The organism is Burkholderia thailandensis E264, assembly GCF_000012365.1.
Lineage (GTDB): Bacteria > Pseudomonadota > Gammaproteobacteria > Burkholderiales > Burkholderiaceae > Burkholderia > Burkholderia thailandensis.
In genome coordinates this window covers 1,876,293-1,931,468 of record NC_007651.1, presented here as the reverse complement: position 1 = coordinate 1,931,468, position 55,176 = coordinate 1,876,293, and the positions used below count along the sequence as shown (strand labels likewise).

General features: G+C 68.7%; 54 protein-coding genes, 2 tRNA genes and 1 pseudogene (1 of these 57 cut by a window edge). 31 read left to right on the top strand and 26 right to left on the bottom strand.

Annotation, left to right across the window (positions count from 1 at the left end):
• Positions 1 to 63: 63 nt before the first annotated feature.
• The 9 genes from BTH_RS20985 to BTH_RS20945 all read right to left on the bottom strand — a co-directional run bounded on the left by BTH_RS20985 (position 64) and on the right by BTH_RS20945 (position 7,274).
• Positions 64 to 537 carry a hypothetical protein gene (locus BTH_RS20985; RefSeq protein ID WP_009890011.1) on the bottom strand — a complete coding sequence of 158 codons (474 nt, stop codon included), beginning with the start codon at positions 535 to 537 and terminating at the stop codon, positions 64 to 66.
• 11 nt (positions 538 to 548) lie between these two features.
• Positions 549 to 1,787 carry a beta-ketoacyl-ACP synthase II gene (fabF, locus tag BTH_RS20980; protein ID WP_009890010.1) on the bottom strand — a complete coding sequence of 413 codons (1,239 nt, stop codon included), beginning with the start codon at positions 1,785 to 1,787 and terminating at the stop codon, positions 549 to 551.
• 156 nt (positions 1,788 to 1,943) lie between these two features.
• Entirely contained in the window at positions 1,944 to 2,183 is a 240-nt protein-coding gene (gene acpP / locus BTH_RS20975; protein WP_004197638.1) for an acyl carrier protein, read from the bottom strand.
• A gap of 143 nt (positions 2,184 to 2,326) precedes the next feature.
• On the bottom strand, positions 2,327 to 3,076 hold the full coding sequence (gene fabG / locus BTH_RS20970; RefSeq protein ID WP_009889992.1) for a 3-oxoacyl-ACP reductase FabG: 750 nt from the start codon (positions 3,074 to 3,076) through the stop codon (positions 2,327 to 2,329).
• A 51-nt stretch (positions 3,077 to 3,127) separates the two neighbouring features.
• Positions 3,128 to 4,057, bottom strand: a complete 930-nt coding sequence (fabD, locus tag BTH_RS20965) for an ACP S-malonyltransferase (RefSeq protein WP_009889990.1) — start codon at positions 4,055 to 4,057, stop codon at positions 3,128 to 3,130.
• Positions 4,058 to 4,129: 72 nt separating this feature from the next.
• On the bottom strand, positions 4,130 to 5,119 hold the full coding sequence (locus BTH_RS20960; RefSeq protein ID WP_009889988.1) for a beta-ketoacyl-ACP synthase III: 990 nt from the start codon (positions 5,117 to 5,119) through the stop codon (positions 4,130 to 4,132).
• A complete protein-coding gene (gene plsX / locus BTH_RS20955; RefSeq protein ID WP_009889987.1) occupies positions 5,119 to 6,225 on the bottom strand; it encodes a phosphate acyltransferase PlsX in 1,107 nt (368 codons plus the stop codon). Before plsX ends, BTH_RS20960 begins: the two co-directional genes overlap by 1 nt.
• A 140-nt stretch (positions 6,226 to 6,365) precedes the next feature.
• Complete coding sequence (rpmF, locus tag BTH_RS20950) at positions 6,366 to 6,545, bottom strand: 50S ribosomal protein L32 (protein WP_009889986.1); 180 nt, start codon at positions 6,543 to 6,545, stop codon at positions 6,366 to 6,368.
• A gap of 96 nt (positions 6,546 to 6,641) precedes the next feature.
• Positions 6,642 to 7,274: a DUF177 domain-containing protein gene (locus BTH_RS20945; protein ID WP_009889985.1), complete on the bottom strand. Its 633-nt coding sequence runs from the start codon at positions 7,272 to 7,274 to the stop codon at positions 6,642 to 6,644.
• A 302-nt stretch (positions 7,275 to 7,576) separates the two neighbouring features.
• Here BTH_RS20945 and BTH_RS20940 point away from each other — a divergent pair, with 302 nt between their 5' ends.
• On the top strand, positions 7,577 to 8,224 hold the full coding sequence (locus BTH_RS20940; protein ID WP_009889984.1) for a Maf-like protein: 648 nt from the start codon (positions 7,577 to 7,579) through the stop codon (positions 8,222 to 8,224).
• Positions 8,221 to 8,943: an SAM-dependent methyltransferase gene (locus BTH_RS20935; RefSeq protein ID WP_009889983.1), complete on the top strand. Its 723-nt coding sequence runs from the start codon at positions 8,221 to 8,223 to the stop codon at positions 8,941 to 8,943. The genes BTH_RS20940 and BTH_RS20935 overlap by 4 nt, the downstream gene beginning before the upstream one ends.
• Positions 8,944 to 8,981: 38 nt before the next feature.
• On the opposite strand, the gene BTH_RS20930 is transcribed toward BTH_RS20935, so the two are convergent.
• The 4 genes from BTH_RS20930 to BTH_RS20915 are packed head-to-tail and all read right to left on the bottom strand — an operon-like array spanning position 8,982 to position 12,057.
• Positions 8,982 to 9,983 carry a S49 family peptidase gene (locus tag BTH_RS20930; protein ID WP_009889982.1) on the bottom strand — a complete coding sequence of 334 codons (1,002 nt, stop codon included), beginning with the start codon at positions 9,981 to 9,983 and terminating at the stop codon, positions 8,982 to 8,984.
• 9 nt (positions 9,984 to 9,992) lie between these two features.
• The gene (locus BTH_RS20925; protein ID WP_009889981.1) at positions 9,993 to 10,388 is read right to left on the bottom strand and encodes a Rieske (2Fe-2S) protein; all 396 of its coding nucleotides are present in this window, start codon (positions 10,386 to 10,388) and stop codon (positions 9,993 to 9,995) included.
• Positions 10,385 to 11,044 carry an HAD-IA family hydrolase gene (locus tag BTH_RS20920; protein WP_009889980.1) on the bottom strand — a complete coding sequence of 220 codons (660 nt, stop codon included), beginning with the start codon at positions 11,042 to 11,044 and terminating at the stop codon, positions 10,385 to 10,387. Before BTH_RS20920 ends, BTH_RS20925 begins: the two co-directional genes overlap by 4 nt.
• A gap of 5 nt (positions 11,045 to 11,049) precedes the next feature.
• Positions 11,050 to 12,057: an RluA family pseudouridine synthase gene (locus tag BTH_RS20915; RefSeq protein WP_009889979.1), complete on the bottom strand. Its 1,008-nt coding sequence runs from the start codon at positions 12,055 to 12,057 to the stop codon at positions 11,050 to 11,052.
• Between the two features lie 722 nt (positions 12,058 to 12,779).
• Here BTH_RS20915 and BTH_RS20910 point away from each other — a divergent pair.
• The 6 genes from BTH_RS20910 (at position 12,780) to BTH_RS20885 (ending at position 20,136) form a co-directional block, all read left to right on the top strand.
• Positions 12,780 to 15,995, top strand: coding sequence for an Rne/Rng family ribonuclease (locus tag BTH_RS20910; protein ID WP_025404107.1), 3,216 nt, complete (start codon positions 12,780 to 12,782; stop codon positions 15,993 to 15,995).
• Between the two features lie 138 nt (positions 15,996 to 16,133).
• Positions 16,134 to 17,246, top strand: a complete 1,113-nt coding sequence (moaA, locus tag BTH_RS20905) for a GTP 3',8-cyclase MoaA (RefSeq protein ID WP_009889975.1) — start codon at positions 16,134 to 16,136, stop codon at positions 17,244 to 17,246.
• Between the two features lie 32 nt (positions 17,247 to 17,278).
• Complete coding sequence (gene mobA / locus BTH_RS20900; protein ID WP_009889971.1) at positions 17,279 to 17,902, top strand: molybdenum cofactor guanylyltransferase MobA; 624 nt, start codon at positions 17,279 to 17,281, stop codon at positions 17,900 to 17,902.
• Positions 17,903 to 18,013: 111 nt separating this feature from the next.
• Positions 18,014 to 19,312, top strand: coding sequence for a molybdopterin molybdotransferase MoeA (gene glp / locus BTH_RS20895; RefSeq protein WP_009889970.1), 1,299 nt, complete (start codon positions 18,014 to 18,016; stop codon positions 19,310 to 19,312).
• A 36-nt stretch (positions 19,313 to 19,348) separates the two neighbouring features.
• A complete protein-coding gene (locus tag BTH_RS20890) occupies positions 19,349 to 19,636 on the top strand; it encodes a hypothetical protein (protein ID WP_004192965.1) in 288 nt (95 codons plus the stop codon).
• 17 nt (positions 19,637 to 19,653) lie between these two features.
• A complete protein-coding gene (locus BTH_RS20885) occupies positions 19,654 to 20,136 on the top strand; it encodes a GNAT family N-acetyltransferase (protein ID WP_011402140.1) in 483 nt (160 codons plus the stop codon).
• A gap of 198 nt (positions 20,137 to 20,334) precedes the next feature.
• Here BTH_RS20885 and rmuC read toward each other — a convergent pair whose 3' ends face one another.
• The 5 genes from rmuC to pncB form a co-directional block, all read right to left on the bottom strand.
• Entirely contained in the window at positions 20,335 to 21,810 is a 1,476-nt protein-coding gene (rmuC, locus tag BTH_RS20880) for a DNA recombination protein RmuC (protein ID WP_009889957.1), read from the bottom strand.
• The gene (locus BTH_RS20875) at positions 21,807 to 22,796 is read right to left on the bottom strand and encodes a 2-hydroxyacid dehydrogenase (protein ID WP_009889956.1); all 990 of its coding nucleotides are present in this window, start codon (positions 22,794 to 22,796) and stop codon (positions 21,807 to 21,809) included. Before BTH_RS20875 ends, rmuC begins: the two co-directional genes overlap by 4 nt.
• An 80-nt stretch (positions 22,797 to 22,876) precedes the next feature.
• Positions 22,877 to 24,307, bottom strand: coding sequence for a sodium:proton antiporter (locus BTH_RS20870; protein WP_025369246.1), 1,431 nt, complete (start codon positions 24,305 to 24,307; stop codon positions 22,877 to 22,879).
• 58 nt (positions 24,308 to 24,365) lie between these two features.
• Complete coding sequence (locus BTH_RS20865; protein ID WP_009889953.1) at positions 24,366 to 25,028, bottom strand: LutC/YkgG family protein; 663 nt, start codon at positions 25,026 to 25,028, stop codon at positions 24,366 to 24,368.
• Positions 25,029 to 25,186: 158 nt separating this feature from the next.
• Positions 25,187 to 26,386, bottom strand: a complete 1,200-nt coding sequence (pncB, locus tag BTH_RS20860; protein ID WP_009889952.1) for a nicotinate phosphoribosyltransferase — start codon at positions 26,384 to 26,386, stop codon at positions 25,187 to 25,189.
• Between the two features lie 84 nt (positions 26,387 to 26,470).
• Between pncB and BTH_RS35745 the strand changes: the two are divergent.
• From BTH_RS35745 to BTH_RS20820, 9 genes and pseudogenes are all read left to right on the top strand, one after another.
• Positions 26,471 to 26,740 (top strand): annotated as a pseudogene (locus tag BTH_RS35745) (hypothetical protein).
• A complete protein-coding gene (locus BTH_RS20855; protein ID WP_308411100.1) occupies positions 26,715 to 26,981 on the top strand; it encodes a ferredoxin family protein in 267 nt (88 codons plus the stop codon). Before BTH_RS35745 ends, BTH_RS20855 begins: the two are co-directional and overlap by 26 nt.
• A 108-nt stretch (positions 26,982 to 27,089) precedes the next feature.
• Positions 27,090 to 27,165 (top strand) — tRNA-Asn (locus tag BTH_RS20850).
• Between the two features lie 89 nt (positions 27,166 to 27,254).
• Positions 27,255 to 27,330, top strand: a tRNA-Asn gene (locus BTH_RS20845).
• A gap of 138 nt (positions 27,331 to 27,468) precedes the next feature.
• Positions 27,469 to 27,951 (top strand): CreA family protein, encoded by a 483-nt coding sequence (locus tag BTH_RS20840; RefSeq protein ID WP_009889949.1) that lies wholly within the window; start codon positions 27,469 to 27,471, stop codon positions 27,949 to 27,951.
• A gap of 29 nt (positions 27,952 to 27,980) precedes the next feature.
• Positions 27,981 to 29,036, top strand: a complete 1,056-nt coding sequence (locus BTH_RS20835; protein ID WP_009889948.1) for an AraC family transcriptional regulator — start codon at positions 27,981 to 27,983, stop codon at positions 29,034 to 29,036.
• Between the two features lie 252 nt (positions 29,037 to 29,288).
• Complete coding sequence (locus BTH_RS20830; RefSeq protein ID WP_009889947.1) at positions 29,289 to 29,957, top strand: AzlC family ABC transporter permease; 669 nt, start codon at positions 29,289 to 29,291, stop codon at positions 29,955 to 29,957.
• Positions 29,957 to 30,298: an AzlD domain-containing protein gene (locus tag BTH_RS20825; RefSeq protein WP_009889946.1), complete on the top strand. Its 342-nt coding sequence runs from the start codon at positions 29,957 to 29,959 to the stop codon at positions 30,296 to 30,298. Before BTH_RS20830 ends, BTH_RS20825 begins: the two co-directional genes overlap by 1 nt.
• Before the next feature lie 240 nt (positions 30,299 to 30,538).
• Positions 30,539 to 31,327: a DUF4088 family protein gene (locus BTH_RS20820; RefSeq protein ID WP_009889944.1), complete on the top strand. Its 789-nt coding sequence runs from the start codon at positions 30,539 to 30,541 to the stop codon at positions 31,325 to 31,327.
• Positions 31,328 to 31,512: 185 nt separating this feature from the next.
• On the opposite strand, the gene BTH_RS20815 is transcribed toward BTH_RS20820, so the two are convergent.
• Positions 31,513 to 31,986 (bottom strand): hypothetical protein, encoded by a 474-nt coding sequence (locus tag BTH_RS20815; protein WP_009889942.1) that lies wholly within the window; start codon positions 31,984 to 31,986, stop codon positions 31,513 to 31,515.
• A 321-nt stretch (positions 31,987 to 32,307) separates the two neighbouring features.
• Here BTH_RS20815 and BTH_RS20810 point away from each other — a divergent pair, with 321 nt between their 5' ends.
• From BTH_RS20810 to fumC, 3 genes are all read left to right on the top strand, one after another.
• On the top strand, positions 32,308 to 32,529 hold the full coding sequence (locus tag BTH_RS20810) for an RNA-binding S4 domain-containing protein (protein WP_009889940.1): 222 nt from the start codon (positions 32,308 to 32,310) through the stop codon (positions 32,527 to 32,529).
• A 124-nt stretch (positions 32,530 to 32,653) separates the two neighbouring features.
• Positions 32,654 to 34,048 carry an MATE family efflux transporter gene (locus BTH_RS20805; protein ID WP_009889938.1) on the top strand — a complete coding sequence of 465 codons (1,395 nt, stop codon included), beginning with the start codon at positions 32,654 to 32,656 and terminating at the stop codon, positions 34,046 to 34,048.
• A 630-nt stretch (positions 34,049 to 34,678) separates the two neighbouring features.
• On the top strand, positions 34,679 to 36,073 hold the full coding sequence (gene fumC, locus BTH_RS20800; RefSeq protein WP_009889937.1) for a class II fumarate hydratase: 1,395 nt from the start codon (positions 34,679 to 34,681) through the stop codon (positions 36,071 to 36,073).
• 467 nt (positions 36,074 to 36,540) lie between these two features.
• Here fumC and BTH_RS20790 read toward each other — a convergent pair whose 3' ends face one another.
• Both BTH_RS20790 and BTH_RS20785 read right to left on the bottom strand, forming a co-directional pair.
• The gene (locus BTH_RS20790) at positions 36,541 to 37,047 is read right to left on the bottom strand and encodes an acyl-CoA thioesterase (RefSeq protein ID WP_009889934.1); all 507 of its coding nucleotides are present in this window, start codon (positions 37,045 to 37,047) and stop codon (positions 36,541 to 36,543) included.
• A gap of 156 nt (positions 37,048 to 37,203) precedes the next feature.
• Entirely contained in the window at positions 37,204 to 37,344 is a 141-nt protein-coding gene (locus tag BTH_RS20785) for a hypothetical protein (protein ID WP_102815671.1), read from the bottom strand.
• 322 nt (positions 37,345 to 37,666) lie between these two features.
• On the opposite strand from BTH_RS20785, the gene BTH_RS20780 reads away from it, so the two are divergent.
• Both BTH_RS20780 and BTH_RS20775 read left to right on the top strand, forming a co-directional pair.
• Positions 37,667 to 38,377 (top strand): ArsR/SmtB family transcription factor, encoded by a 711-nt coding sequence (locus BTH_RS20780; RefSeq protein WP_009889933.1) that lies wholly within the window; start codon positions 37,667 to 37,669, stop codon positions 38,375 to 38,377.
• Between the two features lie 161 nt (positions 38,378 to 38,538).
• Positions 38,539 to 41,121, top strand: a complete 2,583-nt coding sequence (locus BTH_RS20775) for a DUF6600 domain-containing protein (protein WP_009889932.1) — start codon at positions 38,539 to 38,541, stop codon at positions 41,119 to 41,121.
• 83 nt (positions 41,122 to 41,204) lie between these two features.
• Here BTH_RS20775 and BTH_RS20770 read toward each other — a convergent pair whose 3' ends face one another.
• Both BTH_RS20770 and BTH_RS20765 read right to left on the bottom strand, forming a co-directional pair.
• Positions 41,205 to 42,176 (bottom strand): thymidylate synthase, encoded by a 972-nt coding sequence (locus tag BTH_RS20770; RefSeq protein WP_009889930.1) that lies wholly within the window; start codon positions 42,174 to 42,176, stop codon positions 41,205 to 41,207.
• A 56-nt stretch (positions 42,177 to 42,232) separates the two neighbouring features.
• The gene (locus tag BTH_RS20765; protein ID WP_009889928.1) at positions 42,233 to 43,618 is read right to left on the bottom strand and encodes a sigma-54 dependent transcriptional regulator; all 1,386 of its coding nucleotides are present in this window, start codon (positions 43,616 to 43,618) and stop codon (positions 42,233 to 42,235) included.
• A 527-nt stretch (positions 43,619 to 44,145) separates the two neighbouring features.
• Here BTH_RS20765 and BTH_RS33820 point away from each other — a divergent pair.
• The 4 genes from BTH_RS33820 to BTH_RS20745 all read left to right on the top strand — a co-directional run bounded on the left by BTH_RS33820 (position 44,146) and on the right by BTH_RS20745 (position 48,432).
• On the top strand, positions 44,146 to 44,517 hold the full coding sequence (locus BTH_RS33820; protein WP_259552563.1) for a hypothetical protein: 372 nt from the start codon (positions 44,146 to 44,148) through the stop codon (positions 44,515 to 44,517).
• Between the two features lie 70 nt (positions 44,518 to 44,587).
• Positions 44,588 to 45,772: a hypothetical protein gene (locus tag BTH_RS34595; RefSeq protein WP_155275553.1), complete on the top strand. Its 1,185-nt coding sequence runs from the start codon at positions 44,588 to 44,590 to the stop codon at positions 45,770 to 45,772.
• 527 nt (positions 45,773 to 46,299) lie between these two features.
• Positions 46,300 to 47,760 carry a sigma-54 dependent transcriptional regulator gene (locus BTH_RS20750; protein WP_025369241.1) on the top strand — a complete coding sequence of 487 codons (1,461 nt, stop codon included), beginning with the start codon at positions 46,300 to 46,302 and terminating at the stop codon, positions 47,758 to 47,760.
• 168 nt (positions 47,761 to 47,928) lie between these two features.
• Positions 47,929 to 48,432 (top strand): dihydrofolate reductase, encoded by a 504-nt coding sequence (locus BTH_RS20745; RefSeq protein ID WP_009889913.1) that lies wholly within the window; start codon positions 47,929 to 47,931, stop codon positions 48,430 to 48,432.
• Positions 48,433 to 48,540: 108 nt separating this feature from the next.
• Here the strand turns inward: BTH_RS20745 and pmbA are convergent, their stop codons facing one another.
• Positions 48,541 to 49,911, bottom strand: coding sequence for a metalloprotease PmbA (gene pmbA / locus BTH_RS20740; RefSeq protein ID WP_009889911.1), 1,371 nt, complete (start codon positions 49,909 to 49,911; stop codon positions 48,541 to 48,543).
• 134 nt (positions 49,912 to 50,045) lie between these two features.
• Here pmbA and yjgA point away from each other — a divergent pair, with 134 nt between their 5' ends.
• A complete protein-coding gene (gene yjgA, locus BTH_RS20735; RefSeq protein WP_009889909.1) occupies positions 50,046 to 50,654 on the top strand; it encodes a ribosome biogenesis factor YjgA in 609 nt (202 codons plus the stop codon).
• Complete coding sequence (gene mog / locus BTH_RS20730) at positions 50,635 to 51,255, top strand: molybdopterin adenylyltransferase (protein ID WP_009889907.1); 621 nt, start codon at positions 50,635 to 50,637, stop codon at positions 51,253 to 51,255. Before yjgA ends, mog begins: the two co-directional genes overlap by 20 nt.
• A gap of 287 nt (positions 51,256 to 51,542) precedes the next feature.
• Here mog and orn read toward each other — a convergent pair whose 3' ends face one another.
• Positions 51,543 to 52,148, bottom strand: coding sequence for an oligoribonuclease (orn, locus tag BTH_RS20725; protein WP_009889906.1), 606 nt, complete (start codon positions 52,146 to 52,148; stop codon positions 51,543 to 51,545).
• Between the two features lie 118 nt (positions 52,149 to 52,266).
• On the opposite strand from orn, the gene BTH_RS20720 reads away from it, so the two are divergent.
• From BTH_RS20720 to BTH_RS20710, 3 genes are all read left to right on the top strand, one after another.
• Positions 52,267 to 53,526, top strand: coding sequence for a M48 family metallopeptidase (locus tag BTH_RS20720; protein ID WP_009889905.1), 1,260 nt, complete (start codon positions 52,267 to 52,269; stop codon positions 53,524 to 53,526).
• The gene (gene rsgA, locus BTH_RS20715) at positions 53,523 to 54,473 is read left to right on the top strand and encodes a ribosome small subunit-dependent GTPase A (protein WP_009908920.1); all 951 of its coding nucleotides are present in this window, start codon (positions 53,523 to 53,525) and stop codon (positions 54,471 to 54,473) included. The genes BTH_RS20720 and rsgA overlap by 4 nt, the downstream gene beginning before the upstream one ends.
• A gap of 61 nt (positions 54,474 to 54,534) precedes the next feature.
• Positions 54,535 to 54,852: a putative signal transducing protein gene (locus BTH_RS20710; RefSeq protein WP_009889902.1), complete on the top strand. Its 318-nt coding sequence runs from the start codon at positions 54,535 to 54,537 to the stop codon at positions 54,850 to 54,852.
• A 150-nt stretch (positions 54,853 to 55,002) separates the two neighbouring features.
• On the opposite strand, the gene BTH_RS20705 is transcribed toward BTH_RS20710, so the two are convergent.
• Positions 55,003 to 55,176, bottom strand: the 3' portion of a protein-coding gene (locus BTH_RS20705; protein WP_009889901.1) for a CobD/CbiB family protein. Its footprint extends 765 nt past the window's final position; the window shows 174 of its 939 coding nt (coding positions 766–939); its start codon lies beyond the right edge, outside the window; it ends in the stop codon at positions 55,003 to 55,005.

Genomic DNA, 55,176 nt, shown 5'->3' with positions numbered 1-55,176 from the left:
GTAACGTTCCCGCTCGAGCCGCTCTGGGCGATTTCGACCGGAAACGGCCGGCCGCGCAAGCAGTCACGCCGCCGCGAGCGTCCCGCGCGCGGCGCGCCGGCCGAGCACGCAGAGCGCGCGGAACACGGGCGCGTCGACCGCGTCGGCCGGGATGACGAGCGGCGTCGCGCGCCGGCCGCGGCCCTGCACCGCCAGCACGACGAGCAGGTCGCTCCACTGCGTGCAGCCGGCGATCCGCCCGCGCGCGAGGAGTCGCCCATCGCGATCGAACGCTGCGAGCACGCCCGCGCCGGCATCGATGCGCAACGCAGCCGGCTGACGCTGCCCGCAGGCAGCCCGCGCGCGCAACGCGACGAGCGCTGCGGCAAGCCACGCGAGCATCGCCGCCCCGCCGCCGCCGAAAAGCGGCTCGGCACAAGTGTAGACGGCCGCGCCGGCAACCGGCACGAACAGCGCGCACGCGGCGCGCAGCCGCGCCGACGCGCGCAGCACGACGTGCTGCGCGCCTGCCGACATGGCGTGGAACGGCTCCGTCAAGCGACCCCGCATCAGACGCGCTTGAAGACCAGCGTGCCGTTAGTCCCGCCGAAGCCGAAGGAGTTCTTCAACGCGACATCGATCTTCATCTCGCGCGCTTCGTTCGCGCAATAATCCAGATCGCACGCGGGATCCTGGTTGAAGATGTTGATCGTCGGCGGCGACACCTGGTTGTGGACGGCGAGGACCGTGAACACCGATTCGAGCCCGCCCGACCCGCCGAGCAGGTGGCCCGTCATCGACTTCGTCGAGTTGACGACGATTTGCTTCGCGTGATCGCCGAACGCCCGCTTGATCGCGACCGTTTCCGCGACGTCGCCAAGCGGCGTCGACGTGCCGTGCGCGTTCAGGTAGTTGACCTGATCGACGTTGATGCCGGCGTTGCGCAGCGCGGCCAGCATGCAGCGTCGCGCACCGTCGCCATCCTCGAGCGGAGCCGTCATGTGATACGCGTCGCCGCTCATCCCGTAGCCCCCGATTTCCGCGTAGATCTTCGCGCCCCGCGCCTTCGCGTGCTCGTACTCCTCGAGCACCATCACGCCCGCGCCTTCGCCGAGCACGAAGCCGTCGCGGTCCTTGTCCCACGGGCGGCTCGCGGTCGCCGGATCGTCGTTGCGCTGCGACAGCGCGCGCGCCGCCGCGAAGCCGCCGATGCCGAGCGGCGACACCGTCGCCTCCGCGCCGCCCGCGATCATCACGTCCGCGTCGCCGTATTCGATGAGGCGCGCAGCTTCGCCGATGCAGTGCAGGCCGGTCGTGCAAGCGGTGACGATCGCCAGATTCGGGCCCTTGATGCCGAACTTGATCGACAGATGGCCGGACACCATATTGATGATCGACGCCGGCACGAAGAACGGCGAGATCCGGCGCGGGCCGCGGTTAAGCAGCTCGGTCTGCGTGACCTCGATCATCGGCAGCCCGCCGATGCCCGAGCCGACCACGACGCCGACGCGCTCCGCGTTTTCGTCGGTGACCTGGAAGCCGCTGTCCTGCATCGCCTGCATGCCGGCCGCGATCCCGTAATGGATGAACGTATCCATGTGGCGCGCTTCCTTCGCCGGGATGTAATCCTCGACGTTGAAGCCCTTCACCTCGCCTGCGAAGCGGGTCGAGAAGTTCGTCGCGTCGAACTTCGTGATATTGACGATGCCGGACTTGCCGGCCACGAGATTGGCCCAGCCGTCGGCAACATTATTGCCAACAGGCGAAATCAGCCCAAGGCCTGTAACAACAACACGACGGCGGCTCACGGTAACCTCTTTTCCATTGAATGACAAAAACAAAAGCCACAGCGGCCACAGGAACCACCCCTGCGAGCCCTGTGGCTGTTAGCTCGGCCGGCGAGAACGCCGACGCGATCGCGCATCCGGCGCAGCGTGTGCAAAAACTTGCAGACGACGCGCGTGTTACGCCTTGACGTTTGCGCGAGCGTAGTCGATCGCTTGCTGAACGGTCGTGATCTTCTCGGCTTCTTCATCCGGGATTTCCATGCCGAACTCGTCTTCGAGCGCCATCACGAGCTCGACCGTGTCGAGCGAGTCCGCGCCGAGGTCATTCACGAACGACGCTTCGTTCTTGATTTCAGCTTCGGCGACGCCCAGTTGCTCGGCGACGATCTTCTTCACGCGTTGTTCGATGTTGTCCATTACCCCTCCGAGGGAAAGTTCAGATTTACAAGTGCGCGCATTTTAACAGGTTTGATGCTGCCCAAAATGCGCGCCGGCTTTGCGGCCAGACAAGCGCCGATGCGCGGATGCGCATGCACGGCGCGGATGGTAAACGAATTCCGTTACGACATGAACATGCCGCCGTTCACGTGCAGCGTCGTGCCCGTGATATAGCCCGCCTGCGGCGACGCGAGGAACGCAACCGCATGCGCGATGTCCTCCGGGCTGCCCAGACGGCCGAGCGGAATCTGCGTCTTCAACGCGGCCTGCTGATCTTCCGGCAGGACCTTCGTCATGTCGGTGTCGATGAAGCCCGGCGCGACGCAGTTCACGGTGATGCCCCGGCTGCCGATCTCGCGCGCGAGCGCGCGCGTCATCCCCGCGACGCCCGCCTTCGCCGCCGCATAGTTGACCTGCCCCGGATTGCCCGCGGAGCCGACCACCGACGTGATGTTGACGATGCGTCCGCCGCGCGCCTTCATCATCGGACGCAGCACCGCACGCGACAGCCGGAACACGGCCTTCAGGTTCGTGTCGATCACGGCGTCCCACTCGTCGTCCTTCATCCGCATCGCGAGTTGATCCTGCGTGATGCCGGCGTTGTTGACGAGCACGTTCAGCGCGCCGAATTCCTTGAGCGTCGCTTCGACGAGCGCGTCGACCGCCGCCGCGTCGTTGACGTTCAGCACGGCGCCGCGGCCTTCGAGCCCGGCCTCCTTGAATGCGGCGCTGATGCCCTCGGCGCCCGCTTCGGTCGTCGCGGTGCCGATCACCGTTGCGCCGCGCCGCGCAAGTTCGAGCGCGATCGCGCGGCCGATCCCGCGCGACGCGCCGGTGACGATCGCGACTTGTTTGTCGAGAGTCTTGTCCATGCAGAGGTTCCGTGTTTCGGTTGAATCGGCAAGCTCGAGCGCTTGACGGCGTCAGGCGGCGAGCTTGAGCGCTTCGTCGAGCGACGCCGGATCGAACACCGACGCGCCGACCAGGTTGCTGTCGATACGCTTCGTGAGGCCGGCGAGCACCTTGCCCGGACCGCACTCGATCACGTGCGTCGCACCCTCGCGGGCGATGTGCCGCACGCACTCGACCCAGCGCACGGGGCCCGCCGCCTGCCGCACGAGCGCATCCTTGATCGCGGCGGGATCGGACACCACCGCGACGTCGATGTTGTTGACGACGGGAATCCGCGGCGTCTTCACGTCGACGTTCGCGAGATAGTCGCGCAGCTTGTCCGAGGCAGGCTTGAGCAGCGACGAGTGGAACGGCGCCGACACGGGCAGAGGCAGCGCGCGCTTCGCGCCCTTCGCCTTCGCGATCTCGCAGGCCATCTCGATGCCCGCCTTCGTGCCCGCGATCACGACCTGCGCGGGCGCATTGAAATTCACCGCTTCGACGACGCCCGCCGCCGACGCCTCGGCGCACACTGCGCGCACCGTATCGTCGTCGAGGCCGAGAATCGCCGCCATGCCGCCGACGCCGACGGGCACGGCCGTCTGCATCGCCTGCGCGCGAAAGCGCACGAGCGGAAGCGCGTCGCGAAACGCGATCGCGCCCGCGGCGACGAGCGCCGTGTATTCGCCGAGGCTGTGGCCCGCGACGATCGACGGCTGCGCGCCGCCCGCCTGCTGCCACGCGCGATAGCACGCATACGCGGCCGTCAGCATCACGGGTTGCGTATTCGTCGTCAGATTGAGTTCGTCGGCCGGGCCGTCGGCGATCAGCTTGCCGATATCCTGCCCGAGCGCATCAGACGCCTCGTCGAGCGTCTCGCGCACGACGGCGACATCGGCGAATGCATTGAGCATGCCGACCGATTGCGAGCCCTGGCCCGGAAAAACGAATGCAAATTTCATATCGTCCCCAATTGAATCGATTCGAGCGGCGCGCGCGAGCGGCGCGCCGATGGGATGCGCGAGACGTGCGGCTCAGTACCGGAAGACCGACGCGCCCCACGTGAAGCCGCCGCCGACGCCTTCGATCAGCACGTGCTGACCGCGCTTGATGCGGCCGTCGCGCACGGCGACGTCGAGTGCGAGCGGAATCGACGCGGCGGACGTGTTGCCGTGCTCGTCGACGGTGACGATCATGCGTTCCTGCGGCAGGCCGAGCTTGCGGCACGTGCTCGTCATGATACGGATATTGGCCTGGTGCGGAATCAGCCAATCGATCTGCTCCGGCGCGAGCGCCGCCTTCGACAGCGCTTCTACCGCGACCTTCTCGAGCACGTTCACGGCAAGCTTGAAGACGGCCTGACCGTCCATGTGCAGGAACGCGCTGCCCGCGATGACGCCGCGGTTCACGTTGCCCGGCGTGCAGAGGATGTTCGAGTAGCTGCCGTCCGCGTGCAGCGCGCTGCCGAGGATGCCCGGCTCTTCGGAAGCCGACAGCACGACGGCGCCCGCGCCGTCGCCGAACAGCACGCAGGTCGTGCGGTCCTTGAAGTCGAGGATGCGCGAGAACGTCTCCGCGCCGACGATGAGCGCCGTGCGATGCTGCCCCGTGCGGATGAAGCTGTCGGCCATCGCGAGCGCATACGCGAAACCCGAGCACACGGCCTGCACGTCGAATGCGGCGCCGCCGTTCTTGATGCCAAGCTTGTTCTGCAGCAGGCACGCCGTGCTCGGAAACACGAAATCGGGCGTCGACGTCGCGACAATGATGAGGTCGATCGACTGCGGATCGACATCGGCCGCCTCGATCGCGCGCTGCGCGGCGACGAACGCGAGATCGCTCGTCGTCACGTCGGGCGCGGCGAAGTGCCGCGCGTGAATGCCCGTGCGTGCGACGATCCACTCGTCGCTCGTCTCGATGCCGTCCTTCGCGAGACGATCGGCGAGTTCTTGATTCGTGACGCGGTCGGGCGGCAAATAGCTACCCGTGCCGAGCACGCGGGAATAGAGGGTCGATTGGGCCATTATGTCTTCGAGGAAAGCGCGGCGGAGGGCTCGGCTGGCTGGCCTGCGGACGGACTCGCCTGCCCCGCCCCGTCCGCGTCGCGACCGCTTTCGCCAAGCGGCGCGGCATTCTCCGCCATCGCTCGCGAAAGGCGCTCCAGCACGCCATTTTTGACGGCATCATACCCGCGTTTGATCGCCCACTCAAACGCGTACGCGTCGGCGGAACCGTGACTCTTGATGACGAGACTGCGCAGCCCCAGCAGCGCCGCGCCGTTGTACTGGCGATGATCGACGCGCTTCTTGAAGCGCAGCAGCACGGGCAGCGCGAGCAGCGCCATCAGCTTCGACAGCAGCGAGCGGCTGAACTCTTCCTTGATGATGTCGGCGAGCATCTGCGCGAGACCTTCGGACGTCTTCAATGCAACGTTGCCAACGAAGCCATCGCAGACGATCACGTCGACGGTGCCCTTGTAGATGTCGTTGCCCTCGACGTTGCCGCGGAAATTCAACGTGCTCGCGCGCAATAGCTCGCCGGCGCGCTTGATCGTTTCGTTCCCCTTGATGACCTCCTCGCCGATATTGAGGAGACCGATCGTCGGCCGCTCCTTGCCCTCGAGCGCCGCGACGAGCGCGTGCCCCATCTCGGCGAACTGCAGCAGGTGCTGCGGCTCGCAGTCGACGTTCGCGCCGAGGTCGAGCATCATCGTGTAGCCCGTCGGATTCGGCAGCGCGAACGCGATCGCGGGCCGCTCGATGCCGGGCAGCGTCTTCAGCACGTAGCGCGACACCGCCATCAGCGCGCCGGTGTTGCCGGCGGAGATGCACGCCTGCGCCTCGCCTTCCTTCACGTGATTGAGGGCCACGCGCATTGAAGAGTCCTTCTTCTTGCGCAGCGCCACTTCGACGGGATCGTCCATCGCGACCACTTCGGCGGCCGGCACGACGGACAGCGCAGGCTCGTCGAGCGCCTTGCACTTCTTGAGTTGCGCCCGGATCGCGCTTTCGATGCCGACGAGCATCAGGTGTGCATCGGGATGCGAGCGAACGAACTTGACTGCGGCGGGAACGGTCACGGACGGGCCGTGGTCGCCTCCCATGCAATCGATTGTGAGCTTTACAGTCATGGAATGCGACGAATTTCAGGCACAAAAAAGCGGCAGTTGAATGCCGCCTTTTTGTTGAGCCAGGAAAGTGTCAAAGCGAACCGGTTGTCGCGCGAGGTGCCCGAATGGCCATCAGACGCGCGTCACGGAGACGGAAACGCTTAGTCGTTCTTCGTCTTGACGACTTTCTTGCCGCGATAGTAGCCGTTCGGGCTGATGTGGTGACGCAGGTGCACTTCACCCGTGCTCGGCTCGACGGCGAGCGGCGCGCTCGTCAGGAAATCGTGCGAACGATGCATGCCGCGCTTCGACGGCGACTTCTTGTTTTGTTGAACTGCCATGACTAACTCCTAAAAATTTTCCGGATTCTAACACAGCCCGATCCGGCGCTTGCTACCCCGGCCCTGCGGCCTCACGCCTTCCCGCGCCCCAACTGCTTAGTGTTTGTCGCCGTCGCCGCCCTTTTTCAGCGCTTCGAGCGCCGCGAACGGATTCGGCCTGTCGCTTTCGCCCGCCGATTCGTCGGACGTATCGTCCGTATCGGCCGCGGGACCGCTCGCGCCCGATACGAGGCTTTCGTGCACCGCCGGACAGACTTCGTGCTTCGGCACGAGCGGCAGCGAAAGAAGCAACTCCTCTTCGATCAAGTCGACGAGATCGAACTGGCGCGAGCCGACGATCACGTCGATTTCCTCTTCGTCGAGCGGAAATTCCTCCGCCTCCTCTTCGGTGGCGACGACCCGATACACGACGTCGATATCGAACGGCTGCTCGTACGGCCTCATGCAGCGCTGGCATTCGAGCCATGCGGCGCCATGCAGCGCGAGCCGCAGATAGGGCTGCGCCCCCTCCGTGCCGTCGTCCTGCAGTTCGGGCTGCGTCGAGCCCTCCGCCTGCCACGTGAATACGGTATCGCGCTCTGGCGCGTCCGCCGGCACTTCGTTTAACATGCGCGGCAACTGCGAGAGCCGGACGGCGCCCGCGGCCTGCCGGGCGCTGCGCGCAAATTCGAACAGATCGATCGCGTGCGGATCGAGCGAAACCGCAGGCTTGCCTGAAGACGGGTTCATGTGCGCTCCTGCCTTATCAACCCTCGGTGCAACTCGTTCGTGCAGCGGATTGCGCGGCCCAGCGCCCCGTGCCGCGGGATGCATGACGCATCCGGGCCGCTCGGTTCGCCGGCGGACGCTCGCAAAACCCCTGCCGATGAAAAGCGCAAGAGCATACCTGTTTTATCTTTTCGAGTCAAACACTTAAGACTGGACTTCGCCGAACACCCAGCCGCCTCGCGCTCGCATGCCCGCGTGCGGTGGAGCGGCGGCAATTCCTTCACCTCCGACCTTTCGAACCAACCAATACTCGACACCCCATCATGCAGCACGACGCTTCCAGCCTGCCGCGGCTGATTCTCGCCTCCAGCTCGCGCTACCGCCGCGAGCTCCTCGAACGCCTGCGCGCGCCGTTCGACGTCGTCACGCCCGAAGTCGACGAGACGCCGCTGCCGGGCGAAACGCCGTCCGCGACCGCGCTGCGTCTCGCCGCCGCGAAGGCGCGCGCCGCGGCCGAGCGCGTCCGTGCGCCTCACGGCGCGCTCGTGATCGGCTCCGACCAGGTCGCGACCTTCGATGGGCTGCAGATCGGCAAGCCGGGCACGCACGAGCGCGCGCTCGCGCAACTGCAGGCGATGCGCGGCCGCGACGTCGAATTCCACAGCGCGCTGTGCCTGTACGACAGCCGCTGCGGCCAAACACAGATCGAAGACGTCGTGACACGCGTACGATTCCGCACGCTGACCGACGTCGAGCTCGACGCCTATTTGCGCGCGGAGACGCCATACGACGTCGCGGGCAGCGCGAAATCGGAAGGGCTCGGCATCGCGCTGCTCGACGCGATCGATTCCGACGACCCGACGGCACTCGTCGGCCTGCCGCTCATCGCGCTCACACGGATGCTGCGCGCAGCGGGCTATCCTCTCTTCGACGCGCCGGCGTCGGCCGCCGACGGAGCGAACGGACAATGACGGCAGGCACGCTCTATCTGATTCCGAACACGCTCGGCGAAGGCGACGCCGCGATGCTCGCCGCCGTGCTGCCCGCCGCCGTGCAGGCGCGCGCCGCGTCGCTCGGCTACTACATCGGCGAGAACGCGAAGACGACTCGCGCGTTCCTGAAGAAGATCGGCACCGAACGGCCGATCCAGGAAATCGAGATCCGCGAGCTGAACGTGAAGACGCCGGCGAGCGAGATCGACCGCCTGCTCGCGCCGGTGCTCGCGGGCGCCGACGCGGGGCTCGTGTCGGAAGCCGGCTGCCCCGCCGTCGCCGATCCCGGCGCGCTGCTCGTGCGCCGCGCGCACGAGCGCGGCGTGAAGGTCGTGCCGCTGGTCGGGCCGAGTTCGATCCTGCTCGCGCTGATGGCATCCGGCCTGAACGGACAAAGCTTCGCGTTTCACGGCTATCTGCCCGTCGACGCCGCCGCGCGCGCGAAGCGCCTGCGCGAACTCGAACAGCAGTCGCGCCACGCGAATCAGACGCAAATCTTCATCGAGACGCCGTACCGCAATCACGCGATGCTCGATGCGCTCGTCGCGACGTGCGCGCCGTCGACGCTCGTGTGCGTCGCGGCCGACCTGACGCTCGCGACCGAGACGATCGCGAGCCGTTCGGCGGCGCAATGGAAAAAGGCGCCTGTGCCCGATCTGCACAAGCGCCCCGCGATCTTCCTGCTGCTCGCGAACTGAGGCGAAGCCCGGCGAACCGGGTGCAGCGCTGCGCGCCGTCAGCGCAGCTTCAGCTCGGCGCCGGCGACGGCCGCCTTCAGCGCGGCCTTGCCGACCGCCGCGCCGAAGCGGCGCGCGACGCGGTCCGTCAGGCTTTCCTTGACCGTGTAGTCGACGAGATCCGGCGCCTTCAGCACGTCGCGCGCGACAGAATCGGTCGTCCCGTAATCGTCGGCGAGGCCGAGCTCGATGCTCTTCGCGCCCGTCCAGAAGAGTCCGGAAAAGATGTCCGGCGATTCGTGCAGCCGCGCGCCGCGGCCGTCCTTCACCGCCTTGATGAACTGCGCATGGATCTCGTCGAGCATTTCCTGCGCGTGCGCGTCCATCTTCGGCGTCTCCGGCGAGAACGGATCGAAGAAGCCCTTGTTCTCGCCCGACGTGTGCAGGCGCCGCTCGACGCCCAGCTTGTCCATCAGGCCGGTGAAGCCGAAGCCGTCCATCAGCACGCCGATCGAGCCGACGATGCTCGCCTTGTCGACGTAGATCTTGTCCGCCGCCGCCGCGATGTAATAGCCGCCCGACGCGCACATGTCGGAGACGACGACGTAAAGCGGCTTCGCCGGATACTTCTTGCGCAGCCTGCGGATCTCGTCGTAGACGATGCCCGCCTGCACCGGGCTGCCGCCCGGGCTGTTGATCTTCAGCACGACGCCGACCGTGCCCGAATCCTCGAACGCGCTGTCGAGCGCCGTGTTGATGTCCTCGGCGTTCGCGTTGGTGCTCGCGGCGATCTCGCCGTCGATCGTCACGACCGCCGTGTGACGGCCGCTCGCGAGCTTGCTGCCGTCGCCGGACACGCTGAGGAACGCGAACGCGAGCGCGCCGAGCACGGCGAGGAACGCGAAGCGGAAGAAGATCCTCCAGCGTCGCGCGGCGCGCTGCTCCTTGATCGCCGCGAGCGCGACGCGCTCGAGCACGGCGCGCTCCCAGTTCGGTTCTCGGGAGGCGGCGTTCGCAGCGGGGGACGAAGACGAATCGGGCGGGTTGATTTGATCGGACATGCTTGAAAATCAGTGGTCGGAAGAGATCGGGCGCAGATCGCCGTCGGGCAGCCAGAACACCGCCCGGCCGGCGGGCGTGTCCCGCTCGTCGACCTGGACGGCGCGCAACCGCGCGCCGCGGCACGGGCCGCCGACGCACTTGCCCGTCTCGGGCTCGTAGATCGCGCCGTGCGTCGCGCACATCAAGTATAAGCCTGACGATTCGAAGAACTGTCCCTCGGCCCAGTCTAGTTCCATCGGCACGTGCGCGCAGCGGTTCAGGTAACCGTACGCGCGCCCTTCGTAGCGCACGAAGAACACGACGGCGGGCTCGCCGCGCAGCGTCGCGTCGAGCCGCACGCCCGCGCCGCCGTCGACGAGCGCATCGGCCGCGCACACGAAGCGCGCGTCGTCTCCGCCCGTCATGCGTGCTCCCGCAGCCAACTGGCGAGCGATGCGACGTCGGGCGCGACGAAGCGCGGCGACAGCGCCGCGAGCGCGTCAGCCGAATGCGCGCCGTACGCGACGCCGATGCCCGCCGCGCCGGCGCTCGCCGCCATCTGCAGGTCGTGCGTCGTGTCGCCGATCATCACGGTGCGCGCCAGATCCTGCCCCAGTTCGCGCGACAATTCCTGCAGCATCGCCGGATGCGGCTTCGAGAACGTCTCGTCCGCGCAGCGCGTGGCGTCGAAGAGGCTCGTGAGCTTCGCCTGATCGAGCGCGCGATTCAACCCGACGCGCCCCTTGCCCGTCGCGACGGCGAGCAGGTAGCCCGTGTCGCGCAGTTCTTCCAGCATTTCGCGCACGCCGCCGAAGAGCTCGGTTCGCTGGTCCTTGATCAGATAGTGGAACCGGTAGCGCTCGGCGAGCCGCGGATAGTCGGCGGGATCGACGCTCGGCGCGGTCACGGCGAGCGCGTCGCGCAGGCCGAGCCCGATCACGTAGCGGGCCGCCTCGTCGGACGGCGCGGGCACGCCGAGATCCCGGCACGCGGCCTGGATGCACTGCGCGATGTGCGCGGTCGAATCCATCAGCGTGCCGTCCCAGTCGAAGACGATCAGATCAAATTGCTGTCGTGCCATGCGTGTCATGCGGTATCGCGCAAGTCGGTGAGTTGATCGAGGAATTGCCGGCACTCGGCGGGCAGCGGCGCGTCGAACTGCAGCGGCTCGCCCGTCAGCGGATGCGCGAGGCGCAACCGGTGCGCGTGCAGGAACATCCGCTTGATCGACGGCACCGCGCTCGCGCGCGCAAGCGCCTTGTTCAGCGCGAAATCGCCATACTTGGCGTCGCCGACGATCGGCAGGCCGAGATGCGCGAGGTGCACACGGATCTGATGGGTCCGACCCGTTTTGAGTTCCGCTTCGACGAGCGCGTAGTCCGGCCAGCGGTCGACGAGATTGAACACCGTGTGCGACGGCAGCCCGTCCTCCTGGACCCGCACGCGCCGCTCGCCGTCGGGCGTCGCGTACTTGAAAAGCGGCGCCTTCACCGCGCGGCGGCGGCCCCAGTCGGCCGCCCAGTCGCCGTGCACGCAAGCGAAGTAGCGCTTGTCCATCCGATTCTCGCGAATCTGCTCGTGCAGCCCGACGAGCGCGGAGCGCTTCTTCGCGAGCATCAGGATGCCCGAGGTCTCGCGGTCGAGCCGGTGCACGAGTTCGAGGAACTTCGCGTGCGGCCGCGCGTGGCGCATCTGCTCGATCACGCCGAACGCGACGCCGCTGCCGCCGTGCACGGCGACGCCCGCCGGCTTGTTCAGCGCGATGATCGCGTCGTCCTCGAACAGGATCTCGAATTCCGCCGCGGGCACGGGCGCGGGGCCTGCCGCGCGCGCGAGGTCGGCCGCCGCGACGCGCACGGGCGGCACACGCACGACGTCGCCGAACGCGAGCCGGTATTGCGCATCGATCCGGCCCTTGTTCACGCGGACTTCGCCGCTGCGCAGGATTCGGTAAATATGACTCTTCGGCACGCCCTTGCAGACGCGCAGCAGGAAGTTGTCGATGCGCTGCCCGGCGGCGCTTTCGTCGATCTCGATGAGCGAAACCTGACCGCTTGCGACCGAATTATGGGATTTTTTGCCTAACTCATTCATACTGAATATAATTTTGCGCAGCCTTCCGTAGCGGAGCGGCCTGATCGGCCGGTTTTCGGACGGACTGCGCGAGGCGCAAGCGCAAACTGTTATTTTACTTGCGCCCGGGGCGTGCTGCTCGTCCTCATGAATGAAAGCAGCAAGTTGCACGCACGGCACCCCGCTCAGGCAGGGATCGCGCCCACAGGCGGATTCGGTTTGAGCCGTGCCGCGGTAACGGAATGTTGGACAAAAAGAATTTGTTGGAGGCTGCGGCGCGGCGCGATGTAAGCCCGGCGCAGTTTCCTGTTGCGAATAGAACGGCGTGCGCCCGATGTGGCTCCGCGAGAGCGCGGGGCTTGGCGACGTCAAAACCAAGGAAGGAACACCCCAGGCGGGAAAGTCGGGCTGGATTCGATACTCCCCGCTGCGGCCGAGCCGCAGCATATGCCGCCCCCCGGCGCCGCGCGCAACTTGCGCCGCGCCCCGCGGCAGTGCCCGGTCGGAGGCTTAGCGCGCCCTGCGGCGCGCGGAGTGTCGACGCCGTGTGCTTTGAAGCCGTGTTCGCAGGCGCCCTCTGGCCGCGACCCGCCGTATGGGTTCGCGCCTCATCAGGCCATTCTCCCGCCATCGTTCCCGCTCCAGCGTGCTTGTGACAACACAACAAGGCGCGGCCTGACGTCGTCCCGCGCTCCGCCTGACAACCGGAGCGCACCGCCGGCAGAGCCGCCTGGAGTCGTTCAATGAAACGCATGCTGTTCAATGCGACGCAGCAGGAAGAACTGCGCGTCGCCATCGTCGATGGGCAGAAGCTCATCGACATCGACATCGAAACCGCCGGCCGCGAACAACGCAAAGGCAACATCTACAAGGGCGTCGTCACCCGCATCGAACCGTCGCTCGAAGCCTGCTTCGTCAACTACGGCGAAGACCGCCACGGCTTCCTGCCGTTCAAGGAAGTCGCCCGCCAGTACTTCAAGGAAGGCGTCGACATGCGCTCCGCGCGCATCCAGGACGCGTTGCGCGAAGGCCAGGAGCTGATCGTCCAGGTCGAGAAGGAGGAGCGCGGCAACAAGGGCGCGGCGCTCACCACCTTCATCTCGCTCGCCGGCCGCTATCTCGTGCTGATGCCGAACAACCCGCGCGGCGGCGGCGTGTCGCGCCGCATCGAGGGCGACGAGCGCCAGGAACTGCGCGAGACGATGGCGCAACTGCAGATCCCCGACGGCATGAGCATGATCGCCCGCACGGCGGGCATCGGCCGCAGCGCCGAGGAACTGCAGTGGGACCTGAACTACCTGCTGCAGCTCTGGCGCGCGATCGAGGCGGCGTCGCAAAGCGGCCATCCCGGCCAGCCGATGCTGATCTACCTCGAATCGAGCCTCGTGATCCGCGCGATCCGGGACTATTTCCAGCCCGACATCGGCGAAATCCTGATCGACACGACCGAGATCTACGATCAGGCCCGCGCGTTCATGGACATCGTGATGCCCGACAACGTCGGCAAGGTGAAGCGCTATCACGACGACGTCCCCCTCTTCTCGCGCTTCCAGATCGAGCACCAGATCGAAACCGCGTACTCGCGCACGGTGCCGCTGCCGTCGGGCGGCGCGATCGTGATCGACCACACCGAGGCGCTCGTCGCGATCGACGTGAACTCGGCGCGCGCGACCAAGGGCGCGGACATCGAGGAGACGGCGACCCGCACGAACCTCGAGGCGGCCGATGAAGTGGCGCGCCAGCTGCGTCTGCGCGACCTCGGCGGCCTGATCGTGATCGACTTCATCGACATGGAGTCGGCCAAGAGCCAGCGCGAAGTCGAGCAGCGCCTGAAGGACGCGCTCAAGCACGACCGCGCGCGCGTGCAGATGGGCAAGATCTCGCGCTTCGGCCTGATGGAGCTGTCGCGCCAGCGCCTGCGCCCGGCCCTGTCCGAAGGCAGCCACGTCACCTGCCCGCGCTGCAACGGCACGGGCCACATCCGCGACACCGAATCGTCCGCGCTGCAAGTGCTGCGGATCATTCAGGAAGAAGCGATGAAGGAGAACACCGCGGCGATCCACTGCCAGGTGCCCGTCGAGGTGACGGCCTTCCTGCTCAACGAAAAGCGCCAGGAAATCAACAAGATCGAGTCGCGCTTCAAGGTCGGCGTCGTGCTGATCCCGAACAAGCACCTCGATACGCCGCACTACAAGCTCGAGCGCCTGCGTCACGACGATGCGCGCCTCGACGATCCGCGCGCATCGTGGAAGATGGCCGAGGAAGCCGCCCGCGAGCTCGAGGCGGAAACCGGCTACAGCAAGCGCGCCGAGGAAACGAAGCCGCGCCAGGAAGCGGCCGTCAAGGGCATCACGCCCGAGCGTCCGGCGCCGAGCCCCGCGCCGCAGCGCCAGAGCGCGCCGGAAGCGGCTGCGCCCGTGGCCGCCGCGCCCGCGAGCGGCGGTTTCATGAAGTGGCTGAAGGGCCTGTTCGGCGTGCAGCCCGCCGCGGCGCCCGCACCGGCGCCCGCCGCGCAGGAAGCGGCCGCGCGTCCGGCGCGCGAGCGTGGCGAACGCGGCGAGAAGGCCGAGCGCGGCGAACGCGGCGGCGATCGCAACCGCAACCGTCGCGGCGGCGCCGCGCAGCAAGCCGGCGGACGCGATCAGGCAGCGGCAGGCGGCGGCCGCGGTCAGGCGCAGCGCGCCGAGCGCGAAGGCAAGGAAACCCGCGAGCCCCGCGAAGGCCGCGAAGCACGCGGCGGCCGGGACAACCGGGAAGGCCGCGAAGCACGCGAAGCACGCGAAACCCGCGAACCGCGCGAACCGCGCGAACAACGCGAGCCGCGCGAACCCCGTGAGCCGCGCGAACAGCGCGAACCCCGCGAACGCGCCGAAACGGCCGACGCCTCGGAAGCGCCGCGCGGCGAGCGCCGTGAGCGCGGTGAGCGTCGCAAGCCGGCCCAGCACGTCGCGACGCTCGAAACCGTGAACCGCGGCGAAAGCGCACTCGCGGAAGCCGCTGAAAAGCCGGCGTACGCGCCTGGCGCGGAAGCCGGCGTCGACGCGGATTCGAACGCGCGTGACGGCGAGGAACGCCGCCGCCGCCGCCGCGGTCGCCGTGGCGGCCGCCGCGAGCGCGAGGACGAAGGCGCAGCGCACGCTGCGGAAGGCGGCGAAGGCGTGACGGTCGAAGCGTTCGAGCATGCCGAGCAAGCGCAGCAAGGCGTCGCGCCTGCCGCCGGCCACGAGCCGCAGCATGTCGCGCAAGCGGGCGCGGGTGCGGCGGCAGTCGCGGCTGCGGCCATCGCCGCTGATTCTGCCGCGCATGTCGAGAGCGGCGCGAAGGTCGAGCCGCAACCGGCAGCCGGGGCGCCCGTCGCCGACACGCAGCGTGCCGAGGCGGCGCCTGCGCGACTGGTCGAAGCGCCGGCGCAAGCCGCTTCGACGGCTCAAGCCGAAGTCGAGCAAGCCGCTCCGGCAACCGCGGCGCACGTACAGCCGGCTGCGGCCGATGTCGCGCACGAGCCCCCCGCTCCGGCCGCAACCGCCCCCGCCGAAGCCGCCCCGGCCGAAGCGCCTGCCGCGGAAGCGTCCGAAGTCGCCGCACCCGCGGTCGCTCCGGCCGTGGTCGCGGAGCCTGCGCCGGTCGCCGAAACGCAGCAGCCCGCTGCTGTCGCGGCGGCCGCACCGCTCGCAGCGCCTGTCGCGCACGAGCCGGCTCCCGTCGCCGAGACGCACGTCCCGGCGGCCGCTCGAGCCGAGGCGGCCACTCCGGCCTCCGTCTCGACCGCGGGCGCGAGCCTCGACACGGTGCTCGAAGCCGCCGGTCTCGTGTGGGTCAACACCGACACGGACAAGCTGCGCGCCGCGCAGGCCGCCGCCGCGCAAATCGTGCCGCCCGCGCGCGTGCCGCGCGAACGCAAGCCGTTGCCGCCCGTCGACGCGGCGCCGATGCAGCAGGTCGAGACGACGCACCGCTGATCCGGTCGTCCATCGCATGAAAAAGCCCGCCCCCAAAGGCGGGCTTTTTTGTCTGTGCTCCGGTTCTGCGGGTTTCCATGCCCGGCCCCATGCGGCGCTTCCGGCTAAAATGGAACTCTGACTTATCTTGCAACGCTCATGTCCCGACGCATCATTCCTGTGACCCCGGTGAGCACGACACCCGATCTGTCCGGCGCGCTGCTCGCGCCGAACGGCACGCTGCGCGACGCCCTGGCACGCCCGCTGCGCGACCTGCGCATCTCAGTCACGGACCGCTGCAACTTCCGATGCGTGTACTGCATGCCGCGCACCGTATTCGGCAAGGATTACCCGTTCCTGCCGCACAGCGCGTTGCTGACGCTCGAGGAAATCGAGCGCCTCGCGCGACTTTTCGTCGCACACGGCGTCGAGAAGATCCGCATCACGGGCGGCGAGCCGCTCTTGCGCAAGAACATCGAATTCCTGATCGAGCGCTTGGCGAAAATGACGACCGTCGACGGCCGTGCGCTCGACATCACGCTGACGACGAACGGCTCGCTGCTCGTGCGCAAGGCGAAGAGCCTGCGCGACGCGGGGCTCTCGCGCGTGACGGTCAGCCTCGACGCGCTCGACGACACGCTCTTCAAACGCATGAACGATGCCGATTTCGCGAGCGCCGACGTGCTCGACGGCATCTTCGCCGCGCATGCGGCGGGCCTTTCTCCCGTGAAGGTCAACATGGTCGTCAAGCGCGGCACGAACGACGCCGAGATCGTGCCGATGGCACGCCGCTTCAAGGGCACGGGCGTCGTGCTGCGCTTCATCGAGTACATGGACGTCGGCACGTCGAACGGCTGGAACATGGCCGAAGTGCTGCCGTCCGCCGACGTGATCGCGCGCATCGCCGAGCATTTCCCGCTCGTGCCGCTCGAGCGCAACACGCGTTCCGAGACCGCGCAGCGTTGGGGCTATGCGGACGGCAGCGGCGAGATCGGCGTGATCTCGAGCGTCACGCGCGCGTTCTGCGGCGATTGCACGCGCGCGCGACTGTCGACCGAGGGCCGGCTGTATCTGTGCCTCTTCGCATCGTCCGGCCACGACCTGCGCAGCCTCGTGCGCGGCGGCGCGACCGACGAGCAGATCGCCGCGCTGATCGGCCACATCTGGCAGGCGCGCACCGACCGCTACTCGCAACTGCGCGGCAGCGCGCAAGCGACGGAGGAAGCGCTCGGCGAAGCGAAGCGCGTCGAAATGTCCTACATCGGCGGCTAGGCCCGCCCGCGCCACGCGCCCCCGCTCTCGCCATGTCGTCGCGCACCGCGCCCGCTTCCCCGATCACCGGCCTGCTGCTCGCGGGCGGACGCGGCACGCGGATGGGCGGCGTCGACAAGGGGCTGCAGCCGCTGCGCGGCGAGCCGCTCGCACTGCACGTGCTGCGCCGGCTCGCGCCGCAAGTCGACGCGCTCGTCATCAGCGCGAATCGCCATCTCGATCGGTACGCGGCGCTCGGCGCGCCGTTTCGCGCGCAGATCGTCGCGGACGCGCACGCGGATTTCGCCGGCCCGCTCGCCGGGCTCGCCGCGGGCTTGCGCACGGCCGGCACGCCGCTCGTCCTGTGCGTGCCGTGCGATTCGCCGTTCCTGCCCGCCGATCTCGCCGCGCGCCTTGCCGCCGCGCTCGACGCGCAGCGCGCCGACATCGCGTTCGCGACGACTGTCGACGCGGGCGGCGGCGTCGCGCCGCAACCCGTCTTCGCACTCGTGCGCACCGCGCTCGCCGACGATCTCGCCGTGTATCTCGCGGCCGGCGAGCGCAAGATGCGCGCGTGGTACGCACGCCACAAGACGGTCGAAGTGCCGTTTAGCGACGAGCGGGCGTTTTACAATGCAAACTCTTTGCGGGACTTAGCCGGCCTCGAACGCGCGTGATAGGCCGCACCGCGTTCCGCGCGCCGCCTGCCGCTTGCGACGCGAGCGCTTCACGGCGGCGGCCGGGATGCCGGCCCCGAACACAATCCGCCTAGCGGCGCCTCGCCACCGATGACCACGCACACCACGCCCACGCCATCCGCCACGCCCGAGCACGCCGTCGCGCTGACCGTCGACGAAGCGCGCGCGCTCGCGTTGCGCTTCGCCGAACGCGTCGCGCAGGTCGAGCGCGTCGCGTTGCGCGACGCGCTCGGCCGCGTGCTCGCCGACGATATCGCGTCGCCATTCGACATTCCCGCATACGACAACGCCGCGATGGACGGCTACGCGTTCGACGGCGCGGCGCTCGCCGCACCCGCCGCCGACGGCATGCTGACGCTCGCAGTAGCGGGCCGCGCGCTCGCGGGACATCCGTTCGACGGCCCCCGCGTCGCGAAAGACGCGTGCGTGCGAATCATGACGGGCGCGCAGATGCCCACAGGCTGCGACACCGTGATCCCGCAGGAAAAAGTCGAGGCGACGAACGACGTCGCGCGCTTTCCGGCCTCGGCCGCCGCGCGCGGAGACCACTGCCGACGCGCGGGCGAAGATCTCGCGCGCGGCGCGAGCGCGCTCGCCGCCGGCCGCCTCGTGCGCGCGGCCGATCTCGGCCTGCTCGCGTCGCTCGGCATCGCCGACGTCACGGTGCGCCGCCGCGTGCGCGTCGCGTTCTTCTCGACGGGCGATGAACTGCAGACGCCGGGCGAGCCGCTGCGCGAAGGCGGCCTCTACGACAGCAACCGCGCGACGCTCGTCGGGATGCTCGCCCGCCTCGGCGTCGAGACGCTCGATCTCGGCATCGTTCGCGACAACCCCGCCGCGCTCGAAAGCGCACTGAAGACAGCGGCCGCGCAGGCGGACGCGGTCATCACGTCGGGCGGCGTGTCGGTCGGCGACGCGGACTTCACTCGCGCGCTGCTGGAAACGCTCGGCGACGTCACGTTCGCGAGCGTCGCGATGCGCCCGGGCCGTCCGCTCGCGTGCGGACGGATCTGGGCAAGCGGGCGCGCCGGGCGGCCCGCGCTCTTCTTCGGCCTGCCGGGCAACCCGGTCGCGGTCGCGGCAACCTTCATCGTGATCGTGCGCGACGCGCTCCTCGCGATGATGGGCGCCGACGCGCAGCCGCTCCCCCGCTACCCCGCCATCTGCGAGACGCCGCTCAAGAAGCGCGCGGGCCGCACCGAATATCTGCGCGGCCACGCGGCACGCGACGCGAGCGGCGTGTGGCGCGTGGCGCCCGCCGGCTCGCAAAGCTCGGCATCGCTCAAGAGCCTGAGCGACGCGAACTGCTTCATCGTGCTCGCGCACGACGCCGCGCGCGTCGACGCCGGCGCGACGGTCGACATCCTGCCGTTCGACGGCGCCATCTGAATCCGTTCTCAGCACTTCCACGGGGGCAACTCTCATATGAAAAAACAAATCTCATCGATCGCACCGGGGCAAACCGCGAAAGCGCTGATCCTCGTCTATCTGACGTTCAGCGTGCCGATCGTGCTGCTCGGAATCGTCAACGCGTTCTTTCGCGAACAGTCGGTCGGGCTCGGCACGATCTTCAGCACGATCTTCAGCGCGCTGCTGCTGAACGCGATCGTCGGCTTCGTGCTGCTGTGGATCGCATGCCACGCATACAACTGGGTCGCCTCGCGTTTCGGCGGCATCGAGATCGTGCTGTCGGACGCACCGGAGGAAGCGTGAACGCCGCCGTCGGCGAGATGACGGCGATCCGCGCGGCAGCACAGGCCGACGTGCCCGCGATGCTCGCGCTGATGCGCGAGCTCGCCGAATTCGAGCAGCTCACGCATCTGTTCGTCGCGACCGAAGCGGATCTCGCCGATGCGCTGTTCGGCGCGCGGCCGTCCGCCGAGGCGCTCGTCGCGGTGAACGGCGGCGCGATCGTCGGCTATGCGCTCTACTTTCACAACTATTCGACATTCGTCGGCCGGCGTGGCCTGTATCTCGAGGATCTGTACGTACAGCCGTCGCAGCGCGGCACGGGGCTCGGCACGCGGATGCTGCGCCGGCTCGCGGCGATCGCCGTCGAGCGCCGCTGCGGGCGCTTCGAGTGGACCGTGCTCGACTGGAATCAGCCGGCGATCGATTTCTATCGGAAGATGGGCGCGGATGTGATGCCCGACTGGCGCGTCGTGCGCGTGGCGGGCGACGCGCTTGCACGGCTCGCGAACGGCGGCGCGTAACGCACGTTGCGCGGCGCGGCGCGGGCCGACCGGCATCGACGAGCGGCGAATTCGTCGCCACCAGCCGATGGGGATCATCGGCGCACGACCGAACCGGCAATGCAAACGGGGCGCATGCGGCGCCCCGTCTTCGTTTTGCCCGCGGGATGCACGTGAAGGCGGCGCGCCGTCCGCCGCCTCGCGCGCGCCGCCGCCCGGTCAGCTCTCGCCCGTCTCCGCCCCGTCCGCGCCAAGCAGGCCGTTCGCGACCTCGCCCGGCAGCGCCTCGACCTGCTTGAGCTTGCGGTTCATCACGCGCGTGCGCTGTTCGGCGGCCTCGATCGAGCGCGTGACCGTCTCGAGCTGCGACTTCGTGCGCGCGAGCACGTCGCCGAACTTGCCGAATTCGGTCTTCACCGCGCCGAGCACCTGCCAGACCTCGCTCGAGCGCTTCTCGATCGCGAGCGTGCGAAAGCCCATCTGCAGGCTGTTCAGCAGCGCCGTGAGCGTCGTCGGGCCGGCCACCGTCACGCGATAGTCGCGCTGCAACAGATCGGTGAGGCCGGGGCGGCGCAGGATCTCCGCGTAGAGGCCTTCGGTCGGCAGGAACAGCAGCGCGAAATCGGTCGTGTGCGGCGGCGCGACGTATTTCTCGGCGATCGTGCGCGCCTCCGCGCGAATCCGCGCCTCGAGCGCGCGCGCCGCTTCCTCGACCGCCGCCGCGTCCGCGCGCTCCTGCGCGTCGATCAGGCGTTCGTAGTCCTCGCGCGGGAACTTCGCGTCGATCGGCAGCCACACCGGCTCCGCCCCGCCCATCGCACCTTCGTCGTGCCGCCCAGGCAACCGGATCGCAAATTCGACGCGCTCGCTGCTCTTCGGCACCGTCGCGACGTTCTTCGCATATTGATCGGGCGTCAGCATCTGCTCGAGCAGCGCCTCGAGCTGCACTTCGCCCCAGGTGCCGCGCGTCTTCACGTTCGTCAGCACCTTCTTCAGGTCGCCGACGCCCGCCGCGAGCGTCTGCATCTCGCCGAGCCCGCGATGCACCTGCTCGAGCCGGTCCGACACGAGCTTGAACGATTCGCCGAGGCGCTGCTCGAGCGTCGCGTGCAGCTTCTCGTCGACGGTGCGGCGCATCTCCTCGAGCTTCGCCGCGTTGTTCGCCTCGATTTCCTTCAGGCGCGTCTCGAGCGTCGCGCGCACCTCGCCGATCCGGCGATCGTTCGCCTCCGTCAATTGCGTGAGCTGCTGGTTGAGCGTATCGCCGAAATGCCGGAGCGCCGCGCCCTGCTCTTCGCGCGCGAGCTGCGCCTGGCGCTGCAGCGTGTCGCGCATCGCGTCGAACTGCTGCGTGTTGCCCGTGACGAGCTTCGCGAGCTGTTGCGCGAAGCCGTCGATCTGGCTGTTCTGCACGGTCGCGACGCTCGTCAACTGCGCGGCGAGCGTCTGCTGCAATTGCGCGAAGTTGCCCGCGAGCTCGGTGCGCGAATGGCGCGCGCCGTCGACGATCTCCGCGCGCAGCTCGCGCTCGAGGCGCTCGGCCGTGTGCGCGTGCGCGTCGTTCGCATCGTCGATCTGCTCGGCGAGCCGCTCGAGGCCATCGCCGCGCGAGCCGCCGCGCAGCAGCACGACGAGCGCGACGACAAGCGCCACCGCGAGCGCGACGACGGCGGCCAGCAACAAGGTTTCGGTCATATGCGAGCCTTCCCCAGCACGCCGGGATTGATCGGGTTAGGCGGACGGCCCGCATCCGGGCCCGCGCCGAGCGCCGCGATCAGGTTGTCCGCCGCGAGATTCGCCATCGCGCGACGCGTGCCTTCGCTCGCGCTCGCGATGTGCGGCGTCAGCACGACGTTGGGCACCTCGAGCAGCGCCGGATGCACGCTCGGCTCGCCTTCGAACACGTCGAGGCCCGCTGCGGCGATCCGTTTGTTGCGCAATGCGTCGGCGAGCGCCGCGTCGTCGACGATCCCGCCGCGCGCGATGTTCGTGAGCGTCGCGCTCGGCTTCATCATCGCAAGCTCGGCCGCGCCGATCGTGTGATGACTTTCCGCCGAGTAAGGCAGCACGAGCACGACGTGATCCGCTTGCGCGAGCAGCGCCGCCTTCGACGCATATTCGGCGTTCAGCTCGGCCTCGATCTCGGGCGCGACGCGCGAGCGGTTGTGATAGATCACGCGCATGCCGAAGCCGCGCGCGCGGCGCGCGAGCGCCTGACCGATGCGGCCCATGCCGATCACGCCGAGCGTCGCGCCGTGAATGTCCGCGCCGAGAAAGCTGTCGTACGACCACTTGCGCCACCGCCCCGCGCGCAGCCAGTGCTCGGATTCGGCGATCCGCCGCGCGGCCGCCATCATCAGCGCCCAGCCGAAATCGGCGGTCGTCTCGGTCAGCACGTCGGGCGTGTTGGTGCCGAGCACGTGCGCGGCGTCGAACGCGCCGATGTCGAAGTTGTTGTAGCCGACCGCCATGTTCGACACGACGCGCAGCCGCGGCGCCGCCGCGAGCACCGACGCGTCGATCATGTCGCCCGCCGTCAGCGCGCCGTCCTTGTCCGCGAGGCGCGCCTTCAGCGCGTCGGGGGCGAGCGCGTCGCCGTCGTTCCAGTCGACGTCGAAATACTGCTTGAGCCGCTCGATCACGTCCGGAAAGATCGAGCGTGCGACCAGGATTTTCTGCATTGCCGTCTCCGTCACGCCGCGCGGGCGGCGAGCGCGCGCAATCGCGCCGCCCGCCGCCCGCGCGGCCGTCATTCATCCGCCTAACCGCTGAAGAACACCCACGTCGTCAGCAGGAACACCGGCACGAGAATCGCGAGCGCCCAGCCAAGGTACGCGAAGAAGCTCGGCATCCTCACGCCGCGCGACTCGGCGATCGCCTTCACCATGAAATTCGGCGCGTTGCCGATGTAGCTGTTCGCGCCCATGAACACGGCGCCCGCCGAGATCGCGGCGAGCGTCGTCGCTCCCGTCGTCATCAGCGACTGCGCGTCGCCGCCCGCGAGATTGAAGAACACGAGGTAGGTCGGCGCGTTGTCGAGGAACGACGACAGAACGCCCGTGGCCCAGAAGTACATCGCGTCGACCGGCTTGCCGTCGGCGCCCGTGACGAGATGGACGATCGGCGCGAACACGCCGTCGGCGCCCGCGCGCAGGATCACGATCACGGGTGCGATCGTCACGAAGATGCCCGCGAACAGCTTCGCGACTTCCTCGATCGGCGCCCAGTTGAACGCGTTGCCCTCGCGCGCCGAGCGCGGCGTGATCGCGAGCGACACAAGCGCGACCGCGACGAGCGCGACGTCGCGCACCGCGTTCTGCAGCGCGACGTGCGTGCCGAACAGATCGAACGCGATGCCCGGCTTCCAGAGGCCGCTCATCAGCACGAGCGCGATCACCGCACCGAGCAGCGCGAAATTGATCTTGCCCTCGATCGATACGCCGTGCGAATCGGGCGTCGGATCGAGAAACGGCTTGCCTTCCTCGCCGCCCTTTCGATAGAAGTACGTATCGAGCACGAAGAAGAGCGTGAGCAGGATCGAGCAGATGAACAGCATCGGCAGCGCGAGATGAATCGTCGTCCAGAAGAAATCGACGCCGTTCAGGAAGCCGAGGAAGAGCGGCGGATCGCCGAGCGGCGACAGGGAGCCGCCCGCGTTCGCCACCAGAAAGATGAAGAACACGACGACGTGCACGACGTGCTTGCGGTTGTCGTTCGCGCGCAGGAGCGGCCGGATCAGCAACATCGCGGCGCCCGTCGTGCCCATCACACTCGCGAGCACGGTGCCGAGCGCGAGGATGCCGGTGTTGAGCTTCGGCGTGCCGTGCAGGTTGCCGCGCACGCAGATGCCGCCCGCGACCGTGTACAGCGCCGTCAGCAGCACGATGAACGGAATGTACTCCTCGAAGAGCGCGTGCATCAGCGTGCCGAATGCGGTGCCGAGGCCGAACGTCGCGGCGAACGGCGCCAGGAACGCGACCGCCCACGCCGCCGCGATCTTGCCGAAATGATGATGCCAGAACACGGGCGCGATCAGCGGAAAGAGCGCGATCGACAACAGGATGCCCGCGAACGGCACCGCCCAGAACGCGGAAAGCGCGGCACCGTCGAGCGTTGCGGCCGATGCGAGCGCGGGAGCGGCGCCTAACGCGCCTCCCAGCGCCATGCCCGCCCAGGCGGCATGTCGTTTCATGTGAAGTCCTCTTGAAATGCGAATGGATACGGCACGTGGCGCGGCGGCGGCCGCTGGCTCACGCGTCGAGCGCGACGATCGCGTGAACGCGGGACGGCCCGTGCGCGCCGAGCACGATCGTCTGCTCGATGTCGCCGGTGCGCGACGGCCCCGACACGAAGTTCACCGCGCGCGGCAACACGCCGCGCTCCGCACGGATCAGCGCGAACGCGTCCTCGTGTCCCGCGACGATGCGCGACGCGCTCACGAGCGCGATGTGGGTCTCGGGCAGCAGCGCGGCGGACGAACACGTCTTCGGACTAGACAGCAAAACCAGCGAACCGGTTTCCGCCGTCGCGCAGAAACAGCCCGTGATGCCGATGCGATCGCCGTCGACAGGCTTCCTGAATTCGACCGCGAGCCCCGCGCCCGCCCAGTCGAGCGCATCGAGCGTCGGCCACGCGATCGCCTGCATGCCGAGCCCCGTGCGCTGCAGATAAGCGGCGGCCGCGGCGGGCGCATCACGCATCGACGCGACGGTGTCCACCGTCGTCGCGAGCCGCAGCGCCTCGTCGACGAAGCGCGACACGAGATCGTCGCCGAGCGGCGGACGCGGCCCCGCCGGATGACGCGCGACGTAGTCGGCCGCATGCTCGCGCTCCACGCCGGCCACCTCGGCCGGGCGGCCCTGCGCCGCGCGGATGCGCGCGAGGATGTTGCGGCGGGCAGCCGATGTGTCCATGAACCCCTCGTGACGATGGCTTTCGATACCGGCCCGATTATACCGGCCGATACGGCGCGCGCCCGCCGCCGCCGATATGAAAAATCAAGCGCCGGACGGCCCAAGCGCCCATTCCCGGCGACGCGGGCGCGCCTGCGCGCCGCCTCGCGCGGACGGCGTCACTTGCCCGCGTCGTCGTCGGGCGGCTGCGTGATCCCGAACACCTGGCGCAGATACGCGAGGTAGGCCTTGTCGTCGCACATGCTCTTGCCCGGCGAATCCGACAGCTTCGCAACCGGCTGGCCGTTGCAGCGCACCATCTTGATGACGATCTGCAGCGGCTGGTAGCCCAGATCGTTGGTCAGGTTCGTGCCGACGCCGAACGCGAGCTTGCAGCGGCCGCGAAAACGCTCGTACAGCTGCATGACCTTCGGGATGTCGAGCGCGTCGGAGAACACGAGCACCTTCGTGCGCGGGTCGCACCGGTTGTCCTCGTAGTGCTTGATGAGCCGCTCGCCCCAGTCGAACGGATCGCCCGAGTCGTGACGCGCGCCGTCGAAGAGCTTGCAGAAATACATGTCGAAGTCGCGCAGGAACGCGTCCATCCCATAGACGTCGGACAGCGCGATCCCGAGATCGCCGCGGTATTCCTTCGCCCACATCTCCAAGCCGTAGGTCTGCGAATCTCGCAGCCGCGGGCCGAGCGCCTGGCACGCCTGCAGATACTCGTGCGCCATCGTGCCGAGCGGCGTGATCTCGTGCTTCATCGCATAAAAGACGTTGCTCGTGCCGGCGAACTGCGCGCCGAGCCCGTCCTGCAGCGTGCGCAGCACCTCCTCGTGCCACACCTTCGAGAAGCGGCGGCGCGTGCCGTAATCGGCGATCTTGCAATCGGCGAACTCGGGCTTCGCGCCGAGCAGCTTGATTTTCTCGCGCAGCCGCCCGCGCCCTTCGCGATAGTCGGGCCGGCGCTGCGTGTTGCGGAAGTACACCTCGTTGACGATCGCGAGCACCGGAATCTCGAAGAGGATCGTATGCAGCCACGGCCCCTTGATCTCGATGTCGATCTCGCCGCCGCCCTTTTGCGACGGCGTGATCGAAATGTACTTCTCGTTCAGGTGAAAGAGCGCGAGGAAATCGACGAAATCGCTCTTGACGAAGCGCAGCCGGCGCAGATAGTCGAGCTCGGGATCGGTGAAGCGCAGTTCGCAGAGCGAGCGGACCTCGGCCCGAATCTCGTCGATGTACGGCACGAGATCGATGCCGGGCGTGCGGCACTTGAAGCGGTATTCGACGTTCGCGGCCGGGAAGTGATGCAGAACGACCTGCATCATCGTGAATTTGTACAGGTCGGTATCGAGCAGCGAAGTGATGATCATGATTCCAGACTGCCAAAATCGAAACGGAGCCCGAGTGTTTGCGCGCCCCGCGCGCCCGCCCTCCGGTTGACGCATGTTACCCGAATGCGGCGCGACGCCGCGCCGAAACGCCGCGGCACCATGCAATCCGCCATAAACTAATCACGAAACGGTATAAAAGGGAAAGTCGCGCGGGCGATGCGGGTTTGACGCATCAGTTACAATGCCGCTTTTGGCGCCACGCGTCGCCCCCCCATATACATACCCAGATACCGCCGCAGGAGCGTTTTGAATGACCCACGTTGTGACTGAAGCGTGCATCAAGTGCAAATACACGGATTGCGTCGATGTGTGCCCTGTGGACTGCTTCCGTGAAGGCCCGAACTTCCTCGCGATCGATCCGGACGAGTGCATCGACTGCGCGGTGTGCGTCGCCGAATGCCCGACCAACGCGATCTACGCGGAAGAAGACGTGCCGGGCGACCAGCAGCAGTTCACCGAGCTGAACGCCGAGCTCGCGAAGGCGTGGCCGTCGATCACGAAGACGAAGCCCGCGCCCGCCGACGCCGACGAGTGGAAGGACGTGCAGGACAAGCTGCACCTGCTCGAGCGCTGATCGCCCGCGCTCGCGGGGCGCGGCACGACGCCGAGTGACGGTGCCGATGCGCAAAAGTATTGACAGATCGGCCAGCGCCCCATAGAATCTCATTTCTCTGCTGTTTGTTCCCCGATAGCTCAGTCGGTAGAGCGCCGGACTGTTAATCCGTAGGTCCCTGGTTCGAGCCCAGGTCGGGGAGCCAAGAATTGCAAAGGCCCGTTGCAAACGGGCTTTTTCATGGCCGCCTTGTGCTGTTGACGCCGAGGCGCCAGACATGCCGAACCGTTTTATTCCCCGATAGCTCAGTCGGTAGAGCGCCGGACTGTTAATCCGTAGGTCCCTGGTTCGAGCCCAGGTCGGGGAGCCAGCTTCGAAGGCCCGTCGTTCGCGACGGGCCTTTTTGCTTTTTCCCTCTACGTTTTTCGTTGCGCCGCGCACCGTCGCGTGCCCGGCGGCGTGCTAGAGTCGTGCTCTGCTTCTCCGCCAAGCCCCCGCTTCGCCGCCGATGAAAAACCGTCATTTAGCCGTCCTCGCGACCTGCGCCGCCCTCCTTCCGATCGCAACGACCGCCGCGCGCGGCGAGGAAGTCGCCAGCGTCAACACCAATTTCCGCCTGACGGGTTCCGACCGCGTCGTCGTCGAAGCGTACGACGACCCGCTCGTGAGCGGCGTCACCTGCTATGTGTCGCGCGCACGCACAGGCGGCATCAAGGGCACGCTCGGCATCGCCGAGGACCCGACCGAGGCGTCGATCGCGTGCCGGCAGGTCGCGCCGATCCGCTTCACCGAGCCGCTCAGGCAGCAGACCGACGTGTTCAGCGAGCGGCTGTCGTTCATCTTCAAGACGCTGCATGTCGTGCGCGTCGTCGACAAGAAGCGCAACACGCTCGTCTATCTGACCTATAGCGACCGGATCGCAACGGGCAGCCCGAAGAACAGCGTGACCGCCGTGCCCGTGCCCGCCGGCACGCCGATCCCGGTCAGGTAACGAAGCGCCCGGTAGCCGGGTCCGCCGCCATGCGATCCGAACGTCCGCAAGAGGAAGTCCGTTACTGGCGCACGCCGCTCTTGCCGGAGGCGGACTTCGTCACCGCGACCTATCGCGACCACGTGTTCGCGCCCCACTGGCACGACGCGTACACGATCCCCGTCATCGAGGCGGGCGCCGAACGCTACACGTGTCGAGGCAGCGCGCACGTCGCCGGTACGGGCTCGATCCCTGTCATCAATCCGGGGGAAATCCACACCGGCTCGCGCGCGGCCGAAGGCGGCTGGCGCTATCGCGTTGCCTATGTACCCGTCGATTTCATTCGCGCGCTCGCCGACGAAATCGCCGGCAAGCCGCAGCCTGCCCCATGGTTCCGGCTCGACGTCATTCACGATGCGGATCTCGCCGCGCGGCTCGTGCTCGCGCACCGGCTGATGGAGGCGAACGGCGCCGCGGCGTTGCTCGCCGCCGCCCGCCGGCCGCGGTTCGGCGAGAGGGCCGCGACGGCCGACGGCACCTCGGATTCGGCTTCGGACCCGTGCTCGGATTCTGCGTGGGGTTCAGCTTGGGCATCGGCTTCGGCCGCCGCTCCGATTCCGGGCATGGATTCGGCCCGCGCTTCAGCCAGTTTTACGGCCTCGTATTCGCTGTGCACCGGCACGGCGCGGCCGCTCGACGATCCGCTATCCGCGGAAACCGCAATGCTCGACGCATATTCGACGCTGATCGCGCGCCACGCGGGCAATCGCAGCGCGCCGCGCGGCGTCGCGGCCGACCAGCGGCGCGTCGACGCGATGCGCGAGCGGCTGGCCGCCGATCTGTCCGAAACCATGACGTTATCGGATGTCGCGCGAGCGGCCGGGCTATCGCCGTTCCATGCGGCCCGCCTGTTCTCGCGCGTGGCCGGCATGCCGCCGCACGCATGGCGCAACCAGTTGCGCCTGCAGCGCGCGCTCGCGCCGCTGCGCGCGGGCGCGAGCGTCGCCGATGTCGCCGCCGCGTGCGGCTTCGCCGATCAGAGCCACTTCACTCGACATTTCAAACGAATGTTCGGCGTGCCGCCGGGGCGTTGGCAGTCGTCGTAGCGACATAGCGGCAAGCGCGCGACGCGGCTCGACCCGCGCAAATTCCAGCTTGGGCTTGGGCTCGAATCAAGGTAACGGCACCGGCAAAGACAGCATCAACGACGGCGCAAGAACGTACAAGCGAGCGCCTCCCCCGCTCCGCTATCCTCCGCCGAACAGGAGGTAGCCATCGTGTCCCAGTTCCGCCCCACGCATCCCCCGCCCGGCCGGCTCGCCGAGTTCGCCGCCGGCGTGCGCGACACCATCCCGATGATGGTGGGCGCCGCGCCCTTCGGCATGATCTTCGGCACGCTCGTCACGACCGGCCCGCTCGCGCCGTGGCACGGCGAGCTGATGTCGCTCGCGCTGTTCGCGGGCTCCGCGCAGTTCATCGCACTCGGCCTGATCGCGGGCGGCGCGAGCTACGCGGTCGTGCTCGCGACGACGTTCATCGTCAATCTGCGCCACCTGCTGTACAGCGCGGCGCTCGCGCCGTATGTCGCGCATCTGCCGCTGCGGTGGCGGGCGACGCTCGGCGCGCTGATGACCGACGAAGTGTTCGCCGTCGCCCATGCGCACTATCGTCACGCCGAACCCGGCGCGACCGGGCCATACCACTTCTTCGGCTCGGGCATCGCGATGTACGCGAACTGGCAGATCTGGACGATCGCGGGCCTGCTGTTCGGCGCCGCGTTCCCGCGTCTGCAATCGCTCGGCCTCGATTTCGCGATGGCGGCGACGTTCATCGCGATCGTCGTGCCGCAACTCGCGGCGCCGCCCTATCTCGCCGCCGCGGTGACGGCGGGCGCGGCCGCGTTCTTCTGCCGTGCATGGCCGTACAAGCTCGGCCTGCTCGCCGCCGTCGCGGCGGGCGTCGCGATCGGCGTCGCGCTGACGTGGCTCGACGGGCAGCGCGCGCGCCGGCGGGCGGAGGTCGCGTGATGAGCTACGCGCTGCTGATTCTCAGCATGGCGACACTCACGTACGCGATCCGCACGACGCTCTTCCTGCTCGGCGATCGCCTCGTGTTTCCGCCGCTCGCGCTCGCCGCGCCGCGCTTCGTGCCGGTGACGGTGCTGACCGCGATCATCGTGCCGATGACGCTCGCGCCGCACGGCGGCGACGCGGAACTGACGTGGCGCAATCCGCAGTTCGTCGGCGGCGTCGCCGCTGTGCTCGTGTGCGCCGCGACGCGCCGGCCGCTCGTCACGATCGCCGCCGGCCTCGCCGTGTTCTTCCTCTGGCAGGCGCTCGTGTTGCCGCACGGCGGGCTGCCGGGCTGAGCCGCCGCGGCGCCGCGCGGCATCGGCGCGCACGGCCTCAAGTTCTCGCGCGCGCCGCCGTTAAGAGGATGTAGCCTCGCGCCCGGCGACGGGACCCGGCCCAGACGCGGCCCGGTCCATCCGGCATGCGGGCCGACGGCCAGCCGCCGTCCGCGCAGCGCACACGCGGCCCGCCCACGTCGGCTCGCGCGCGGGCGAAAGCGCCGGTCGAGCCGGCCGGCATCGAGCATCGAGAAAGACATGGGCCAGATCACTCTCACGCTGAAAGACGACACCGTCGTTTCCTTGCGCAAAGACTACGATGCGTTCGTGCGCGTGTCGCTCAAGCTCGATCCGCAATTCGTCACGCCGTCGTTCGAGGATTTCCTGCGCGCGAAGCTGCTCGACAGCATGGTGCCGCTCACCGAGCACGCGGTTCAGCGGCTCCTGCAGGGCGGCCAGTATGCATGGGCGAAGCGCACGCTCGACAAGGAGTTTCCGGACGTCGTCTCGATCCTGATCCGGCAGGCGGGAGACTTCGGTTTCGGCTTCGCGTCGCGCTCCGAATGGACGCCCGACGAGCTCGCGAAAGCGTGCCGCGACTGGGCCGCCGCCGTCGTGTCCGGCGCGCAGGGGGACGCGGCGCTCGTCGATCCGCTCGCCGCACAGATCAAGTCGGCCGTCACCGACATTCAAACGCTCGAGGAACGGATGCAGACGCCCGCGTGGCGGCTCGCCGAATCGCTGCGGCAACGCGTGTACGAGGCGAAACTCGCGTGCGAGATGAGCGTCGGCAGCGTCGCGCGCGAAAAGCTCGGCGAACTGCGCGGGCTGCTCAGGCTCGGCATCGCGCACGGCTCGTTCCAGAAGCAGGAAGCGCAGCAGATCATGGAATACCTGCGGCTGTTGAAGCCCGAGATCTTCATCGAGGAACCGTACGACGTCTTCACGCGCATCGCCGCGTGGCTGCGCAGCATGTTCATGGTCGCGACGCCCGCGCGCGGCGCGCAGCAGAACGCATCGCAGCCGCAAGGCCAGCGGCGTTCGTAGCGCGGCGCATCGCGCGTTCGGCGGCGCGCGCGAACGCACGGCTCGATCCGCGCTCGCCGCGCGAACCCCGACAACGCAACGGCCCGGATCGCACGATGCGATCCGGGCCGCTGTTCTTCAGCCTGGGCGCGGCGCGCCGAACGGGCCTTCCGGGGCGAACCGTCCGCGCGCCTCGCCTGACGCGCTTACTCGCCCGCGCCGGCCTTCACGCCGCCGTTGACGGACGCCGAACCGTTCGCGCCGCCCACGACGCCCTTCGCGAGACCACCCGCCGCGCCCGCGACGCCGCCGACCGCGCTCGTCGCGCCGCCGACCACGTTGCCCGCCGCATTCGTCGCGCCTTCGACCGCGCCGCTCGCCTTCGTCTGCGCATCCGCGCCGAGTTCGGCCGCTTCGGCGGCCTTCGCCTTCGCCTTGGCCTTCGCGCGCTTCACGTGCTTCTTAGCCGAATGCTTGACGGCGCTTGCCGCCGCTTCGGGCGATGCGGCCGACAGGTCGCCGCCCGCGTTCAGTTGCGCGCTCGCGCCCGCCTTCTGGCCGAGCACGTCGGCCGAGCCGCCGACCGAACCTTGCGTCGCCACGCCCGCCGTCTGCGCAAAAGCGCTCGTCGCCATCGCCGCCACCGCGGCACCGATCAGCATTGCACGAATCTTCGACATCGCAATTCTCCTCAACAAAGTCGTTGGACGCGGCGTGCCTTCGAACCGGCCCGCCGCTATGGGCCCGCCGCGACATGCAGCGAGTCCGTGTACAGACCGGCCGCGTCGGCTCCCGGTTCGCCGTTCTCGCCAACTGTTACCCACCGTTTCATTTGCTGACGAGTTCGACACACTCGCTTACAGGCGACGGCCCGAATCGCGCGAAAGCCGGACAACATTTGACGCACGCCTTACACCGCGCGCGCCGCACATCGCTTATGATGCGAGGCCCGCCGCGCGCGGCGCTCCCGTTTCCGCGCGCTCGTTTCCGTTTTCATCGCCATGCCCAATCTCGATTTCACGCTGACCGGCGAATTCGTCGAACTGCATAACCTGCTGAAGCTCACCGGGCTCGCGGACAGCGGCGGCTCGGCAAAGATGATCGTCGCGTCGGGCGCCGTGAAGGTCGACGGCGCGGTCGAGCTGCGCAAGACCTGCAAGATCCGCGCGGGGCAAGTCGTGTTGCTCGGCGACACGCGCATCGCCGTGCACGGCGCGTCATAGCGAGCCCCTGTCGACCGTGAGGCCATCGGCAACGGCTCATCGACAGCACTCGCGGAAACTCGTAAGCTGATCGTTTCCAAAAAATAAGCAAAGCGCGGGCGGGCCGCTCGTGCGAACGCGTCCCATGTCGCCTTCCGGTTTCACTCGAGCGGCCGCCGCGCCGCCTCCCACGCTGTCCCGCCACGCCGCCGATACGGCGCGCCTCGCCGCGCCGCTCGCGATCGCGCAGCTCTCGCAAATGGCGATGAGCGTCACCGACACGGTGCTGCTCGGCTCGCTCGGCCCCGACGCGCTCGCGGCGGGCGGCCTCGGCGCGAATCTGTTCTTCGTCGTCGTGACGCTGCTGCAAGGCGTGCTGACGTCGGTCAGCGTGAGCGTCGCGCACGCGCGCGGCGCCATGGCCGACGATCGCGTGCCGCATATCTACTGGACGGGCTTCGCGCTGTCGCTGTTGCTCGCGGTTCCCGCATTCGCGCTGCTGTCGTTCGCGCAGCCGCTGTTGCTCGCGTTCGGCGAACCGGCGGCGCTCGCGCGCAACGTCGGCGAATATGCGGCCGTACTGCGCTTCGCGGCGCCCGGCAGCCTGATCGGCGTCGGGCTGATGCGCTCGTTCTTGCCCGCGATCGGCGCGGCGAAGCGGCTGCTGTGGGTGTCGCTCGCGGGCGTCGGCGTCAACGCGTTTCTCAACTACGGGCTGATCCACGGCGCGTTTGGGCTGCCGCGGCTCGGCTTCCTCGGCTCCGCAACGGCAACGACGATCACGATCTGGCTCACCGCGATCACGCTCGTCGCGCTGCTGCACGGACGGCCGGCGTTCAAGCACTTCGTCGCCGCCACGCGCCCGCGCCTGCCGCTGATGGGCGAGCTGTTCGGCATCGGCTGGCCGGTCGCGATCACGTACGGCGTCGAGTCGACGCTCTTTCTCGCGACGGGCCTGACCGTCGGCGTGCTCGGCGAAGCGTCGCTCGCCGCGCATCAGATCGCGCTCAACGTCGCGTCGGTGGCCTTCATGGTGCCGCTCGCGATCGGGCAGGCGGCGAACGTGCGCGTCGGCTACTGGGCGGGCGCGGGCGCGCCCGTCGCCGCGCGGCATGCGGGCTTCGTCGCGCTCGGGCTCGGCGTCGCGTTCATGTCGCTGTCGGGGCTCGCGCTGATCGTCGCGCCGCACGCGATCGTCGGCCTCTATCTGAAGCTCGACGATCCCGCGAACGCACATACGGTCGCGCTCGCGACGTCGCTGCTCGGCATCGCCGCGGTGTTCCAGATCGTCGACGGGATGCAGACCGTCGGCTCCGGCTGCCTGCGCGGCCTGAAAGACACGCGCGTGCCGATGCTCGCCGCGACGCTCGGCTACTGGGGCATCGGCTTTCCGACCGGCTACTGGTTCGCGTTCCACGCAGGCCTCGGCGCGCGCGGATTATGGTGGGGGCTCGCGGCCGGCCTCGCGAGCGTCGCGGTGCTGATGACGTGGCGATTCCATCGGAAGAGCGCCGCGCTCGGCGCGCGGGCGGGAGCTTGAGGGCGGGCTTCGGCGTGGGCGCGTGAGCATGCAAGCTCGCGAGGACTCGGGCGCGTTTGCGCGTTTGCGCGGATAAACGGATAAGCGGATAAACGGATAAGCGGGTCCGCACGCATACACTGCGACGGCGACCGACGCGATCGCTCATTCGCCACCGCAATCATGCACCGGTCCTCTTTTACGCGCCCTTTTCGTCGGAAGATGCCGGATGCCTCGCGAGCGCGGCTGATTCGCGGGCGCGACGCCCGCGACAGCGGCGACCTCACCTCCGCGAACGCGGTTCGCCGCGATTCGCCGCACATGGCGGAGCCGGCAAAGCGGCCGCGTCGCCCACATCGCGCACGCACGCTCGCGGCGCAGCGTCTCCACGCGGAACGATCGCATCCGTCTGCCGCCGCGCGAGCGATGCTCGCGTGCATCGCGCCGCCCCGATCGTCGCGATGCGCATGCGCGCTGTTCGCTCATCCGAGTGCCCCCACGCCCGTCTCGCCGATCGCCCGCGACGCGGCACGAAATCGCACACGGCGCTATGCTTGCCCATCAGTGGACGCCGTCGCGAGAACGGCTCCATCCCCGCATGCGCATTGCGCCGCGCCCGCGCGGCGTCCCCCGTCATCTGAAGGAGCAATCATGAGCGAAGCAGTACGGATGGAACGCGACACGTTCGGCGAAATCGCAGTGCCGGCCGCCCGGCTATGGGGCGCGCAGACGCAGCGCTCGCTGCAGAACTTCAAGATCTCGACCGAAAAGCAGTCGCCCGAACTGATTCACGCGCTCGCGCTGATCAAGCGCGCGGCGGCCGCCGTCAATCTCGAACTCGGCGTGCTCGCGCAGGACAAGGCGAACGCGATCATCGCCACCGCCGACGAGATCATCGCCGGCCGTCATCCCGATGAATTCCCGCTCGCCGTCTGGCAAACGGGTTCGGGCACGCAGACCAACATGAACCTCAACGAGGTGATCGCGAACCGCGCGAGCGAGTTGCTCGGCGGCGAGCGAGGCGAAAGCCGCAACGTGCATCCGAACGACGACGTCAATCGCGGCCAGTCGTCGAACGACGTGTTCCCGACCGCGATGCACGTCGCCGCCGCGCGCGCGATCGTCGACCATCTGCTGCCCGCGCTGCGCACGCTGCGCGCGACGCTCGACGCGAAGGCCGCCGCGTTTGCCGACATCGTGAAGATCGGCCGCACGCACCTGCAGGACGCGACGCCGCTCACGCTCGGCCAGGAATTCTCCGGCTACGTCGCTCAGCTCGATCAGGGCATTCGCCACGTCGAGACGGCGCTGCCCCATCTGTACGAGCTCGCGCAAGGCGGCACGGCGGTCGGCACGGGCCTGAACGCGCATCCGAAGTTCGCGGCGGGCGTCGCGGCCGAGATCGGCCGGCTCACCGGCTTGCCGTTCGTCAGTGCGCCGAACAAATTCGAAGTGATGGCCGCGGCCGACGCGCTCGTGTTCGCGCACGGCGCGCTTAAGACGGTCGCCGCGAGCCTCATGAAGATCGCGAACGACATCCGCTGGCTCGCGAGCGGGCCGCGTTGCGGGCTCGGCGAGTTGTCGATTCCGGAGAACGAGCCGGGCAGCTCGATCATGCCGGGCAAGGTCAATCCGACGCAATCGGAAGCGGTGACGATGCTCTGCTGTCAAGTGTTCGGCAACGACGTCGCGGTGAACTTCGGCGGCGCGAGCGGCAATTTCGAACTGAACGTGTTCCGGCCGATGATTGCGCACAACGTACTGCAATCGGTGCGGCTGCTCGCGGACGGCGCGCAGAGCTTCAACGATCACTGCGCGGTCGGCATCGAGCCGAATCGCACGCGCATCGACGCACTCCTGAACGAATCGCTGATGCTCGTGACGGCGCTCAATCCGCACATCGGCTACGACAAGGCGGCGCAGATCGCGAAGAAGGCGCACAAGGAAGGCACGACGCTCAGAGCCGCCGCGCTCGCGCTCGGTTACGTGACCGATGCGCAATTCGACGAATGGGTGCGGCCGGCGAAGATGGTCGGCAATAGCTGACCCTCGACGCGGCGCGCGATGCGCGGCCGGCGTCGCGCACGCGCGGCGGCGTGGCGTGGCGGATGTTCGGTTCGGTCGTCGGCACCCGATCGACAGCGGTTGATCGGCATCGTTCGACCGACGGTGCTTGATCGACGGCACTTGAGGTTCCGCGCTTGAGGTTCCGCGCTCGGTCGTCGGCACGCGTTCGCCTGCCCCGCCCCGATCGCCCGCCCCCCGAACCCGTGCGCTCGGCCGCAGCCAAGCCGGCATGCGGTTGCAGACCGCCTGCCATGCACGTGACGTCGAATGCGATCCGCGCCGCGAGCGCCGCGCATGTCCGCACGTCGGATCGCGCTGCGTCGTATCGCGCGTCGCTCTTCAAACGAAAAACGCCGCGAACGATCGCGGCATGTGCTCGATTCGATGCGCCCGGCATCCGTCGTCCGCACGCACGGCGCGTGCGCCCGACGAACGCCGACGCGCGCTCACACGTCCCCTTTCGCGACTTCCTCGGGCTTGAGCTCGACGATCTTGTCGAGCGCCGCGCGCACGTCCATCGCGTACTGCGCGAGGCGCTTCTGCTCGTCGCTGACGGGCACGAACGGCGGCACCGGCACCGGATTGCCGTTCTCGTCGACCGCGACGAACACGACGAGACAGTCGGTCGTCTGACGCAGCACGCCGCCCTTCGGGTCGCCCGCGTGCACCGACACGTGGATGTGCATGCTCGTGCGGCCCGTCGCGACGACGCGCGCCTTCAGTTCGACGAGATTGCCGACGAGGATCGGCCGCTGGAAGCGGATGTTGCCGACGCTCACTGTCACGCAATAGCGGCTCGACCAGATCGCCGCGCACGCGTACGCGGTCTCGTCGATCCATTTCATCAGCGCGCCGCCGTGCACCTTGCCGCCGAAGTTGACTGACGTCGGCTCGGCGAGGAAGCGGAAAACGGTTTCGGTGCGATCAAGCGGCGCGGGGGGCGTGGCGGGCATTTCGGCTGGCTCCAGTTCTGCTGGCATGGCGGGAAAGGAGACGATTATACGTTGCACTGCGACATGACGCCGCAGCCGCCGTTTCAGGCCGATGCGCGCGCCGGCCGGGAGCGGCGCTGGCTCCCGGCCGCGCGCGACGCGATTGGTAACACGCCGTTAGTTGCGGATCGTCACGCCCTGATCGATCGTGCCGTACATCTCGATGCGGCCTGTTCCGGCACTCGATCCGCCAGCGCCGCCGGATACGCAGCCCGCGCAGACGAACGCGGCAATGAGGGTTGCAGCCAGTGTTTTCATCGGAAGAAGAAGCGTCGTCGAGCGCCGGCGCGCCACGATCGCGCGCCGGGCGAGTCATCGGACGTCGCATTTTACGCGCGCCGCCGCGGCAAGCGCAGCAACCGGCGGCGGCGAGCTCGCGCCTCGCCCACCCCGCGATCGGGCGTCCGGCCGTTCGGCCTTGCCCACCCGGCCGCCCGCCCCCGCCCAAGCGCGAAACAACGCCGCATCCCGCCGCCTCAGCCAGGCAACACGCCCGCACATTCGACATTTCGGCGCAACGCGAAACATCGAATGCCATCCGCGCCTACACTCGAACCGTGTCCTTCCCGAGGGTTCCCCGATGTCCGATTCCGATCGCCACCACCATTTCCCCGGCTTGAGCCACCTCGGCGCGCTGCTCGCCGATCCGGGACGCGCCGCGATGCTCTGGGCGCTGATGGACGGCAGCGCGCGCCCCGCGGGCGAGCTGACGATGATCGCCGGGCTGTCGCCGTCGGCGGCGAGCGCGCATCTCGCCCGGCTCGCGGACGGCGGCCTCCTCGCGCTCGACGTGCGCGGCCGCCATCGCTATTACCGGATCGCTTCGCCCGATGTCGCCGCGGCGATCGAGGCGCTCGCGAACGTCGCGCAGGCGGCCGCGCCGCAGCGCCCGATCCCGCAACCGGCGCGCACGGTTCCGCCCGACATGCGCTATGCACGCACCTGCTATGACCACATGGCGGGCGAGCTCGCGGTGCAGGTATTCGAGCGGCTGATGGCGCGCAGCTGGCTGACGGCGGCCAACGGCGTGCTCGACGCAAGCGCCGCGGGCGCCGCGCAGTTCGCGCGATGGGGCATCGACATCGGCGGCCAGCGCGCGAAGCGCCGGCGCTTCGCGTGCACATGCCCGGACTGGAGCGAGCGCCGTCCGCACCTGGGCGGCGCGCTCGGCGCGGCGCTCCTCGAGCGCTTCTGCCAATGCGGCTGGATCGAGCATGCGGCCAAGCCGCGCGTGCTGCGCGTGACGCCCGCCGGCCAGCGCGAATTCGACGCCTTGCTTACCGGCGGATGACGCCCACTTTCGTCGGTCTGACGAATTGCGCCGCGCCGACAACTCTTGTTACACGCGCATCAAATCGCATAACAAAACCGATGTCACTGAAACATGCCGAGCGGATAGAGTGGACTCATACGGCGCGTGCCACGCCGGACAAAACAGAGACGATGATGACCATGCTTGCCGCTCGCCACCCGTTTGCGCTTTCGCGCATCGCCCGCCACACGCTCCTCGCCGTCGCGATGCTCGCCGCGTTGCCGCCCGCCATCGCGCAAAACGTCGCCCCGCCGCCCGCCGGCGTCGCCCAGCAAACGGGCGGCGATCCGCCCGCCCGCGTCGCGCGGCTGAACTACCTGTCCGGCGCCGTGACGACCGAGCCCGCGGGCGCGAGCGACTGGTCGTACGCGGCCGTCAACCGCCCGCTCACGACGGGCGACCAGCTATGGAACGATTCGGGCGCGCGCTCCGAGCTGCACATCGGCTCCACCGCGGTGCGGCTCGGCCAATCGACGAGCCTGTCGATCCTCAATCTTGACGACACGAATACGCAACTGAAGGTGCCGCTCGGCACGCTGTCGACGCACGTGCGCGAGCTGCCGCCCGGCACGTCGTACGAAATCGACACGCCGAACCTCGCGCTCGCGGTCGGCTCGCCCGGCGATTATCGCGTCGACGTCGCACCCGACGGTTCGAGCACGACCGTCACCGTGCGACGCGGCAGCGCGACCGTCTACGGCGACGGCACGCAGATGCCGGTATCGGCCGGCCAGCGGGTCGTCTTCACGGGCACCGGGCTGCAGGTCGCGGACACGGGCGCCGTACCGCCGCCCGACGGCCTCGACGACTGGGCCGCAAGCCGCGACGCGGCCGAGGAGCGCTCGGTGTCGGCCCACTACGTGTCGCGCGAAATCCCGGGTTACCAGGACCTCGACGCAAACGGAACGTGGCGCGACGACCCCGATTACGGCGAGGTGTGGGTGCCGAGCGCGGTGCCCGCCGGCTGGGCGCCATACCGCACCGGCCACTGGATCTGGCAGGCGCCGTGGGGCTGGACCTGGATCGACGACGAGCCGTGGGGCTTCGCCCCGTACCACTACGGCCGCTGGGCGTACGTCGACGATTCGTGGGCCTGGGTGCCGGGCCCGCTCGTCGTCAGCGCGCCGCCGTGCTACGCACCCGCGCTCGTCGCGTTCGTCGGCGGGGGCGGCGGCGGCTTCGACTGGAGCGTGGGCCTCGCGGTCGGCGGCATCGCGGCGGCGGGCGTCGCGTGGTTCCCGCTCGGCCCGCGCGACCCGTGGCGACCGAGCTGGGGCGGCTGGAGCCCGCATTACTATCAGCACGTGAACCAGACCGTGATCGTGAACAACGTCAACAACATCAACGTCAACAAGACGGTGAACGTGACGAACATCCACAACACGTACGTGAACTTCCGCGCGCCGAACGCGGTGACGGCCGTGCCGGCGACCGCCTTCGTCCATGGCCAGCCGGTGCCGCGCTTCGCGCAGAAGGTCGATCCGCGGCAGTGGCGCAACGCGCACATCGGCTCGGGTGCGCCGGGCGTTGCGCCGGTGCGCCAGAGCTTTACGGGCGCGCTGCGCAACGCCGCGTACCGGCCGCCCGCAGCCGTCGAGCAGCGCTCGATCGTCGCGACGCGCAATCCGGCCGTGCCGGCCGCTTACCATGACCAGCTCGCCGCGCACCTCGCGCAAAGTGGCGCACGGGTGCCCGGCGCGGGCGCGCCCGTCGTGAAGACCGCGGTGCCGCCGAGCTATGCGATGCGGCCGGTGCGCTCGCTCGAGAACGCGGGCGCGCCGAACCGCTGGGTAATGCGCAACGTGCAGCTCGTCGACACGCACGCACCTGTCGCGCAAGCCGCGCGCGGCCCTCAGGGCGGCGTGGGCAATCCGGCCGCGCGCGCGGGCGAGCGGCCGCAGCCGAATGCCGCGCAGCCGAACGTCGCGCGCCCCGGCCTCCCTCAGCCGGGCGTCGCGCAGCCGAATGCGCCTCACGCGCCTCACGCGCCGGCCGTGCCGGCCGTGCCGGGCGTGCCGGGCGTGCCGGGCGTGCCGCAGAATGCGATGCGGCCAGGCGCGGCGCAGTCGAACGAGGCGCGGCCGAATCCCGCTCCCTCGACGCACAACGGCGTGCCGCGCCCGCCCACGGCCATCGACAACCCGGGTGCGCGCAACGAAGCGCGTGCGCCGGGCGGAGCGCAACGTCCGCAGCCTTCCTGGACGCAGCCGCATCCGCCGATCCAGCAGCAGCGCGCGAACGAAGGCCAGCCGCGCGCAAGCGGCGAGCCGAATGCGCCGCTCAATTACCGGTCGCCGACGCAGAACGCACTGCCGCCGATCCGCTCGACGCCGACGCCCACGCACTCCGCCCAGCCCGCGCCGCAGCCCGCCGGGCGCGCACAACCGCAGCCGGCATGGCAGACGCCGCGCAATGAAATGCGCGCGCCCGAGGCGCCGCGCAGCGTGCCGCGCCAGGAAGTCGCGCCGCCGCCCGCGCCGCGCAACGAATATCGCGCGCCGGCCCCCGCGCCGCGTCCGCAGGTCGAAGCGCCGAGGACGGAAGCGCCGCGCATGCCCGCACCGCGAATGGAAGCGCCGCGGATGGAGCCGCGTCCGGCCGCGCCGCCGCCCGCCGCGCCGCGCAACCCGCCGCCCGCGCCGCGTCAGGAGCCGCCGCGTCAGGTGCGCCCCGATCAGCAGCACGGTTTCGCCCCGAACCGCGAAGAGCGCCGGCACGCGTAAGCGCACCGCACTCGCCGCATCAACGAAAAAACCCGCGAATTCGCGGGTTTTTCATGGATCGATCGAGACGGGCCGCGCGTCGTTCAGACGGCCATCGGCGCGCTCAGCGGTTCATGATGGCGATAGCCGACGAGCGTGAAATCCGACGGCTCGACGCGTTCGAGCCATTGCGGCTCGTACTTGCCCGTCTTCGCGTAATCGGGCACGCGCTCGGCAAGCTCGAGCCGCGGACTCTCGAACGGCTCGCGCTCGAGTTGCTGCTTGAGCATGTCGAGCTGATTCTCGTAGATGTGCGCATCGCCGATAAAGTACGTGAACCAGCGCGGCGAGTAGCCCGTCAGCCGGCCGACGAGCGTGAGGAGCGCCGCGCCTTCGGCGAGATTGAACGGCGTGCCGAGTCCGACGTCGTTGCTGCGGATGTACAGGCACAGCGAGATTTCGCGCCGCTCGACGTTCGGCAGGAACTGATACAGCAGATGGCATGCGGGCAGCGCGATCTCGTCGAGCACCGCGGGATTCCAGCCGTGGAACAGGATGCGCCGGCTCGACGGATCGCGCACGATCGTGTCGAGGCAATCGCGCAGTTGATCGATCGCCTTGTGGAGCAGCACCTTGTCCGCGCCGCCCTCCTCGAAGCGCGCGACGATGCGAAAGCCGCGCGAAGTCGCATCGGCGATCTGCGCGTCGGCGTGCGCGTCGAGCACCTTGTAGCCCGGCCAGCGCCGCCATTGGACGCCGTACACGTCGCCGAGATCGTCGGCGCCGCGGCGATACGGATTCGCGAGCCACTGCGCGTTCTCATTCGCATTCGCGTCCCACACCTTGCAGCCGAGCGCGCGAAACTCCGCCGCGCTGCGCGTCGCGCGCAGGAAGCCGACGAGCTCGCCGATCGCCGACTTGAACGCGAGCTTCTTCGTCGTCACGGCGGGAAAGCCCTGTTGCAGATCGAAGCGCAGCATCGCGCCCGGGATGCCGATCGTGCGGATGCCCGTGCGGTTGCTCTGCCAGGTGCCGGTGTCGAGAATGGTGCGAACGAGATCGAGATACTGTTTCATGCGGGTTCCTCCGGCCGCGAAAAGCGGCCGTGCCCGCCATTCTAGCAAGGCCCGCGCTAGCAGGCCCGGCGCAGATCCTCGTCGCGCTTCGCGCGCGTGCTGCCGTCGTCGCGCATCCCGTATGCGCAAAGCAGGCGATAGAGCGTCACGCGCGAGACGCCGAGCTCGCGCGCGGCGTCCGCGAGCCGGCCGCGATGCCGCAGCAGCGCGACTTCGATCGCGTGCCGCTCCGCGCTCTCGCGCGCCTCCTCGAGCGACATCGGCGCGACTTCCGCGTACCCCGACAGTTCGAGATCGGCCGCGCTGATCATCCGCCCCTCCGACATCACGATTGCGCGCCGCACCCGGTTGATCAGCTCGCGCACGTTGCCCGGCCACGCATAGTTGTGAAGCGCCGCGATCGCATCGGGCGTGAAGCCGCGCAGCCGCCGGTGCGCGTCGCCCTTGAAGCGCTCGAGCATGTGCCGCGCGAGGATCTCGATGTCCTTGCCGCGCTCGCGCAGCGGCGGCTCCTCGAGCTTCAGCACGCACAGCCGGTGATACAGGTCCTCGCGAAAGCGCCCGTTGCGCAACGCGACCTGCATGTCGACATGCGTCGCGGAAACGATCCGCACATCGACCGAAATCGACTGGTGCCCGCCGACGCGCTCGACCTTGTGTTCCTGCAGGAAGCGCAACAGGCTCGCCTGGCTCTCGAACGGCAGATCGCCGATTTCGTCGAGAAACAGCGTGCCGCCGTTCGCCGCTTCGATACGGCCGATCTTGCGCTGATTCGCGCCGGTGAACGCGCCGCGCTCGTAGCCGAACAGCTCGGCCTGCAACAGCGTCGGCGGAATCGCGCCGCAATTGATCGCGACGAACGGCGCGTTCGCGCGCGCCGAGCGCTCGTGAATCGCAACGGCCGTCAGTTCCTTGCCGGTGCCGGATTCGCCGGAGATGAACACGGGCGCGTCGGTCGCGGCCACCTTGCGGATCATCTTGAAGAGCGCGAGCATCGCGTCGCAGGTGCCGACCATCTCGCCTTCGTTGCGCACCGTCGCGGCGGCGGGCGCGAGCCCTTCCGACAACGTGACCATCCCGTATGCGTGGCCGACCGACTCGACGATGCGCTCGCACTCGTAAGGCACCGTCACGTAGTCGAAGCAGTAATCGCGCACGAGGCGGCGCACCGCGTCGTCGCCCATCTGCCCTCGCCTCGTCATCGCGATCCAGCCGACGTTCGGCGTCTTCAGACTCGCTTCGAGCTCGCGCAATTCGGCGGCCCCGACACCGCACGAAAAATCGAGCAAGCCGCCCGCAATCACGCCGCGCGCGGCGGAGCGCCGCATCTCGCGTGGCGAATCGACGATGTCGACCTGCCAGCCATGCCGATCGAAACAGCGCTGCAGATCCGCATCGGGACGATGAGAATAGTAGATGAGATGCCTTGCCGCAACATCCATGACGCCACCCAGTCAATCGATTTGCGTCGCGCCGCCTGGCACAGGCGTGCGACGGAACCGAGCCGGGACTCGCTAGGAGGACTCGGCTCGTCATTTTTCACTACCACTGGAACTGCGTTCCCCGTAGATCGGCGCTTGGCTCAAAACAAAGGCGGTGGTCAAGTCCGCCCGTTTCCGAATCTCGGTTGTCTCAGCGTACTGACAAGCATGCGACAAAGCAAATGAATTAAATCAACTTTTTTCAGCATCGGCTGCATTAAAAAATGTCATTTCATTCCTCTGCTTAAATCATGAAAGATCGTGTTTATTGATTCGCTTAATTCGCCACGCGCTTGAATGGAAGATTAGATTAATCCTGTATTTTTTTGAATCAGCGGTACTCCCAAGGGCCCGTTTCAAAGCTGAAACGTTTTGTTCACGTTTGGCCGCGCACTGATTCGTCCGCGCATTCGCGCAGCTCGACCGCTCAACGGATTCCGCGCGATGGCATGCATTTCGCTCGACCACCGGCAAACCGGAGAGACGTCATGCGAATCGCAGCCTGCCTTGCCTGTCGACGGCATTCCGTCGCCGCAGCATTCGCGGCATCGCTTGCCGTCATGTGCCCTTATGTCGCGATCGCGCACAAAGACGAAACGCATCGGATAGTCGACGCGCCCCTCGTGCACATCGTCGCGGCCGGCCGGGCTCAACGTTTCGTGAACGTCGATGCCCGCGCATTCGCACGGCTGCGCGATCTCGTGCCGATGCCCGTTCCCGTCGCGGCGCCGACGCCGCTCGTCGACGACAGCGCGGCCGTGACGCTGTGGGACGAGATCAGTCCGCCCGCGCCGCTGCCCGTGCCGTCCGATGCACAGCGCACGATTCGCGAAGACGGTGTGAGCGATACGCGGCAGTGACGTATCCGGATGCAAATCACCGGGCCCCGCCCGGCACAACCACGCCATACGAAGACGAAGAGGAGATGAGATGACCGCACTGACCGCCGCTTCGCAATCGTGGGCGCGCCGAGCATTGCCGACCGTACAAACCGGTTTGACCGGCTCAAACGTGCGCGTCGGGCCCCTGGATGCGGTTCCATGCAGCACGGCGAACGTGTGCGAGGTGGTTGCGCGCGCCGCCGCTCGTCGGTACGTATCCCGCAATCGCGACGATCGCGACGATCTCGACGCACGGACCGCGCGTGCGCCGATGCACCGTGTACCCGCGCTCGACGCACGGTTCGCAGGCATCCCGCATCTTTCCGAATCGGAGCATTCACGCACGTCCATCCGTCCCGCTCGGCGCCGCGCTTCGCACGCGACGGCGGTCGCCGGGTGGATCGCATCGGCGAACCCGTCGGGCTCGCCGCTCGCGCGTCGACGCGCGGGCACAGCAGGTCTTCAGCGCCGCAGCGGCACGATCCTCGCGCTGCGCGCGGAAGCGGAGGCCGCCTCGGATAGCGAACTATCCGAGGCGGCCCCCAAACACGGAAGTCTGGGACAGCCGGCGGGGGGGCATGACATGCAGCGAGCATTGCGCCACGGCGACGCGCTCGCGCATGTCATCGGAATCGTCCAAGTCGTCCAGATAGCCGGAGCCGTTCATGCAACGGCGAACGTTTTGGTGCTCCGTCCCCCGGCGGGCACTCTTTTTGACAACAGAATCCACGCGTGCCGCAGCACGGCGGCGAAATGCCCGCGCGTTGCAGCGGCGAAGCTTGCGCCGGCAACCGGTTCCGCGAGCGCCTTGCCGCGCCGCGGCGTTTCGCGCGGCGCGACGCCCGCCGCGCCGCGCACCGCCCTGACGCGCGGGCGCGTACTCGCCGATCGCGTCGGCGATGCGGCGGCAAGCGCCGATGCGCGGCGAATTTCGACCATGCCCGGCCGTTCGCGCAGCACGTGCGGCCAATGCGGTCAATGCGGTCAATGCGACGCGCATCGGGCCGCACGCGCGTCGCCGGTCGCGAATACGTCGGCATCGACATGCGAGCGACGACGCGCGCGCGATGTGCGTGATGTCGACGGCACCGCGGCGTGTCGCGTGGTCGCGGATGCTTTTCAAGCGGCGACGAGCGGGCGCGCCCGCCGCGTCGAGCACGCGCCGCGCGGCGGCACGCGCAAGCGGCACCATCGAAACGAAGACCGCCGGCGATGCCGGCGCAAGGCAGGATAACCATTCGCCGTCGCCGCGCTAAAGCGCAGCCGTCGACGGCTCTTGACGGGGAAAGCGCATTGCGTCGTCGCGTTCGCGGCGCGCAACGGGGGGACCAGATGTCCTGGGAAATCGCGCCGACGTTCGCTCGGCCCGCCGCTGCGTTCGCGCGCGGTGCGCGCGCGTTCGCGATCGCCGCATCGATGTCCGGCCGAACAAGTTCGACCGCGACGCCGCGCGGCCGCCTCCAGCGACACGACGCCGCCGACGCGCCGACGTTCCTCGCGCATCGCGCAACGCGTGTCGCGCGCATCGCCGTGCCCTGCCCCCGCCCCGGAAGAGCGCACATGCGTCGCAGCAACACCGACACCGCACGCCGGCCGCCCGGCATCCCCGCCGTCCTCCCGCATCGGTCGCGCCAACGACGCGCGCCACGCGACGACGCCCGCGGCGCTCGCGCCCCGCACACCGAACATTGCACGCCGCGCGCCGCGCTCGGCGCGCCTGCCCCCGACACGTTCCGAACAACATTCCAGCTGAGGTGCATCGTGCCCGACTTCCGCTTTCCCTCCGATTGCGCACCGCCCGGCCACGCCGGGCAGCGCACCGCGTCCCCCGCCGACGCGGCCGCGCGCCAGCTCGTCTACCTGTCGCGCACGCCCGACACGACGCTCGTCGAGCATCTGCGCGCGCGACGCTGGAACGTGCATGTCGCGCGCTCCGCGCACGAAGCGGCGCGGCGCGTGAAGCCGGATCAGCCGCAGGCGGGCATCGCCGATCTCGACGGCTTCGCGCCGCGTGAGCTGCCGACGCTCGAGGCGGTGTTGCGCCAGCAGCAGGTCGGCTGGATCGCGCTCGCCGGCGACGCGCGCATCAACGATCCCGACGTGCGCCGGCTGATTCGCCAGTACTGTTTCGATTACATGCCGGGCCTGCCGCCGCACGAGACGATCGATTATCTCGTGGGCCACGCCTACGGGATGGTCGCGCTGTGCGATCTCGACCTCATGGCGGGCGCCACCGAAACCGGCGACGAAATGGTCGGCGCGTGCGACGCGATGCAGCAGCTGTTCCGGATGATCCGCAAGGTCGCCGCGACCGACGCGACCGTGTTCATCTCCGGCGAATCCGGCACCGGCAAGGAGCTGACCGCGCTCGCGATTCACGAGCGCTCCGAGCGCCGCAAGGCGCCGTTCGTCGCGATCAACTGCGGCGCGATTCCGAATCATCTGCTGCAGTCCGAACTGTTCGGCTACGAGCGCGGCGCATTCACGGGCGCGAGCCAGCGCAAGATCGGCCGCGTCGAATCGGCGGACGGCGGCACGCTGTTTCTGGACGAAATCGGCGACATGCCGCTCGAAAGCCAGGCGAGCATGCTGCGCTTCCTGCAGGAAGGCAAGATCGAGCGGCTCGGCGGGCACGAGTCGATCCCGGTCGACGTGAGGATCATCTCCGCGACGCATGTCGATCTCGACGCGGCGATGCGCGAAGGCCGCTTTCGCGAAGACCTGTACCACCGGCTGTGCGTGCTGAAGCTCGAGGAGCCGCCGCTGCGCGCGCGCGACAAGGACATCGAAATCCTCGCGCATCACATCCTGCATCGGTTCAGAAGCGACGGCGCACGCCGCATCCACGGTTTCACGTCGTGCGCGATCGAAGCGATGTACAACTATCAGTGGCCCGGCAACGTGCGCGAGCTGATCAACCGGATTCGGCGCGCGATCGTGATGTCGGACAGCCGGCATCTGTCGGCCGCCGATCTCGATCTCGCGCCGTTCGCCGCCCGCCAGGCGACGACGCTCGCCGAGGCGCGCGAGCGCGCCGAGCGCCGGACGATCGAGGCGTCGCTGCTGCGGCATCGCAATCGCCTGACCGAAGCGGCGGCGGAGCTCGGGGTGTCTCGCGCGACGCTGTATCGGCTGATGGTGTCGCACGGCCTGCGCGAGTTGTCATGGGGCACGCATCGCACGGGCGCGAGCGATCCGGACGACGAAGCCGAGCCCACGTGAAGTGCGGGCGGCGTGTGCGCGAAGCGTCGGCGCAGGGCGCATCAAGCGTCGATCGCCGCAAGGCGCGCGAGAACGCGTATTCCGAACCGGCGCGAAGCACGACGCGCGCGGGCGCGTGCGGCGCGATCCGGTAGAATCGTGCCCTTCCGGCATCTTTTTCTTCCCGTCATGACGACGCTGACCCTGATCGTCGCGCGCGCCCGCAATGGCGTGATCGGCCGCGACAACCGGCTTCCGTGGAAACTCCCCGAGGACCTCGCGTTCTTCAAGCGCACGACGATGGGCGCGCCGATCGTGATGGGCCGCAAGACGCACGAGTCGATCGGCCGGCCGCTGCCCGGCCGCCGCAACATCGTCGTCACGCGCGACGCCGCGCGACGCTTCGACGGCTGCGACACGGCCACGTCGCTCGGCGACGCGCTCGCGCTCGCCGAGCGCGACGGCGCGGCCGAAGCGTTCCTGATCGGCGGCGCGCAACTGTACGCGGAGGGCCTGCGCCATGCGGACAAGCTGATCGTCACCGAGATCGATCAGGATTTCGAAGGCGACGCGTCGTTTCCCGCGCCCGATCCCGCGCAGTGGGAAGCCGTGTCGCGCGATGCGCATCGCGCGGCCCCGCCGAACGATTTCGCATACGCGTTCGTCGTCTACCGTCGCAAGCGCGCCGCCTGACGGACGCGAGCCCGCGCGCGATATCGCGGGCTCCCGCGCGACGACACAAAAAAGGCGCCGCTCGCCGCGGCGCCTCTTGCTTTTGCGCGATCGAAACGATCGCCGCGTTCACTGCCCCGCGATCGTCATCTGCTCGATCAGCACCGACCCCGTTTCCTTCGTGCCGCGCACGATCGAGTCCGCGCCGATCGCGACGATGTGGCGGAACATCTCCTGCAGCGTGCTCGCCACCGTGATCTCCTCGACCGGATACTGGATCTCGCCGTTCTCGACCCAGAAGCCCGCCGCGCCGCGCGAATAGTCGCCCGTCACGTAGTTGACGCCCTGCCCCATCAGCTCGGTCAGCAAAAGACCCGTGCCGAGCTTCTTGAGCATCGCGTCGAAGTCGTCGGCGGGATTCGTGAGCGCGCTCCTGAGCGCGATGTTGTGCGAGCCGCCCGCGTTGCCGGTCGTCTGCGTGCCGAGCTTGCGCGCCGAATACGTCGACAGGAAATAGCCCTCGACCACGCCGTCCTTGACGACGCTGCGCGCATGCGTGCGCACGCCCTCCTCGTCGAACGGCGCGCTGCCCATCGCGCGCGGCACGTGCGGGTCCTCGACGATCTGCACGTGCGGCGCGAACACCTCCTTGCCGAGGCTGTCGACCAGGAACGACGTCTTCCGATACAGCGCGCCGCCGCTCACCGCCTGCACGAACGCGCCGAGCAGGCCCGCCGCGAGCGGCGCCTCGAACAGCACGGGCACCTTGCGCGTGTCGAGGCGGCGCGCGCCCATTCGCGCGAGCGCGCGTTGCGCCGCATAGCGGCCGACCGATTCGGGCGACGCGAGTTCGTCCGCGCGGCGCTTCGACGTGTACCAGTCGTCGCGCTGCATGTGGCGGCCGCTGCCCGCGATCGGCGCGCACGCGATGTAGTGGCGCGAGTACGGATAGCCGGCGAGAAAGCCGCGCGTCGTCGCGAGCACGAACTGCGAATGCTGCGCGGATACGCTCGCTCCCTCCGAATTGCGGATTTGCGGGCTCACCGCGAATGCGGCATCCTCCGCGCGGCGCGCGAGGTCGACCGCATCGTCGGCCGACAGGCGCCACGGGTGATATAGGTCCAGGTCGCGCGGATCGGTTTCGAGCAGCTCGGCTTCGGCGAGCCCCGCCGCGTCGTCCTCGGCCGTGAAGCGCGCGATGTTGTACGCGGCCGCGACCGTGTCCTTCAGCGCCGCGGGCGAGAAATCCGACGTGCTCGCATTGCCGCGCTTCTTGCCGATGAAGACGGTCACGCCGACCGTCTTGTCGCGATTGTGCTCGATCGTCTCGACTTCGCCGCGCCGCACCGACACCGACAGGCCGTCGCCCTCGGAGATTTCGGTCGCGGCGTCGGTCGCGCCGAGCGCCTTCGCGTGCCGGAGGATGTCCGTCGCGATTGCCTTCAGTTCGTCTTGCGTGTGCGGAAAATAGTGCGCCTGGGCGTCGAGGTTTGCAGCCATCGTCGTGGTATCCGGTAACGGGCGGGTCGCCCGCATGTTTCGAAATGTGCGTATCCCGCGATCATAGCAAGGTCCGGCGCGGGCGACGCGCGCCCGCGCGGCCGCGCGGTGTCCGGCGCGATACAATGCCGCCCATGACACGCAAAACCCGCATCCAACCGATCGAACACGCCGGCGAAGACGCCGACCACGGCTACGATCGCCCCAGCAAGTCCCAGTTGAAGCGCGACATGCACGCGCTGCAGGAACTGGGCGCCGCCCTCGTCGAGCTGCCGAAGGACGCGTTCAAGCGCATGCCGATGCCGGAAGATCTCGCCGACGCCGTGCGCGAGGCGCGCCGCATCACCGATCACGAAGGCAAGCGCCGCCAGATTCAGTACGTCGGGCGCGTGATGCGCTCGCTCACCGCAGACGAGACGGCCGCGCTGCGCGCGGCGCTCGATGCGCAGCGCGGCGTGAACAAGGCCGAGACGGCGCGCCTGCACTGGATCGAGCGCACGCGCGAGCAACTGCTCGCGAACGACGAAGCGCTGACCGCGTTCATCCGCGAGCATCCGTCGGCCGACGTGCAGGAAGGCCGCACGCTGATCCGCAACGCACGCCGGGAAGCGCAGCAAGGCAAGCCGCCGCGCTACTTCCGCGAGCTGTTCCAGTGGATCAAGTCGGCGAGCGGCGCGGCGGGCGACGCAAGCGACGCGCCCGAGCACTCACCGGAGTCCGACGATGACGACGACGAAGCGTAACCGCCCCGACGAACTCGTGATCGGCCTCGTGTCGATCAGCGACCGCGCAAGCAGCGGCGTCTACGAGGACAAGGGCATTCCGGCGCTCTCCGAATGGCTCGCAGCGGCGCTCGCGTCGCCGTGGCGCGCCGAGACGCGGCTCATCCAGGACGACGCGCCGACGATCTCGGCGACGCTCGTCGAGCTCGTCGACACGGTCGGCTGCGACCTCGTGCTGACGACGGGCGGCACCGGCCCCGCGCGCCGCGACGTGACGCCCGAGGCGACGCTCGCCGTGGCGACGAAGGAAATGCCGGGCTTCGGCGAGCAGATGCGGCAGATCAGCCTGAACTTCGTGCCGACCGCGATCCTGTCGCGGCAGGTCGCGGTGATTCGCGAAACCGCGGATCACGCAGCGCTGATCGTGAATCTGCCCGGCCAGCCGAAATCGATCAAGGAAACGCTCGAAGGGCTGCGCGGCGACGACGGCAACGTCGAGGTGCCGGGCATTTTTGCTGCGGTGCCGTATTGCATCGATCTGATCGGCGGCCCGTACGCGCAGACGAATCCGGCCGTATGCGCGGCGTTCCGGCCGAAGAGCGCGGTGCGCGCGCCGAAGTGACGGCTGTCGCGGCCGAGCCGGTCAGCGTGGCGGGCGCGGCTACGGCCGCTGGTGCGATCGTGAGGGGAACAGCGAAACGATCGCGCGGCTCGCGCCGATCGCGGGAAAGCTCGCCGGGCGGACGCGACGGCGGCATGTGCGGCGGCGGCCGACGTCGCAGCGCGCTGCGCGCGAAAAGCGCGGAGATGGCGCCGCACGCCGGTGGCGGCACGTTCGGCGCGCCGCGCGAACATGCCCGCGCATGCGCACGCCGAGTCGCGAAAACCCTCGAGGCGCGCGCTACCCGCTTACGCGGTCTCGCCCGCCGGCGCGGCCGGAATCAGAAAGCGCTCGCGGTAATACTTGAGCTCGTCGATCGACTCGTGGATGTCGGCGAGCGCGGTATGCATCGCACGCTTCTGGAACCCCTTGTAGATCGCGGGCTGCCAGCGCCGGCACAGCTCCTTGAGCGTGCTGACGTCGAGGTTCCGGTAATGGAAGAAGCGCTCGAGCTCCGGCATCCAGCGCGCCATGAAGCGGCGGTCCTGGCAGATCGAGTTTCCGCACATCGGCGACTTGCCGGGCGGCACGTATTGGCCGAGAAACGCCTCGATCTGCGCGGCGGCATCCGCCTCCGTGACGCTCGACACGCGCACGCGGTCGATCAGGCCGGAGCGGCCATGCGTGTTCTTGTTCCAGTCGTCCATCTTCGCGAGCGTCTCGTCGCTCTGATGGATCGCGAGCACGGGCCCTTCGACCGCGATGTCGAGGGTCGAATTGGTGACGACGACGGCGATCTCGATGATGCGGTCGGTGTCCGGGTTCAGGCCCGTCATTTCCATGTCGAGCCAGACGAGGTTCAGTTCGTTGCGAACGAGCGCCGGCTGGCCGTCCAAGGCGGAGATATCGGTCATGAGCAATCCTGGGAAATGAGCGGGCGGCGCGCGCGCCGCCGGGCGGGCCGGCAAACGGCGAGCGGGCCGGCTCCGCAAGAACATATAATTCTCGCATAGATACCCACCAGCGCCTTCGATGTCCGCCTATACCTTCACCCTGCTCTTCGCCGTCGCGATCGTCGCGATGACGGGCACCAAGCTGTGGCTCGCGTCGCGGCAGATCCGCTTCGTCGCCGCGCATCGCGGCCGCGTGCCCGCACAGTTCCGCGAGACGATTCCGCTCGCCGCGCACCAGCGCGCCGCCGACTACACGATCGAGCGCACGCGGCTCACGATGTTCGAGATCGTCGTCGCGTCGGCGGTGCTCGTGGGCCTCACGCTCCTCGGCGGCGTCGGCGCGCTCGATTCGCTGCTCGCCGGCCGGCTCGGCCACGGCTACGGCCAGCAGGTCGCGCTCGTCGCCGCGGTGCTCGTGATCTCCAGCGCGATCGATCTGCCGTTCGAGTATTACCGCCAGTTCAGCGTCGAAGAGCGCTTCGGCTTCAACCGGATGACAAGGCGCCTGTTCTTCACCGATCTCGCGAAGAACGCGCTGCTCGGCGCGGCGCTCGGCCTGCCGCTCCTCTTCGTCGTGCTGTGGCTGATGAATCAGGCGGGCGCGCTGTGGTGGCTGTGGACATGGATCGTGTGGGTCGGCTTCCAGATGCTCGTTCTCGTGCTCTATCCGACCTTCATCGCGCCGCTGTTCAACAAGTTCGAGCCGCTTGCCGACGATGCGCTGCGCATGCGCATCGAAGGATTGATGAAGCGCTGCGGCTTCGCGGCGAAGGGCCTCTTCGTGATGGACGGCAGCCGCCGCTCCGCGCACGGCAATGCGTATTTCACGGGCTTCGGCGCGTCGAAGCGGATCGTGTTCTTCGATACCCTGCTCGCCCGCCTGACGGGCAACGAGATCGAAGCGGTGCTCGCGCACGAGCTCGGCCATTTCAAGCGCCGCCACGTGATGAAGCGGATGCTGTGGACTTTCGCGCTGAGCCTCGCGCTTCTCGCGCTGCTCGGCTGGCTCGCGCAGCGCGCCTGGTTCTACACGGGCCTCGGCGTGATGCCGTCGCTCGCCGGCAGCAACGCGGGCGTCGCGCTCGTGCTGTTCTTCCTGTCGATGCCGGTGTTCCTGTTCTTCGTCACGCCGCTCGGCAGCCTGAGCTCGCGCAAGCACGAATTCGAGGCCGACGCGTTCGCCGCGAGCCAGACCGACGCGCGCGATCTCGTCAACGCACTCGTGAAACTCTACGAAGACAATGCGTCGACGCTCACGCCCGACCCCGTCTACACCGCGTTCTACTACTCGCATCCGCCCGCGTCGCAACGCATCGACCGGCTGCTCCAGCTCTCATGAAGCGCGCGCCGACGAAGCAGCCGGCCATGGCCATGGCGGCCGCGCGCGGCGGCGAGCGCGCCGAAGGGCGCGTGATCGCCGCGCACGGCCGCCACTACATCGTCGCGCCCGCCGACGGCGGCCCGATGCTGCAGTGTTTTCCGCGCGGCAAGAAGAGCGACGTCGCGGTCGGCGACCGCGTCGCCTACGAACGGACGTCGGCCGACCAGGGCGTGATCGTCGAGATCGGCGAGCGGCGCAACCTGCTCTACCGCTCCGATCAGTTCAAGTCGAAGCTGTTCGCGGCGAATCTCGATCAGTTGCTGATCGTGCTCGCGACCGAGCCGTATTTCAGCGAAGACCTGCTCGGCCGCGCGCTGATCTCCGCCGAGGCGAACGAGTTGAAGCCGATCGTCGTGCTGAACAAGATCGACGTCGAAGCAGCGCTGCCTGTCGCGCGCGAGCGCCTCGCCCCCTATCGCGCGCTCGGCTACGACGTGCTCGAGCTGTCGATCAAGGGTGCGCCCGACGACGCGCGCGCACAGCTCGCGCCGCATCTGGCGGGCCATTCGACGATCCTGCTCGGCCAGTCCGGAATGGGCAAATCGACGCTCGTGAACCTGCTCGTGCCGGATGCCGAGGCGGCGACGCGCGAGATCTCCGCCGCGCTCAACAGCGGCCGCCACACGACGACGTTCACGCGCCTCTATCCGCTGCCGGACGGCGGCGCGCTGATCGATTCGCCGGGCTTCCAGGAGTTCGGGCTCTATCATCTGACGGAAGGCCGCCTCGAGCGTGCGTTCCCGGAGTTCCGGCCGCTGCTGCCGCACTGCCGTTTCTATAATTGTCATCATCTGCACGAGCCGGGCTGCGCGATTCTGGAGGCGGTGGCCGACGGCAGGATCGCGCCGTCGCGCCATGCGCTGTACGCGCAGCTCGTGCACGAGGCGAGCCAGATCGTTCGCTAACCGGGCCGCCCGGCGGCCGCGCGCCCGCCGCCGATTCGCCATGCACGGAGGAGACGCCGCAATGCGCTTCAAGGCCCCCGATCTCGCGACCGCCCAGCACTGGGCGAACGTGCTCGACATCGCAGGCATCGGCTGCGAGCTGCACAACTGCTACGCGCTCGGCGCACTGGGCGGGTTGCCGTTGGACGCGTGCCAGCCGGAGATCTGGCTCGACGACGAGCGCGACGAGGCGCTCGCGCGGCGGCTGATCGAGGCGGCGTCGGCCGGACCGCCCGTCGGTGCGGCGCCGTGGCGCTGCGCGTGCTGCGGCGAGACGCTCGACGCGCAATTCACCGCCTGCTGGCATTGCGGCGCGATCCGCGATCCACGCGACGGCTGACGCGCGGCGTGACGCCTGCCCCGCGGCAAGGCGAGCGCCGTCCGCGCCGCCCCGAAGCACCGAAGCGCGCCGGGAAATGGGCGAAAAAAAGCCGGCTCGAAGCCGGCTTGTTCGTTGGCGAGCCCTGGCTCGACATCAACGCACGCCGCGTCACGACACCCAGACCGCGATCGTCAGCATGAGCAGGAGCAGCATCCACAGGATCACGGCGCGCCACACGAGGCCGACGGCCGATTGCAGCGTGCGTGGCGAGCAATCGTCGCCGACCGTGATCGGACCGCTGTCGCCCGCCGCGAGCGCATCGACGCTCGACGGCTCCGCGAG

Excerpts from the sequence above, each read along its gene's own strand:
- rsgA (WP_009908920.1), top strand. The coding sequence starts at position 53,523 with ATGAAGCGCGCGCCGACGAAGCAGCCGGCCATGGCCATGGCGGCCGCG.
- BTH_RS20940 (WP_009889984.1), top strand. The coding sequence starts at position 7,577 with ATGCAGCACGACGCTTCCAGCCTGCCGCGGCTGATTCTCGCCTCCAGC.
- pmbA (WP_009889911.1), bottom strand. The coding sequence starts at position 49,911 with ATGGCTGCAAACCTCGACGCCCAGGCGCACTATTTTCCGCACACGCAA.
- BTH_RS20785 (WP_102815671.1), bottom strand. The coding sequence starts at position 37,344 with ATGAAAACACTGGCTGCAACCCTCATTGCCGCGTTCGTCTGCGCGGGC.
- BTH_RS20925 (WP_009889981.1), bottom strand. The coding sequence starts at position 10,388 with ATGACGGGCGGAGACGACGCGCGCTTCGTGTGCGCGGCCGATGCGCTC.
- pncB (WP_009889952.1), bottom strand. The coding sequence starts at position 26,386 with ATGATCATCACTTCGCTGCTCGATACCGACCTGTACAAATTCACGATG.
- BTH_RS20830 (WP_009889947.1), top strand. The coding sequence starts at position 29,289 with ATGGTGGGCGCCGCGCCCTTCGGCATGATCTTCGGCACGCTCGTCACG.
- plsX (WP_009889987.1), bottom strand. The coding sequence starts at position 6,225 with ATGACTGTAAAGCTCACAATCGATTGCATGGGAGGCGACCACGGCCCG.
- mobA (WP_009889971.1), top strand. The coding sequence starts at position 17,279 with ATGTCGTCGCGCACCGCGCCCGCTTCCCCGATCACCGGCCTGCTGCTC.
- BTH_RS20710 (WP_009889902.1), top strand. The coding sequence starts at position 54,535 with ATGCGCTTCAAGGCCCCCGATCTCGCGACCGCCCAGCACTGGGCGAAC.
- moaA (WP_009889975.1), top strand. The coding sequence starts at position 16,134 with ATGTCCCGACGCATCATTCCTGTGACCCCGGTGAGCACGACACCCGAT.
- rmuC (WP_009889957.1), bottom strand. The coding sequence starts at position 21,810 with ATGACCGAAACCTTGTTGCTGGCCGCCGTCGTCGCGCTCGCGGTGGCG.
- BTH_RS20815 (WP_009889942.1), bottom strand. The coding sequence starts at position 31,986 with ATGTCGAAGATTCGTGCAATGCTGATCGGTGCCGCGGTGGCGGCGATG.
- acpP (WP_004197638.1), bottom strand. The coding sequence starts at position 2,183 with ATGGACAACATCGAACAACGCGTGAAGAAGATCGTCGCCGAGCAACTG.
- BTH_RS20885 (WP_011402140.1), top strand. The coding sequence starts at position 19,654 with ATGACGGCGATCCGCGCGGCAGCACAGGCCGACGTGCCCGCGATGCTC.
- BTH_RS20770 (WP_009889930.1), bottom strand. The coding sequence starts at position 42,176 with ATGAAACAGTATCTCGATCTCGTTCGCACCATTCTCGACACCGGCACC.
- BTH_RS20840 (WP_009889949.1), top strand. The coding sequence starts at position 27,469 with ATGAAAAACCGTCATTTAGCCGTCCTCGCGACCTGCGCCGCCCTCCTT.
- BTH_RS20865 (WP_009889953.1), bottom strand. The coding sequence starts at position 25,028 with ATGGACACATCGGCTGCCCGCCGCAACATCCTCGCGCGCATCCGCGCG.
- BTH_RS20870 (WP_025369246.1), bottom strand. The coding sequence starts at position 24,307 with ATGAAACGACATGCCGCCTGGGCGGGCATGGCGCTGGGAGGCGCGTTA.
- BTH_RS20945 (WP_009889985.1), bottom strand. The coding sequence starts at position 7,274 with ATGAACCCGTCTTCAGGCAAGCCTGCGGTTTCGCTCGATCCGCACGCG.
- BTH_RS34595 (WP_155275553.1), top strand. The coding sequence starts at position 44,588 with ATGACCGCACTGACCGCCGCTTCGCAATCGTGGGCGCGCCGAGCATTG.
- BTH_RS20805 (WP_009889938.1), top strand. The coding sequence starts at position 32,654 with ATGTCGCCTTCCGGTTTCACTCGAGCGGCCGCCGCGCCGCCTCCCACG.
- BTH_RS20775 (WP_009889932.1), top strand. The coding sequence starts at position 38,539 with ATGCTTGCCGCTCGCCACCCGTTTGCGCTTTCGCGCATCGCCCGCCAC.
- BTH_RS20765 (WP_009889928.1), bottom strand. The coding sequence starts at position 43,618 with ATGGATGTTGCGGCAAGGCATCTCATCTACTATTCTCATCGTCCCGAT.
- orn (WP_009889906.1), bottom strand. The coding sequence starts at position 52,148 with ATGACCGATATCTCCGCCTTGGACGGCCAGCCGGCGCTCGTTCGCAAC.
- BTH_RS20835 (WP_009889948.1), top strand. The coding sequence starts at position 27,981 with ATGCGATCCGAACGTCCGCAAGAGGAAGTCCGTTACTGGCGCACGCCG.
- BTH_RS20875 (WP_009889956.1), bottom strand. The coding sequence starts at position 22,796 with ATGCAGAAAATCCTGGTCGCACGCTCGATCTTTCCGGACGTGATCGAG.
- BTH_RS20890 (WP_004192965.1), top strand. The coding sequence starts at position 19,349 with ATGAAAAAACAAATCTCATCGATCGCACCGGGGCAAACCGCGAAAGCG.
- BTH_RS20915 (WP_009889979.1), bottom strand. The coding sequence starts at position 12,057 with ATGAATGAGTTAGGCAAAAAATCCCATAATTCGGTCGCAAGCGGTCAG.
- rpmF (WP_009889986.1), bottom strand. The coding sequence starts at position 6,545 with ATGGCAGTTCAACAAAACAAGAAGTCGCCGTCGAAGCGCGGCATGCAT.
- BTH_RS20825 (WP_009889946.1), top strand. The coding sequence starts at position 29,957 with ATGAGCTACGCGCTGCTGATTCTCAGCATGGCGACACTCACGTACGCG.
- BTH_RS20780 (WP_009889933.1), top strand. The coding sequence starts at position 37,667 with ATGTCCGATTCCGATCGCCACCACCATTTCCCCGGCTTGAGCCACCTC.
- BTH_RS20790 (WP_009889934.1), bottom strand. The coding sequence starts at position 37,047 with ATGCCCGCCACGCCCCCCGCGCCGCTTGATCGCACCGAAACCGTTTTC.
- BTH_RS20745 (WP_009889913.1), top strand. The coding sequence starts at position 47,929 with ATGACGACGCTGACCCTGATCGTCGCGCGCGCCCGCAATGGCGTGATC.
- BTH_RS20810 (WP_009889940.1), top strand. The coding sequence starts at position 32,308 with ATGCCCAATCTCGATTTCACGCTGACCGGCGAATTCGTCGAACTGCAT.
- fabG (WP_009889992.1), bottom strand. The coding sequence starts at position 3,076 with ATGGACAAGACTCTCGACAAACAAGTCGCGATCGTCACCGGCGCGTCG.
- BTH_RS20910 (WP_025404107.1), top strand. The coding sequence starts at position 12,780 with ATGAAACGCATGCTGTTCAATGCGACGCAGCAGGAAGAACTGCGCGTC.
- yjgA (WP_009889909.1), top strand. The coding sequence starts at position 50,046 with ATGACACGCAAAACCCGCATCCAACCGATCGAACACGCCGGCGAAGAC.
- BTH_RS20960 (WP_009889988.1), bottom strand. The coding sequence starts at position 5,119 with ATGGCCCAATCGACCCTCTATTCCCGCGTGCTCGGCACGGGTAGCTAT.
- glp (WP_009889970.1), top strand. The coding sequence starts at position 18,014 with ATGACCACGCACACCACGCCCACGCCATCCGCCACGCCCGAGCACGCC.
- BTH_RS20720 (WP_009889905.1), top strand. The coding sequence starts at position 52,267 with ATGTCCGCCTATACCTTCACCCTGCTCTTCGCCGTCGCGATCGTCGCG.
- fabD (WP_009889990.1), bottom strand. The coding sequence starts at position 4,057 with ATGAAATTTGCATTCGTTTTTCCGGGCCAGGGCTCGCAATCGGTCGGC.
- BTH_RS20935 (WP_009889983.1), top strand. The coding sequence starts at position 8,221 with ATGACGGCAGGCACGCTCTATCTGATTCCGAACACGCTCGGCGAAGGC.
- BTH_RS33820 (WP_259552563.1), top strand. The coding sequence starts at position 44,146 with ATGCGAATCGCAGCCTGCCTTGCCTGTCGACGGCATTCCGTCGCCGCA.
- BTH_RS20930 (WP_009889982.1), bottom strand. The coding sequence starts at position 9,983 with ATGTCCGATCAAATCAACCCGCCCGATTCGTCTTCGTCCCCCGCTGCG.
- mog (WP_009889907.1), top strand. The coding sequence starts at position 50,635 with ATGACGACGACGAAGCGTAACCGCCCCGACGAACTCGTGATCGGCCTC.
- fumC (WP_009889937.1), top strand. The coding sequence starts at position 34,679 with ATGAGCGAAGCAGTACGGATGGAACGCGACACGTTCGGCGAAATCGCA.
- BTH_RS20820 (WP_009889944.1), top strand. The coding sequence starts at position 30,539 with ATGGGCCAGATCACTCTCACGCTGAAAGACGACACCGTCGTTTCCTTG.
- BTH_RS20920 (WP_009889980.1), bottom strand. The coding sequence starts at position 11,044 with ATGGCACGACAGCAATTTGATCTGATCGTCTTCGACTGGGACGGCACG.